The sequence below is a fragment of the Mycobacterium sp. NGS40 genome (assembly GCF_059812735.1).
Genome location: NZ_JCALDG010000001.1, coordinates 622,363 through 680,033, shown reverse-complemented (window position 1 = coordinate 680,033; position 57,671 = coordinate 622,363). Strand labels below are relative to the sequence as shown.

46 protein-coding genes and 2 pseudogenes (2 of these 48 only partly in view) are annotated in these 57,671 nt (G+C 67.9%); 20 read left to right on the top strand and 28 right to left on the bottom strand.

Annotation, left to right across the window (positions count from 1 at the left end):
• Window positions 1-299, top strand: partial view of a TIGR03667 family PPOX class F420-dependent oxidoreductase gene (locus tag AC5Y5O_RS03380; protein ID WP_096290898.1) — the 3' portion only. The gene continues 115 nt to the left of window position 1, outside the view; 299 of the gene's 414 nt are visible here — the last part of the coding sequence; its start codon lies beyond the left edge, outside the window; its stop codon occupies window positions 297-299.
• Window positions 300-310: 11 nt separating this feature from the next.
• Here AC5Y5O_RS03380 and AC5Y5O_RS03375 read toward each other — a convergent pair whose 3' ends face one another.
• Both AC5Y5O_RS03375 and AC5Y5O_RS03370 read right to left on the bottom strand, forming a co-directional pair.
• Complete coding sequence (locus tag AC5Y5O_RS03375) at window positions 311-652, bottom strand: hypothetical protein (RefSeq protein ID WP_096285023.1); 342 nt, start codon at window positions 650-652, stop codon at window positions 311-313.
• A gap of 208 nt (window positions 653-860) precedes the next feature.
• Window positions 861-4,172, bottom strand: coding sequence for an error-prone DNA polymerase (locus AC5Y5O_RS03370; protein ID WP_500023715.1), 3,312 nt, complete (start codon window positions 4,170-4,172; stop codon window positions 861-863).
• Window positions 4,173-4,335: 163 nt separating this feature from the next.
• On the opposite strand from AC5Y5O_RS03370, the gene AC5Y5O_RS03365 reads away from it, so the two are divergent.
• Window positions 4,336-5,679: a wax ester/triacylglycerol synthase domain-containing protein gene (locus AC5Y5O_RS03365; protein WP_500023713.1), complete on the top strand. Its 1,344-nt coding sequence runs from the start codon at window positions 4,336-4,338 to the stop codon at window positions 5,677-5,679.
• Window positions 5,680-5,720: 41 nt separating this feature from the next.
• A complete protein-coding gene (otsB, locus tag AC5Y5O_RS03360; RefSeq protein ID WP_500023711.1) occupies window positions 5,721-6,818 on the top strand; it encodes a trehalose-phosphatase in 1,098 nt (365 codons plus the stop codon).
• On the opposite strand, the gene AC5Y5O_RS03355 is transcribed toward otsB, so the two are convergent.
• Entirely contained in the window at window positions 6,815-7,690 is an 876-nt protein-coding gene (locus tag AC5Y5O_RS03355; protein WP_500023709.1) for a MaoC family dehydratase, read from the bottom strand. The two genes, otsB and AC5Y5O_RS03355, sit on opposite strands and share 4 nt — an antisense overlap.
• 94 nt (window positions 7,691-7,784) lie before the next feature.
• Between AC5Y5O_RS03355 and AC5Y5O_RS03350 the strand changes: the two genes are divergently transcribed.
• The 4 genes from AC5Y5O_RS03350 to kasB all read left to right on the top strand — a co-directional run bounded on the left by AC5Y5O_RS03350 (window position 7,785) and on the right by kasB (window position 12,903).
• Window positions 7,785-8,498 (top strand): histidine phosphatase family protein, encoded by a 714-nt coding sequence (locus tag AC5Y5O_RS03350; protein WP_165796306.1) that lies wholly within the window; start codon window positions 7,785-7,787, stop codon window positions 8,496-8,498.
• A 19-nt stretch (window positions 8,499-8,517) separates the two neighbouring features.
• Complete coding sequence (locus tag AC5Y5O_RS03345) at window positions 8,518-10,512, top strand: SDR family oxidoreductase (protein ID WP_500023708.1); 1,995 nt, start codon at window positions 8,518-8,520, stop codon at window positions 10,510-10,512.
• Entirely contained in the window at window positions 10,509-11,537 is a 1,029-nt protein-coding gene (locus tag AC5Y5O_RS03340) for a nucleoside hydrolase (protein WP_096285009.1), read from the top strand. The genes AC5Y5O_RS03345 and AC5Y5O_RS03340 overlap by 4 nt, the downstream gene beginning before the upstream one ends.
• A 112-nt stretch (window positions 11,538-11,649) precedes the next feature.
• Entirely contained in the window at window positions 11,650-12,903 is a 1,254-nt protein-coding gene (gene kasB, locus AC5Y5O_RS03335) for a 3-oxoacyl-ACP synthase KasB (RefSeq protein ID WP_096285007.1), read from the top strand.
• 5 nt (window positions 12,904-12,908) lie between these two features.
• Here the strand turns inward: kasB and AC5Y5O_RS03330 are convergent, their stop codons facing one another.
• Together AC5Y5O_RS03330 and imuA' are read right to left on the bottom strand one after the other, a co-directional pair.
• On the bottom strand, window positions 12,909-14,492 hold the full coding sequence (locus tag AC5Y5O_RS03330) for a DNA polymerase Y family protein (protein ID WP_500023707.1): 1,584 nt from the start codon (window positions 14,490-14,492) through the stop codon (window positions 12,909-12,911).
• A 6-nt stretch (window positions 14,493-14,498) separates the two neighbouring features.
• Window positions 14,499-15,185 (bottom strand): DnaE2-dependent mutagenesis accessory factor ImuA', encoded by a 687-nt coding sequence (gene imuA' / locus AC5Y5O_RS03325; RefSeq protein WP_096285003.1) that lies wholly within the window; start codon window positions 15,183-15,185, stop codon window positions 14,499-14,501.
• A 104-nt stretch (window positions 15,186-15,289) separates the two neighbouring features.
• Between imuA' and AC5Y5O_RS03320 the strand changes: the two genes are divergently transcribed.
• On the top strand, window positions 15,290-15,895 hold the full coding sequence (locus AC5Y5O_RS03320; RefSeq protein ID WP_096285001.1) for a hypothetical protein: 606 nt from the start codon (window positions 15,290-15,292) through the stop codon (window positions 15,893-15,895).
• A 12-nt stretch (window positions 15,896-15,907) separates the two neighbouring features.
• Here the strand turns inward: AC5Y5O_RS03320 and guaA are convergent, their stop codons facing one another.
• Together guaA and AC5Y5O_RS03310 are read right to left on the bottom strand one after the other, a co-directional pair.
• Window positions 15,908-17,503: a glutamine-hydrolyzing GMP synthase gene (gene guaA / locus AC5Y5O_RS03315; protein WP_096290897.1), complete on the bottom strand. Its 1,596-nt coding sequence runs from the start codon at window positions 17,501-17,503 to the stop codon at window positions 15,908-15,910.
• 48 nt (window positions 17,504-17,551) lie between these two features.
• Window positions 17,552-18,748 (bottom strand): acyl-CoA dehydrogenase family protein, encoded by a 1,197-nt coding sequence (locus tag AC5Y5O_RS03310; protein WP_096284999.1) that lies wholly within the window; start codon window positions 18,746-18,748, stop codon window positions 17,552-17,554.
• A gap of 59 nt (window positions 18,749-18,807) precedes the next feature.
• On the opposite strand from AC5Y5O_RS03310, the gene AC5Y5O_RS03305 reads away from it, so the two are divergent.
• Window positions 18,808-19,461, top strand: a complete 654-nt coding sequence (locus AC5Y5O_RS03305) for a TetR/AcrR family transcriptional regulator (protein ID WP_096284997.1) — start codon at window positions 18,808-18,810, stop codon at window positions 19,459-19,461.
• A gap of 3 nt (window positions 19,462-19,464) precedes the next feature.
• On the opposite strand, the gene AC5Y5O_RS03300 is transcribed toward AC5Y5O_RS03305, so the two are convergent.
• Complete coding sequence (locus tag AC5Y5O_RS03300) at window positions 19,465-20,103, bottom strand: winged helix-turn-helix transcriptional regulator (RefSeq protein WP_500023703.1); 639 nt, start codon at window positions 20,101-20,103, stop codon at window positions 19,465-19,467.
• Between the two features lie 79 nt (window positions 20,104-20,182).
• Here AC5Y5O_RS03300 and AC5Y5O_RS03295 point away from each other — a divergent pair, with 79 nt between their 5' ends.
• From AC5Y5O_RS03295 to AC5Y5O_RS03285, 3 genes are read left to right on the top strand one after another with little or no spacing between them, the layout of a single operon-like run.
• Window positions 20,183-21,706, top strand: coding sequence for an MFS transporter (locus tag AC5Y5O_RS03295; protein ID WP_096284996.1), 1,524 nt, complete (start codon window positions 20,183-20,185; stop codon window positions 21,704-21,706).
• Window positions 21,703-22,773, top strand: a complete 1,071-nt coding sequence (locus AC5Y5O_RS03290; protein ID WP_096284994.1) for an NmrA family NAD(P)-binding protein — start codon at window positions 21,703-21,705, stop codon at window positions 22,771-22,773. Before AC5Y5O_RS03295 ends, AC5Y5O_RS03290 begins: the two co-directional genes overlap by 4 nt.
• On the top strand, window positions 22,770-23,585 hold the full coding sequence (locus tag AC5Y5O_RS03285) for a class I SAM-dependent methyltransferase (RefSeq protein ID WP_096284992.1): 816 nt from the start codon (window positions 22,770-22,772) through the stop codon (window positions 23,583-23,585). Before AC5Y5O_RS03290 ends, AC5Y5O_RS03285 begins: the two co-directional genes overlap by 4 nt.
• Before the next feature lie 82 nt (window positions 23,586-23,667).
• Here the strand turns inward: AC5Y5O_RS03285 and AC5Y5O_RS03280 are convergent, their stop codons facing one another.
• Window positions 23,668-24,909 (bottom strand): HNH endonuclease signature motif containing protein, encoded by a 1,242-nt coding sequence (locus tag AC5Y5O_RS03280; RefSeq protein ID WP_500023700.1) that lies wholly within the window; start codon window positions 24,907-24,909, stop codon window positions 23,668-23,670.
• Window positions 24,910-25,025: 116 nt separating this feature from the next.
• Between AC5Y5O_RS03280 and AC5Y5O_RS03275 the strand changes: the two are divergent.
• Window positions 25,026-25,831, top strand: a pseudogene (locus AC5Y5O_RS03275) (beta-phosphoglucomutase family hydrolase).
• Window positions 25,828-28,203 (top strand): glycoside hydrolase family 65 protein, encoded by a 2,376-nt coding sequence (locus AC5Y5O_RS03270; protein ID WP_500023698.1) that lies wholly within the window; start codon window positions 25,828-25,830, stop codon window positions 28,201-28,203. The pseudogene AC5Y5O_RS03275 and the gene AC5Y5O_RS03270 overlap by 4 nt, the downstream one beginning before the upstream one ends.
• Before the next feature lie 7 nt (window positions 28,204-28,210).
• Here the strand turns inward: AC5Y5O_RS03270 and AC5Y5O_RS03265 are convergent, their stop codons facing one another.
• Together AC5Y5O_RS03265 and AC5Y5O_RS03260 are read right to left on the bottom strand one after the other, a co-directional pair.
• The gene (locus AC5Y5O_RS03265) at window positions 28,211-33,397 is read right to left on the bottom strand and encodes a type I polyketide synthase (RefSeq protein WP_500023696.1); all 5,187 of its coding nucleotides are present in this window, start codon (window positions 33,395-33,397) and stop codon (window positions 28,211-28,213) included.
• A 17-nt stretch (window positions 33,398-33,414) separates the two neighbouring features.
• Window positions 33,415-35,091: a (2,3-dihydroxybenzoyl)adenylate synthase gene (locus AC5Y5O_RS03260; protein ID WP_096284986.1), complete on the bottom strand. Its 1,677-nt coding sequence runs from the start codon at window positions 35,089-35,091 to the stop codon at window positions 33,415-33,417.
• Between the two features lie 107 nt (window positions 35,092-35,198).
• Between AC5Y5O_RS03260 and AC5Y5O_RS03255 the strand changes: the two genes are divergently transcribed.
• A complete protein-coding gene (locus AC5Y5O_RS03255) occupies window positions 35,199-38,678 on the top strand; it encodes a non-ribosomal peptide synthetase (RefSeq protein WP_500023694.1) in 3,480 nt (1,159 codons plus the stop codon).
• Window positions 38,679-38,830: 152 nt separating this feature from the next.
• Window positions 38,831-39,733: a TauD/TfdA dioxygenase family protein gene (locus AC5Y5O_RS03250; RefSeq protein ID WP_500023692.1), complete on the top strand. Its 903-nt coding sequence runs from the start codon at window positions 38,831-38,833 to the stop codon at window positions 39,731-39,733.
• Here AC5Y5O_RS03250 and AC5Y5O_RS03245 read toward each other — a convergent pair.
• The 3 genes from AC5Y5O_RS03245 to guaB all read right to left on the bottom strand — a co-directional run bounded on the left by AC5Y5O_RS03245 (window position 39,730) and on the right by guaB (window position 44,332).
• Window positions 39,730-41,475 carry a GMC oxidoreductase gene (locus tag AC5Y5O_RS03245; protein WP_500023690.1) on the bottom strand — a complete coding sequence of 582 codons (1,746 nt, stop codon included), beginning with the start codon at window positions 41,473-41,475 and terminating at the stop codon, window positions 39,730-39,732. The two genes, AC5Y5O_RS03250 and AC5Y5O_RS03245, sit on opposite strands and share 4 nt — an antisense overlap.
• 113 nt (window positions 41,476-41,588) lie before the next feature.
• The gene (locus AC5Y5O_RS03240) at window positions 41,589-42,716 is read right to left on the bottom strand and encodes a GuaB3 family IMP dehydrogenase-related protein (protein WP_096290894.1); all 1,128 of its coding nucleotides are present in this window, start codon (window positions 42,714-42,716) and stop codon (window positions 41,589-41,591) included.
• Between the two features lie 14 nt (window positions 42,717-42,730).
• Window positions 42,731-44,332: an IMP dehydrogenase gene (guaB, locus tag AC5Y5O_RS03235; protein WP_096284978.1), complete on the bottom strand. Its 1,602-nt coding sequence runs from the start codon at window positions 44,330-44,332 to the stop codon at window positions 42,731-42,733.
• Window positions 44,333-44,482: 150 nt separating this feature from the next.
• Here guaB and AC5Y5O_RS03230 point away from each other — a divergent pair, with 150 nt between their 5' ends.
• A complete protein-coding gene (locus AC5Y5O_RS03230) occupies window positions 44,483-44,896 on the top strand; it encodes a DUF5319 domain-containing protein (protein ID WP_096284976.1) in 414 nt (137 codons plus the stop codon).
• A 32-nt stretch (window positions 44,897-44,928) separates the two neighbouring features.
• Here AC5Y5O_RS03230 and AC5Y5O_RS03225 read toward each other — a convergent pair.
• From AC5Y5O_RS03225 to AC5Y5O_RS03215, 3 genes and pseudogenes are all read right to left on the bottom strand, one after another.
• A pseudogene (locus tag AC5Y5O_RS03225) lies at window positions 44,929-45,621 on the bottom strand (anti-sigma-D factor RsdA); the annotation flags it as partial.
• The gene (locus AC5Y5O_RS03220) at window positions 45,614-46,189 is read right to left on the bottom strand and encodes a sigma-70 family RNA polymerase sigma factor (protein ID WP_207768468.1); all 576 of its coding nucleotides are present in this window, start codon (window positions 46,187-46,189) and stop codon (window positions 45,614-45,616) included. The pseudogene AC5Y5O_RS03225 and the gene AC5Y5O_RS03220, both read right to left, overlap by 8 nt.
• Window positions 46,190-46,269: 80 nt before the next feature.
• On the bottom strand, window positions 46,270-47,085 hold the full coding sequence (locus AC5Y5O_RS03215) for a hypothetical protein (RefSeq protein ID WP_500023687.1): 816 nt from the start codon (window positions 47,083-47,085) through the stop codon (window positions 46,270-46,272).
• 356 nt (window positions 47,086-47,441) lie between these two features.
• Between AC5Y5O_RS03215 and AC5Y5O_RS03210 the strand changes: the two genes are divergently transcribed.
• A complete protein-coding gene (locus tag AC5Y5O_RS03210; protein ID WP_036466967.1) occupies window positions 47,442-47,750 on the top strand; it encodes a WhiB family transcriptional regulator in 309 nt (102 codons plus the stop codon).
• Window positions 47,751-47,774: 24 nt separating this feature from the next.
• Here AC5Y5O_RS03210 and AC5Y5O_RS03205 read toward each other — a convergent pair whose 3' ends face one another.
• Entirely contained in the window at window positions 47,775-48,287 is a 513-nt protein-coding gene (locus AC5Y5O_RS03205; RefSeq protein ID WP_500023685.1) for a hypothetical protein, read from the bottom strand.
• Window positions 48,288-48,336: 49 nt separating this feature from the next.
• On the opposite strand from AC5Y5O_RS03205, the gene AC5Y5O_RS03200 reads away from it, so the two are divergent.
• Window positions 48,337-49,068, top strand: a complete 732-nt coding sequence (locus AC5Y5O_RS03200) for a superoxide dismutase family protein (protein WP_096284968.1) — start codon at window positions 48,337-48,339, stop codon at window positions 49,066-49,068.
• A gap of 11 nt (window positions 49,069-49,079) precedes the next feature.
• Here the strand turns inward: AC5Y5O_RS03200 and AC5Y5O_RS03195 are convergent, their stop codons facing one another.
• Genes AC5Y5O_RS03195 through AC5Y5O_RS03170 form a run of 6 tightly spaced genes read right to left on the bottom strand, consistent with a single transcriptional unit; the run spans window position 49,080 to window position 53,633 of the window.
• Window positions 49,080-49,451, bottom strand: coding sequence for an ester cyclase (locus tag AC5Y5O_RS03195; RefSeq protein WP_500023763.1), 372 nt, complete (start codon window positions 49,449-49,451; stop codon window positions 49,080-49,082).
• A gap of 45 nt (window positions 49,452-49,496) precedes the next feature.
• Window positions 49,497-49,661: a hypothetical protein gene (locus AC5Y5O_RS03190; RefSeq protein WP_500023683.1), complete on the bottom strand. Its 165-nt coding sequence runs from the start codon at window positions 49,659-49,661 to the stop codon at window positions 49,497-49,499.
• Between the two features lie 24 nt (window positions 49,662-49,685).
• The gene (locus AC5Y5O_RS03185) at window positions 49,686-50,603 is read right to left on the bottom strand and encodes an LLM class F420-dependent oxidoreductase (protein ID WP_096284964.1); all 918 of its coding nucleotides are present in this window, start codon (window positions 50,601-50,603) and stop codon (window positions 49,686-49,688) included.
• Between the two features lie 53 nt (window positions 50,604-50,656).
• Entirely contained in the window at window positions 50,657-51,412 is a 756-nt protein-coding gene (locus AC5Y5O_RS03180; protein WP_165796303.1) for a class I SAM-dependent methyltransferase, read from the bottom strand.
• Complete coding sequence (locus AC5Y5O_RS03175; protein ID WP_500023680.1) at window positions 51,409-52,389, bottom strand: methylenetetrahydrofolate reductase; 981 nt, start codon at window positions 52,387-52,389, stop codon at window positions 51,409-51,411. The genes AC5Y5O_RS03180 and AC5Y5O_RS03175 overlap by 4 nt, the downstream gene beginning before the upstream one ends.
• Before the next feature lie 35 nt (window positions 52,390-52,424).
• Window positions 52,425-53,633, bottom strand: a complete 1,209-nt coding sequence (locus AC5Y5O_RS03170; RefSeq protein WP_500023678.1) for an FAD-dependent oxidoreductase — start codon at window positions 53,631-53,633, stop codon at window positions 52,425-52,427.
• Between the two features lie 78 nt (window positions 53,634-53,711).
• Between AC5Y5O_RS03170 and AC5Y5O_RS03165 the strand changes: the two genes are divergently transcribed.
• Window positions 53,712-54,512, top strand: coding sequence for a TetR family transcriptional regulator (locus tag AC5Y5O_RS03165; RefSeq protein ID WP_500023676.1), 801 nt, complete (start codon window positions 53,712-53,714; stop codon window positions 54,510-54,512).
• Between the two features lie 93 nt (window positions 54,513-54,605).
• Here the strand turns inward: AC5Y5O_RS03165 and AC5Y5O_RS03160 are convergent, their stop codons facing one another.
• From AC5Y5O_RS03160 to AC5Y5O_RS03145, 4 genes are all read right to left on the bottom strand, one after another.
• Window positions 54,606-55,334, bottom strand: coding sequence for a metal ABC transporter permease (locus tag AC5Y5O_RS03160; protein WP_500023674.1), 729 nt, complete (start codon window positions 55,332-55,334; stop codon window positions 54,606-54,608).
• A 39-nt stretch (window positions 55,335-55,373) separates the two neighbouring features.
• Entirely contained in the window at window positions 55,374-56,087 is a 714-nt protein-coding gene (locus tag AC5Y5O_RS03155; RefSeq protein ID WP_500023672.1) for a metal ABC transporter ATP-binding protein, read from the bottom strand.
• Between the two features lie 343 nt (window positions 56,088-56,430).
• Complete coding sequence (locus AC5Y5O_RS03150; protein ID WP_500023670.1) at window positions 56,431-57,351, bottom strand: universal stress protein; 921 nt, start codon at window positions 57,349-57,351, stop codon at window positions 56,431-56,433.
• Window positions 57,352-57,663: 312 nt separating this feature from the next.
• Window positions 57,664-57,671 carry the final stretch of a hypothetical protein gene (locus AC5Y5O_RS03145; RefSeq protein WP_500023668.1) on the bottom strand. 142 nt of this gene lie beyond the right edge of the window, so only the last 8 of its 150 coding nucleotides appear in the window; its start codon lies beyond the right edge, outside the window; the stop codon is at window positions 57,664-57,666.

The window sequence follows — 57,671 nt, the reverse complement described above, 5'->3', positions numbered from 1 at the left end:
TCGACGGCGCGGAGCTGACGGTGTACTCGATGCCGCAGGCCGGCAAGGTCCGGCACATCGAGGCGCACCCGCAGGTGAGCCTGAACCTGGATTCCGACGGCAACGGCGGCGGCATCATCGTGATCGGGGGAAGCGCGAGGGTCGATGCGGTCGACGTGAATTGTCGAGACGACGAGCCCTACTGGGCCAAGTACAGCGCGGCCGCGGAGCAGTTGGAGACCGAGGGCATATCGATGGATGCGTTCAGCACGCGACTGAGGATCACGCCGACGAAGGTGTGGACGACGCCGACGGGCTGAGCCCGGGGTCGCTAGGGCGGAGGAGGCGGTCCGTCGGGCGGAATCGCGCCGCCGCAGCCACCCGGCGGGGGCGGCCCCGGAAGGGGTTCGTCGCCGCCGACGCAGTCGTAATAAAATTGCGGGCCGACTATCCAGGTTTTCATCCACTGGTGCCAGAACGACCCGTCGGGATACTTCTCGCCGTCGCACACGGCCAAATTGCCGTAACCCCATCGACCACCCGGACAAAAGCCCTTCGTCATGTCCGGCTGGTGCGGGTCGGGCGGATCGGCGCTGGCCACGGCGGGAGAAAGAACAAGCGCCGCAGCGCAACCCAATATCGCGGCGCCGCGGCGAACGAGCTTGAATTTCATTGTCGACTCCCTTGACCATTGAATCAACACAGCCGATTCCAAGCGATCTTTTCGAATAGCTTACGACGCGGCGGATTTGCTAGGTGCCTTTCCGCGCAAAGCGGCTAGAGCTCGATTGGGCCTCGCCGAACGTGCAACCACGGCGAAAATTTCGCGGCGGTTCAAGCGGTCGATGCAATGGTCGGGGTCACTGCGGGTCGCGGGATTTCTAGCGGAAGTCGCGCGACTTGGAGCCGACGGCCAGGGTGATGCGGCCCAACCGCTCGGCCACGACCGTGACTGCGCCGCTGGCATTTTGGACCTGACCGCGGACCAGCAGCGCTGGTGCCGTGTTCGCGAGCTTGCGGTGTCGCGCCCACACCCCCGGCGTGCAGAGCACGTTGACCATCCCGGTCTCGTCCTCGAGGTTGATGAACGTCACCCCCTGCGCCGTGGCGGGGCGCTGCCGATGGGTGACCGCACCGGCGATCAGCACGCGGTCGCCGTCGGGCACCTCGAGCAGCTCTTCGGCGGGCACCACCCCCATCGCGTTCAGGTCGGCCCGCAAGAACTGGGTCGGGTAGCTGTCCGGGGAGACGCCGGTGGCCCACACGTCGGCGGCGGCCAGTTCCAGCTCGCTCATTCCGGGCAGCGCCGGGATGTGTGACGACGAGCCCACGCCGGGCAACCGGTCCGGCCGTTGGGTGGCAGCGGCTCCGGCCGCCCACAACGCCTCGCGCCGCGATGTCCCGAAGCAGCCCAGCGCCCCGGCCGTGGCCAGCGCTTCGGTCTGCGGCACCGAGAGCCGCAACCGGGTGGTCAGGTCAAGCAGAGATGCGAACGCGCCGTTGACTTTTCGCTCTTCGACCAATTGCTCGGCGAGGTCGTCGCCGATATGGCGGACCGCACCCAGCCCGAGGCGGACCTCGGTGCCGGCGTTCTCGAGAGTGGCGTGCGCCAGGCTGGCGTTGACGTCCGGGCCGTGCACCAGCACGCCGTGCCGGCGCGCATCGGCCACCAGCGACTGCGGTGAATAGAACCCCATCGGCTGGGCACGCAGCAGCGCGGCGCAGAACGCGGCCGGGTGGTGCAGCTTGAACCACGACGAGTAGAACACCAACGACGCGAAGGACAGCGCATGACTTTCCGGAAAGCCGAAATTGGCGAACGCTTCCAGCTTTTCGTAGGTCCGGTCGATCACCTCGTCGGTGGCGCCATGCAATGCGCGCATGCCCTCGTAGAACCTGCCGCGCAGCCGTTGCATCCGCTCGGTCGAACGCTTGGACCCCATGGCGCGGCGCAACTGATCGGCCTCGGCGGCCGAGAAGCCGGCGCAGTCGACCGCGAGCTGCATCAGCTGTTCCTGGAAAAGCGGCACTCCCAGCGTCTTTCGCAGCGCCGGCTCCATGGACGGATGATCGTAGACCACCGGGTCGATGCCGTTGCGCCGCCGGATGTAGGGGTGCACCGACCCGCCCTGGATGGGCCCGGGCCGGATCAGTGCGACCTCGACCACCAGGTCGTAGAAGATCCGCGGCCGCAGCCTGGGCAGGGTGGCCATCTGTGCCCGCGACTCCACCTGGAACACCCCGACGGAATCGGCGCGCTGCAGCATCTCGTACACCGCCGGCTCGGAGAGGTCGAGGCGGGCCAGGTCGACCTCGATGCCTTTGTGTTCGGCCACCAGGTCTTTCGCGTAGTGCAGCGCCGAGAGCATGCCCAGACCGAGTAGGTCGAACTTCACCAAACCGATGGCCGCACAGTCGTCCTTGTCCCATTGCAGGACGCTGCGATTTTCCATCCGCGCCCACTCCACCGGGCACACGTCGGCGATCGGACGGTCGCAGATCACCATGCCGCCGGAGTGAATGCCCATGTGCCGCGGCAGGTTCCGGATCTGGGTGGCCAGGTCGATCACCTGTTCCGGGATGCCCTCGACGTCCGCAGCGTCGGCCAGCCCGTTCCAGTGATTGATCTGCTTGCTCCAGGCGTCCTGCTGCCCCTGCGAGTAGCCCAGGGCGCGCGCCATGTCGCGCACCGCGATCTTGCTTCGGTAAGTGATGACGTTGGCGACTTGGGCGGCATAGTCGCGGCCGTATTTGTCGTAGACGTACTGGATGACCTTTTCGCGCTGATCCGACTCGATGTCCATGTCGATGTCGGGTGGCCCGTCACGGGCCGGCGACAGGAAGCGCTCGAACAACAATTCGTTGACCACCGGATCGACCGCGGTCACACCCAGGGCGTAACAGACCGCGGAGTTGGCCGCCGATCCCCTGCCCTGGCACAGGATGTTGTTGCACCGGCAGAACCGGGCTATATCGTGCACCACCAGGAAATAGCCCGGAAAACTCAGTTGGGCAATGACTTTCAGCTCATGCTCGATCTGGGCGTACGCGCGCGGCGCACTCTCGGGGAGCCCGTAGCGGTCGCGTGCACCCGCCATCACCAACTGCCGCAGCCAGCTGTCCTCGGTGTGCCCGTCCGGCACGTCGAACGGCGGCAGCTGAGGCGCGATCAACGCCAGCCCGAACGCGCACTGCTCGCCGAGTTCGGCCGCGGCGGTCACCACCTCGGGCCGCTGCGCGAACAGCCGGGCCATCTCCTCGCCGGACCGCAGGTGTGAACCACCCAGCGGGGCCAGCCATCCGGCGGCCGATTCCAGTGACTGCCGGGCCCGGATCGCGCCCATTGCCATGGCCAGCCGCCGCCGCGAGGGGTGGGCGAAATGTGCTCCGGTGGTCGCGACGACGCCGACCCCGAACCGCGGCGCCAGCTCCGCCAGTGTCGCGTTGCGCTCGTCGTCGAGCGGCTGGCCGTGATGGGTCAACTCGATGCTGACCCGGCCCGCGCCGAAGCGGTCCACCAGGTCGGCCAGCGCCGCCGCCGCGGCGTCCGGCCCGCCATCGGAAAGCGCTTGGCGGACATGGCCTTTACGGCATCCTGTCAGGATGTGCCAATGCCCGCCCGCGGCTTCGGTCAACGTGTCGATGTCGAAGCGCAGCTTGCCCTTCTCGCCACCGGCCAGATGCGCCGCGGCCAGCTGCCGCGACAGCCGCCGGTACCCCTCCGGCCCGCGGGCCAGCACCAGCAGGTGCGGGCCGGGTGGATCCGGGTTCTCGGTACGAGCCTGCGATACGGACGAAGATCCCAGCGACAGCTCGGCACCGAACACGGTTCGTATGTCGAGTTCGGCGGCGGCCTCGGCGAACCGCACCGCCCCGTACAGACCGTTGTGGTCGGTCAGCGCCAGTGCCCGCAGATCCAGCCGGGCGGCCTCCTCGACCAACTCCTCGGGCGTGCTGGCGCCGTCCAGAAAGCTGTATGCCGAATGCGCGTGCAGCTCGGCATACGAAACGGAATGAGCGACCGACGAGCGGGCCGTGCGGCCCCCGTCCGGTGGTCGATAGGCCGGACGCTTGTGCGAGAAGGGGGCCTCTTGCGCCGGCCCGGATGGGGTGGGCGCGCCGGCTTGGCGCGGCTTGCCGTCGAGCAGCCGCTCGAGTTCCGCCCAACTCCGCGGCTCATTGCTGAAACCCACACCCCACAGTGTATCGAACGCATGTTCGATTTGGCGCGGGGTTGCTCAAGCGGTTGTTAAACGGGTCTTCAACTTCTAAACACAGTCTTAACGGACTGGGACCTACCGCGACGGGGGCGTGGCGACCGATACTGGTACGGGGCAACTAGGGCGGGAACTGAAAATGGTACAGCTGACCACGGCATTGGATTCGGGCTTTCGCACTGCGGCGGACCCCGACCGGCAGGCAAGTACGGCGACGGGCGCGGTCGCCATCGTCGAAGGCGCCGTCCCGAACCTGGGACGCCTCAAAGCGCTTCTGGCAGAACGCATTCAGTCGATACCGCGATGCACCCAGGTGTTGCGGACACATCCGTTCAGCGGTGCCCAGCACTGGACCGACGATCCGGGTTTCGACCTCGCCCATCACCTGCGCCGGGTCGCGGTTCCCCGCCCCGGCGATGAGGCCGACCTGTCTCGAGCGATCGCCCACGCCCTGGAACGCCCCGTCGAACTGGACCGGCCGCTGTGGGAGTGCTGGGTCATCGAGGGGCTGCGGGGCAAGTGGGCGATCCTGATGAAGGTTCACCATCACCTCGCCGGCGCCACGCCCGCGGCCCACCTGCTCACCAGGCTGTGCGACGACGCCAGCAACGAGATGTTCGCTAATAACGTTATACCCGAGGATGATTCGACCCCAGCCCCGAAGCGGGGCTGGGCGGAGACGCTCTGGCGAGCCTCGACCGCCGCAACCACCGTGACCAGCACGCTGGCCGAGACGGTCTGGTCGGCGGCCCGTGCGTCGTCGACCGGACCGGCGGTCACGATGCGCCGCTACGGCACGGTACGCGTTCCCCTCGCCGCGGTCGACGCGGTCTGCGGCAAGTTCCGGGTGACCACCAACGACGTCGCGCTCGCCGCCATCACCGAGGGGTTCCGGGCCGTGCTGCTACACCGCGGCGAACAACCGCGCGCGGGTTCGTTGCGCACTCTGGAGAAGAGATATCTGCCCGTCGAGCATGACGATCCGGTGCAGCGGCTGCGAATTGTGCACAACAGCCTGAACCAGCCGGCGCCGGTCCGGCAGCCCACGAGCATCGTGGACCTGGCAACCAGTTCCATGCCATTCACCTTGTGCGCCAAGGCAGTTCGATTGGTCGTGAGCCGGCTCCCACAACCTGGCATCGTGACGCTGGCCACCAATGCGCCGGGGCCTCGGCACCGGCTGGGGCTGATGGGCGCAACCGTGGAACGCCTGCTGCCGATCCCGCCGACGGCTGCGCAGCTGTCCAGCGGAGTCGCGGTGCTGAGCTACGGCGACGAGCTGATCTTCGGGATCACCGCCGATTACGACGCCGCCCCCGAACTTCAGCAGCTCGCCAGCGGCATCGAACGCGAGATGGCGCGACTGACGGCACTGAGCCAAGACTCCGTCCTGCTGTTCACCAAGGATCGCCGTAAGCGCCGGGCCGGCACGCCGCGGGCCGGTGTGCCCCGCACCCACCCGACCGCGCGAGCGCGCCACTGACCCGGCCCGGGCGGCATTGATCATCGTGAGATGGTTGGTCAGTGCCTGCATCGGAGTCAGTATCGGAGCCATCGGTCACCATCGACCCGCGCCGCCACGACGCGGTGCTGTTTGAGCTGAACGTCGACTCCGCGCCGGTCGCGCGACTGCGCGAGGCCGGGGTGAACGTCGCCCTGGGCGTCGAGGACCCGGCCGCGACCGCCGACCGGCTGGGCGTGCGGGCCGGCCGCAGTGTGGTCGTCGCCGCCAGCGAGTCGGTGGCCACGGCCGCGCGCGATGCCGGATTCGCTCTGGTGATCGATGCGCAGGACCTGAGTGACGTCGCGGTCCGCACCGGGGACCTGCGGATGTCGCAGCTGCCCGACGCGTCGCAGCTGCTCGGCGAGGACCTCGCCGCCCGACGGCCGGCGGTGTTCTTCGACTTCGACGGCACACTCTCGGACATCGTCAACGACCCGGACTCGGCGCAGCTGGTCGCCGGTGCGGCCGACGCGCTGCAGCGGTTGGCCGCGCGCTGCCCGGTGGCAATCCTGTCCGGCCGCGACCTCGCCGACGTCACGGCACGCGTCGGCTTGCCCGGTCTCTGGTACGCCGGCAGCCACGGATTCGAACTGACCGCGCCCGACGGAACCCATCACCAAAACGACGCCGCCGCGGCGGCCATACCGGTGCTGGAATCCGCGGCCGCCCAGCTGCGCGAGCGGCTCGGGTCGATTCCGGGGGTCAGGGTGGAGCACAAGCGGTTTGGCGTTGCCGTGCACTATCGCAACGCGGCGCGAGACCGCGTCGGCGAGGTGACGGCAGCGGTGCGCGCCGCGGGTCAGCGCGATGCGCTTCGGGTGACCACCGGCCGCGAGGTCATCGAGCTACGCCCGGATATCGACTGGGACAAGGGCAAGACGCTGCACTGGGTCCTCGAACACCTGGACGTATCGGCGGGCCTGACACCGATCTTTTTCGGCGACGACATCACCGACGAGGACGCGTTCGACGCGGTGCACCCGGACGGAATCCCAATCCTGGTGCGGCACAACGACGACGGCGACCGGGCCACCGCCGCGCTGTTCGCGCTGGACAGCCCGGCCGCCGCGGCCGACTTCGTCGATCGCCTGGCGCGGCAGTTGGCCGCCGCCGGCTAGTTCTGCGCGTATTCGACCGCGCCGTCGTCGAGCACGACTCGTCCCGCCTCGGCGCCGTGGGCACCCGAAGCCGTGGTGCGAAAGACCGCCTTGCCCGGCTCGGTACGCCAGATCAGTGTGGTCAAGGTCTCGCCGGGAAACACCGGCGAGCTGAAGCGTGCGTCGATCGAGGTGATGTTCGCGGCCTGCCCGCCGCCGAGCTCGGCGACCAGCGCGCGGCCCGCCACCCCATAGCTGCACAGCCCGTGCAGGATCGGCTTGGGGAAACCGGCCAACTCCCGGGCGAACCACGGGTCGCTGTGCAGCGGGTTGCGGTCACCGGAGAGCCGGTAGATCAGCGCCTGGTCCTCGCGGGTGGGCAGGGCCCGGGTGATGTCGGGCTCGCGATCCGGGAATTCCGGCGCGAGGGGGCGCTGACCCGGTTGCCCACCGAACCCGCCCGCGCCGCGGACCACAAAGGTGGTCGACGTTTCGGCGATCAGCTCCTGAGTATCCGGGTCGGTGCCGCGGCCGCGCAGCATCACGACCGCGTTCTTGCCCTCGCCCTTGTCCTGAATATCGGTGACCTCGGTGACCACCGAGAGCTTGCCCGCCGGGGGCAGCGGCGCGTGCAGCCGGATCCCTTGCGACCCGTGGAGCAGCATCGCCCAGTTGAAATCTCCGATCTTGCCCGCCGCCCCGAACGCCGGGCAGCAGATCACCGCGTAGGTGGGCAGCACCTGCTGGGTGATCTCGTGGCTGTTCTCGGTGGTGAACGACAGGTCATCGAGCCCCGCGCCGACGCCGAGGGCGTAGAGCAGGGTGTCCCGGTCGGTCCAGTCGAACAACTTCGGCTCGGTCACCGCACCGACAGCACTCGGGTCAATCGCCATGCGAGTCTCCTCTCGACTACCAGATTCACGCTTCTGCGCACTCAACCATTGCAAACCCTTCCCCATGGGGCTGTCGGCAGGGCAGGCTATCGACATGGCCACGCGCAGCATGATCGGAAAGGCCTTCTGGAAAACAGGGGCCGTACTCGCCGCAACGCTCATCGTCGGTGCCTGCGGGGGGTCGACGCAGGCGCGCGCCATCACGTTGACGTTCATCCGAAACGCCCAGACCCAGGCCGATGCCGACGGCGTCATCAACACTGATCCCCCCGGCCCCGGCCTCACCGCCGAGGGCAGGGGCCAGGCCCAGCAGCTGGCCCACCAGAGCGGTCGCAACGACTTCGACGCCGTTTACGCCTCCGCGATGGCCGAGGCGCAGCAGACCGCCGGGCCGTTGGCCGGTGAACTCGGCAAACAGGTGGAGGTCCTGAGCGGCGTGCAGGCGCTCAATGCCGGCTGGTACAACGGCAAACCTCAATCGATGGCGGCCACCACGTACCTGTTGGCGCCGGCGGACTGGATCAACGGCGACATCGCGGACAGCATCCCGGGATCGGTGAGCGGCAAGCAGTTCAACAACGAGTTCACCGCCGCGGTGAACAAGGTTTATAACAGCGGCCACAGCAAACCGGTGGTGTTCTCCCAGGGCACCGCGATCATGGCGTGGACGCTGATGAATGCCCGCAACGGCAAGAGCAGCCTGTTGAGCACCCATCCGCTGCCGAACGTCGGCCGCGTGGTACTCACCGGAAACCCGACGGACGGGTGGACGCTGGTCGAGTGGGACGGCATCCGCAGCTTCAGCTGATCCCCGCTACCATGACCCCATGCGGTATGTCGTTACCGGCGGTACCGGGTTTATTGGTCGCCGCGTCGTAGCTCGCCTGTTGGATACTCGGCCCGACGCCGACGTGTGGGTCTTGGTCCGGCCCCAGTCGCTGGGGCGCTTCGAACGCCTCGCCGCACAGTGGGGTGAACGCGCCAAACCGCTGGTCGGTGCGCTGCCGGAGCTGACGTTGACCGACGAGCGGCTGGCCGAGCTGGGCCGGGTCGACCATCTCGTGCACTGCGCGGCGATCTACGACATCACGGCCGGCGAAGCCGAACAGCGCGCCGCCAACGTCGAGGGCACCCGCGCCGTCATCGAGCTGGCGCGACGCCTGGACGCGACGCTTCACCACGTGTCGTCGATCGCCGTGGCGGGAGATTTCGACGGCGAGTACACCGAAGACGACTTCGACGTCGGCCAGCTGCTGCCCACGCCCTACCACCAGACGAAGTTCGAGGCCGAACTGCTGGTCCGGTCGCAACCCGGGCTGCGCTACCGCATCTACCGGCCGGCCGTCGTGGTCGGCGACTCACGCACCGGCGAGATGGACAAGATCGACGGCCCGTACTACTTCTTCGGCGTGCTGTCCAAGCTGGCCATCTTGCCGTCGTTGACCCCGATCATGCTGCCCGACACCGGGCGCACCAACATCGTCCCGGTCGACTATGTCGTCGACGCACTCGTCGCACTGATGCACGTCGACGGCTCCGATGGGCAGACTTTCCACCTGACCTCGCCGAAAACCATTGGGCTGCGCGGTATTTACCGTGGCGTCGCCAAAACCGCCGGACTGCCCGCGCTGCGCGGCTCACTGCCCCGCTCGGTAGCTGCGCCGGTGCTGAAGGCAACCGGGCGGGTCAAACGGGTACGCAACATGGCGGCCACCCAGCTCGGGATTCCGGCCGAGGTGCTGGATCTCGTCGACCTGATTCCCACGTTTGTCAGCGATAAGACGCAAAATGCGCTGCGCGGCACTGGCATTGAAGTGCCCGAGTTCGCCAGTTACGCGCCCAAGCTGTGGCGGTACTGGGCCGAGCATCTCGATCCCGACCGCGCCCGCCGCGACGCTCCGGACGGTCCGCTGCAGGGCCGGCACGTGATCATCACCGGCGCATCCAGTGGCATCGGCCGGGCATCGGCGATCGCGGTCGTCGAACGGGGCGCCACGGTGTTCGCGCTGGCCCGCAACGGCTCCGCGCTCGACGAGCTGGTCGCCGAGATCCGCGCGAACGGCGGTCAGGCCCACGCCTTCACCTGCGATGTCACCGATTCGGTATCGGTGGAGCACACCATCAAGGACATCCTGGGCCGCTTCGGTCATGTCGATTACCTGGTGAACAACGCGGGCCGCTCGATCCGCCGTTCGGTGGTCAACTCCACCGATCGGCTGCACGACTATGAGCGGGTGATGGCGGTCAACTACTTCGGTGCCGTCCGTATGGTGCTGGCGCTGCTACCGCATTGGCGGGAGCGCCGATTCGGCCATGTCGTGAACGTCTCCAGCGCGGGCGTGCTGGCCCGAAACCCTAAGTACAGCTCGTATCTGCCGACCAAGGCCGCACTGGACGCGTTTTCCGACGTGGTCGCCTCGGAGACGCTGTCCGACCACGTCACGTTCACCAATATCCATATGCCGCTGGTCAAGACGCCGATGATCGTGCCCTCGCAGCGGCTCAACCCGGTGCCGCCGATCAGCCCCGAACGGGCGGCCGCGATGGTGGTGCGCGGACTGGTCGAGAAGCCGGCGCGCATCGACACGCCACTGGGCACCCTGGCCGAGGCCGGCAACTACCTGTTGCCCCGGACATCGCGGCGAATTCTGCACCAGGTCTATCTGGGTTACCCCGATTCCGCTGCCGCGCTCGGCGTTTCGCCGGCAGTCGGCGCTGCGCAGAAAAGGCGGCCCAAACGCCCGGTGCGTGCTGTCGGCCGCATCGGGGTCCCCCGGCCGGTCCGCAAGGCGGTCCGCCTGGTACCCGGGGTTCATTGGTGACGCAGTCCTCGCCGGTGTTCGCCGACGTCGACACCGGCGTCGATGACGCGCTGGCCTTGATCTACCTGCTGGCCAGCCCGGACGCCGATCTGGTCGGCATCGCTTCGACCGGGGGAAATGTTGGCGTACAACAGGTTTGCGCCAACAATCTCGGCCTCCTCGAGCTGTGCCAAGCCACCGGCGTCCCGGTGTCGAAGGGCGCCGACGAGGCACTGGCCGGCCCGCTGCGCACCCCATCCAAAGTCCATGGCCCGTGCGGCCTGGGGTATGCCGACGTGCCACCGAGCAACGCGGCGCTGACCGACTACGACTCGGCCACCGCCTGGGTGCGCGCGGCGCAGGCGTTCCCCGGCGAGCTGATCGGCGTGGCGACCGGCCCGCTGACCAATCTGGCACTGGCGCTGCGCGCCGAGCCAGCACTGCCAACGCTGTTGCGCCGGTTGGTCATCATGGGCGGCTCCTACGACCACATCGGTAACACCACCGCGGTGGCGGAATGGAACATCAGCGTGGACCCCGAGGCGGCCGCCGAGGTGCTCGCGGCCTGGTCCAGCGAAAACCTTGGCCCGCAGCAGCTTCCGATCCTGTGCGGCCTGGATCTGACGCGCAACGTCGCGATCACGCCGGAAGTCCTGGCGAGATTGGCCGACGCCGCGGGATCGACGTCGACGATCATGAGCGTGGACGACCGACGGGGCACCCGATCGACGGCGTCCAATCCGGTGATCCGAGTGATCGAAGACGCCCTGCGGTTCTACCTCGAGGGTTACTACGACAACGGCCACGGGTATCTGGCACATCTGCACGACCCGTTGGCCGCGGCGGTCGCGCTGGATCCCGAACTCATCGCGACCCGCTCCGGGCGGGTGGACATCGAGCTCGCCGGCACCCTGACCCGCGGCATGACGGTAACGGACTGGCGCCGAGAACCTAACGCGCGCATTGGAGTTGGCGTCGATCCGGCGGCATTCTTCGAACGGTTCATCGAACGTGTGGGGCCCTTCGCGCGGCGGCTCGGCTGCTGAGGGGCCCGGCTGCCGGCTTCCGTTGACAGAACCCGCCCAGCGACGCTGGAATAGGTGGATATCTAGGTGGGGTTGCGTTAGTCAACACTGGAAGGCTGGAAGGACCTTCGCGATGACAGAGCTGGTAACGGGGAAGGCACTACCAAACGTAGTGGTGACCGGCATTGCCATGACAACCTCGGTGGCGACCGACGCCGAGAACACTTGGAAGTTGTTGCTGGACAGCCAAAGCGGTATCCGTACGCTCGAGGACTCGTTTGTCGAGCACTACGATCTCCCGGTACGCATCGGCGGGCACCTGCTGGAGGATTTCGACCACGGTTTGACACGTGCCGAGCGCCACCGAATGGGCTGGCTGCCGAAGATGACCACAATTTTGAGCCGCCGGCTGTGGGAGAACGCCGGATCGCCCGAGGTCGACCCCAACCGATTGCTGGTGTCCGTCGGCACCGGCCTGGGCTCGGCCGAGCAAATAGTATTCAGCTACGACGACATCCGCGCCCGCGGCATGCAGGGGGTCTCGCCGCTGGCGGTGGCGAAGTACATGCCCAACGCCCCCGCCGCGGCGATCGGGCTGGAACGACACGCCAGGGCCGGGGTGCTCACCCCGATTTCGGCGTGCGCCTCCGGCTCCGAAGGCATCGCGCAGGCCTGGCGCAGTATCGTCCTCGGCGAGGCCGATATTGCCATCTGCGGCGGTGTCGAGGTCAAGATCGAAGCGGTCGCGATCGCGGCGTTCGGCCAGATGCGCATCGTGTTGTCGACGAAGAACGACGACCCGGCCGGGGCGTGCCGTCCGTTCGATCGGGACCGGACCGGCATCGTGTTCGGCGAGGCCGGCGCGCTGATGGTCATCGAAACCGAGGAGCACGCCAAGGCCCGGGGCGCCAACATCCTGGCCCGGATCATGGGCGCCAGCATCACCTCGGACGGCTTCCACATGGTGGCGCCGGACCCCAACGGCGCACGCGCCGGGCATGCGATGAGCAGGGCGATTCAGCTGGCGGGGCTGACGCCCGGCGATATCGACCACGTCAATGCGCACGCCACCGGCACCCTGGTCGGCGACCTGGCCGAGTCCAAGGCCATCAACAACGCGCTGGGCAGCAACAAAGCGGCCGTGTACGCGCCCAAGGCCGCGCTGGGCCACTCGGTGGGGGCGGTCGGCGCGGTGGAGTCGATCCTGACCGTGCTGGCGCTGCGGGATCAGGTGATCCCGCCGACCCTGAACCTGGAAAACCTGGACCCCGAGATCGACCTGGATGTGGTGGCGGGCAAGCCGCGGCCCGGCAATTACCGCTACGCGCTCAACAACTCGTTCGGCTTCGGCGGCCACAACGTCGCCGTGGCCTTCGGCCGGTACTGACCCTCCTACTCGTAGATTCCTTCGAGGTACCACCGCCGCTGGCGATAACACAGCAGCAACGCCCGCTCACTTTCCAGCAACACCTGGGCGCGGGCGGTGCGGCCCGGCGAACCAGTCGAGTTCGGGTCCGGATCCCACCACCGCTCGTCGACCGGCCACGGGCCGGCCCACCAGCGCAGCGGGTCGTCGCAGCCGCGGGAGACCAGGCGCACCGGGTCGGCGGAGAACATCCCCCGGCCGGTCACCCGTATCAAATTCCCTTGGGCGTCAAGCAATTCCACCGGATCGTCGAGCAGTACCGCCGGCGACGGGTCTGGCAGCTGACCGGGCCACGGCAACGCCGGGTCGGCATGCGGAACCGGCTCGTCACCCAGCGGGGTCAGCGTGATGCGTTCGGCGGGTCCGCGACCTCCGGACAGCACCGGCACCCGCACCGCTTCCGGCCCGAGCAGGCCCTGCACCCGCACCAGGGCGCGGCGGGCCCGCTGCCGGTCCTCCTCCCCGAGGCCGCCCCATAACGGCAGCTGCAGCGCCTCGGCGGACACCACCTCCACCGCCTGCAGCCGCAGCGATGTCACCGGCGCCGTGGGGCGGGGATTGCGGGCGGCCCGGCTGCTCAACCACCCGTCCAGTTGCCAGCGCACCCGATCGGCGGTGGCGTCCTCGGTCAACGGCTCGGCGCACCGCCATACCCGGTTCAGTTCTTCGCCGTTGGCGGTGACGGCGTGAATGGACAGCCGGGTGCATCCCACCCCGGCGGACATCAGCATCTGGTGCAGCGTGCCGGCCAGCGAGCGTCCGGCGAATGCCGCGGCGTCGACCCGGTCGATCGGCGGATCGCAGTCCAGCACGGCTTCGAGTTCGGCCGGGGGCTCCCGCCCGGACGGGCCTCGCTCGGGCTCGCCGCGAGCGAACCGGTGTGCGCTGCACCCGTCGGCGCCGAACCGGGAAGCCACGTCGGTCGCCGACAGGGCGGCGAACTGACCGATGGTGCGAATCCCTAACCGCCACAACAGATCCGTCAGCTCCTCTCGCCCCGGACCGGACAGGCTCGGCTCGGTGGCCAGCTGCCGGATCGACAGCACCGACAGGAACTTCGCATCGTCGCCGGGCGCGACGACACGACCCGCCCGGGCGGCGAAGACCGCGGTGGACAGCTGGTCGGCGATGCCGACCTGACACTCGGCGCCGGCCACTGAACTCACAGCCACCGCGTCGATCAGCCTTTCGGCGGCCTGTTGTTCGGACCCGAAATAGCGGGCCGCTCCGCGCACCGGCAACACCAGCAGGCCGGGGCGCAGCACCTCGGCGCGAGGCACCAGGTCGTCGACCGCCGCGATCACCCCCTCGAAAAAGCGGGCGTCGCGGTCGGCGTCGGCGCTGGCGACGTGCAGTTGCGGGCAACGGGCCGCGGCCTCGCGGCGTCGCAACCCTCGCCGCACTCCGGCCGCACGCGCGGCCGACGAGCAGGCGATCACCCGATTGGCCAGGGTGACCGCGATCGGGGTCGTCATGGATACCTCCGCCGCTGCCGCCGCCGCGACCGCCGGCCAGTCCATGCACCAAATGGCCAGCACCCGGGAAGACATTCGAACTCACCCGGTTCGCGTCCGGCGGCCGGTCACCCGTCTCCCCGCGCACACCCCACTGACCTGCAGCCGCACTCCGCTGATGCGTCCGAATCCGCAAACCGGGGCGTCGCGATGACCTGCCGTGATCTCGTAGCCGCTGACCCGGGCCTGCAGCCGGGTCGGCGCCCCCTGCCAGTCGCCGTCGGTGACCAGCAGGGTGCAGCCCTTGAGCCGGGCGCGAGCCACCACCGCCCGCGCCCGGGTCAGCGGCACCCGACGCCCGCCCAGCCCGAGCACCACCAGATCCATGCCGTCGATGAGCACCGCGGCCACTTCCACCGGATCGGTCCCGGGGTCCGGTATCACGGCGAGCCGGCTCAGATCCGCCCCCATCTCCACCGCGGCCAGCAGCCCGATATCCGGCTGGCCGACGATGGCCGCGTTTCCCCCGGCCGCCGTCACCGCGGCGACCATGCTCAGCAGCAGCGACCGCGCTCCCGACAGCACAGCCACCGTGCCCTTGGGCAGTTGCGTGGGTAGCGCTTCGGCCAGCCACTGCGGGACCGGCAGCCCGGACTCCGATTCGGGCAGCAGGCCATCGGGGCGGGCGGCGGGCCTCCCGGGCGATTTCCCGGACAACACCGCCATCTGCCGGCGTAGCGATTCGAGTTGTTCCGCCCGATCCAGGTCGGAGGCGACAGCCGCCGTCATATAGCCTCCTACCAGCAGATCCTCGATTATTTTCGAATATATGTTCGATTGATTCGAGTAAACACCCCCCTCCGACAACCGTCAAGAAACGGGAGAGGCTGCTTATGCGGTCGGTGCTGTTGTGGCTTCTGGTGCTCATTTGTGGCGCCATCGTGGTGCCCCCGCCGGCTCGAAGCGAGGTCGGGAGCTGTCAACCGGCCGAATTCTTCGCCGCCGACAACGGTGATCCCTTTTTCGAGCCGGAGGCCGACCTGACGTTCGCCCTCAACGGCGTGACGGTCACCGGGTCCAAGCCGCTCGACGGGGTGTACTGGTCCGAGGCGCAGCAGCGAATCACCCGGGAGCGTTCGCATGAATTCCAGCTGTGCGGCACCGAGGACGCCCTGCATACCGCCGCCGAGGCACTGCGCCGTCAGTTCGGCCAGGAATCGGTGCTGTCCTTCGACTACCTGCCGCAGACCGCACCGCAGGAGAACGCGCTCATGATCACCGTGCCGGATGTCGACATCGAACGCCTCGCCACCGCGCTGACGGCCGATCTTTCCGCCCGCGACCGGCTGCGCGGCGGATCCGTCACCGCGACCGACCACACCCTGGTCCTGATCGCCGCCAACGACGACCGCGACCTGGCCCGCCGGCTCGTCAGTGCGGCTGGCGGCAACTGGCAAGCAGCCGATATCGCTTACGGCAGAAGCGAATTCGTGAAGTAGCTGCGCGAAAACCTATTCCCACTCGATGGTGCCGGGCGGCTTGCTGGTGATGTCCAGCACCACCCGGTTGACCTCGCGGACCTCGTTGGTGATCCGGGTCGAGATGCGTTCCAGTACCTCGTAGGGCACCCGGGTCCAGTCCGCGGTCATGGCGTCCTCGCTGGACACCGGCCGCAGCACGATCGGGTGCCCGTAGGTGCGGCCGTCGCCCTGCACACCCACCGAGCGCACCTCGCCCAGCAACACCACCGGGCACTGCCAGATCAGGTTGTCCAGGCCCGCGGCGGTCAGCTCCTCGCGGGCGATCGAGTCGGCACGCCGCAGCGTGTCCAGCCGCTGCGCGGTGACCTCGCCGATGATCCGGATACCCAGTCCCGGACCCGGAAAGGGCTGGCGCCCAACGATTTCCTCCGGCAGACCCAGTTCCCGGCCGACCGCGCGCACCTCGTCCTTGAACAGCAACCGCAGCGGCTCGACGAGTTTGAACTTCAGGTCGTCGGGCAGACCGCCAACGTTGTGGTGGCTCTTGATGTTCGCGGTCCCGCTGCCCCCGCCGGACTCCACCACGTCCGGATACAGCGTGCCCTGCACCAGGAAGTCGACTTCAGATCCGGTGTCGCTCAAGATGTCTCGCACCGCGGCCTCGAAGGCCCGGATGAACTGGCGGCCGATGATCTTGCGCTTGCCCTCGGGGTTGGTCACCCCCGACAGCGCCTCGAGGAAGGTGTCGGCCGCGTCGACGGTGACGAGGTTGGCGCCGGTGGCGGCGACGAAGTCCCGCTGCACCTGCGCGCGCTCACCGGCGCGCAACAGTCCATGGTCGACGAAGACACAGGTCAGCCGGTCCCCGATGGCCCGCTGCACCAGCGCGGCGGCCACCGCGGAATCCACCCCGCCGGACAGCCCGCAGATCGCATGGCCGTCGCCGATCTGGGCCCGTACCTGTTCGGTCAGCGCCTCGGCGATGTTGGCGGCCGTCCATTCCGCGCCGAGCCCGGCGAAGTCGTGCAGAAACCGGCTGAGCACCTGTTGCCCGTGCGGGCTGTGCATCACCTCGGGGTGGTACTGCACCCCGGCCAGGCGTCGGGCCCGGTTCTCGAAGCCGGCGACCGGCGCGCCGGGGCTGCTGGCCACCACATCGAACCCCTCGGGCGCGGCCGTGACGGCGTCACCGTGGCTCATCCAGACCGGCTGCGCCGTCGGCAGTCCCGAATGTAATTCGCCACCAAGCACTTTCAGCTCGGTGCGACCGTATTCGCTGGTGCCGGTATGGACGACGGTCCCGCCCAGCGTTTGCGCCATCGCCTGAAACCCGTAGCAGATGCCGAACACCGGCACGCCGAGGTCGAACACCGCCGGGTCCAGTTGCGGGGCGCCTTCGGCATACACACTGGCCGGCCCGCCGGAGAGCACCAGCGCCAAGGGATCCTTGGCCTTGATCTCCTCGATCGAGGCGGTGTGCGGGATGACCTCGGAAAACACCCGCGCTTCCCGCACGCGACGGGCGATCAACTGCGCATACTGCGCGCCGAAGTCGACTACCAATACCGGTCGGGTCGGGGGTCCGACGTCACCAAGATCGGGGTCGAGGTCAGCAGGTTCAGCCACGGCCACGAGTCTAGTGTTCGGCGGTGAGGCCGGGGACTTGGCCACACGTCACATCAGGTAGGTCGGCTGGGCAATGCCGAAGCGGGTGCTGGCGTAGCGCTTCAGGGCCGACGGGCTGAAGTAGGCGTGCTGGCCCAGGGTGTGCAGGTCCCGAAAGCAGCGTTGCAGGGGGTGATTCGCGTGTACCGCGCCCGCACCGGTCAACCCGAACGTCGTATCGACCACCTGACGTGCCGCGCGCATCGCCGCCAACGCCGCCAGCCGGAAGCCGGCACGCTGCTCAAGCGAAGGCGGGTCACCGGCGATGGCGGTGTCCCACAGCGCACTGACCTCGTCGAGTACGAATGCCCGCGCAGACCTCAAACCGGCCTCGGCACTGGCGAACTCGACCTGGACCGCGGCATCCTGCGCCAGTGGCTCGGGCGCCATGGCGCGCAGCTTCGTCGTCGCGAGATCGGTGAATTCGTCGAGGGCGCGCCGCGCGATGCCGAGCGGGACACCGACCATGCCGATCCCGGCGAGCGTGAAGAACGGAATTCGCCACAACGGGCCGTCGTGGCGGGCCGGATGGAAGAACGGGCTGATGGTGTGCTCGTCGGGAACGCTGAGAGCTCGGGCGGCCACGTCGTTGCTGCCGGTGGCGCGCAACCCCAGGACGTCCCAGTTGTCGACGATCTCGGCCTCGGCGCACGGGAAGAACGCCAGCCGCTGGTCGGGCCCTTGCTCGGGGATCATTCGCGGCTGGTCGCCGTCGAAGACGAAGACACCGGCCAGTATCCACTCGGCGTGGCGGCAACCACTGGCGAACGGCCATCGCCCGTCGATGCCGAACCGGCCGCGACCGTCCGGCACGGCCCGCCCGGTGGGCGCGAAGATCGTCGCCGATGAGAAGTCGGCGTCCGAACCGAACAGCGTTGTGGCGACGGCTGGTTCAAGCCAGGCGGTGAACGCGGGTGCGCCGCCACCGATGGCGGCAACCCAGCCGGTGGAACCGTCGGCACGCGCCAGTTCCTCGATCATCTGAATGATGTCGACCGGGGCTATTTCGAATCCGCCGAGCGAGCGCGGCTGCATGGCACGGAAGATGCCGGCCGCGCGCAGTTGCTCGACCAGATCGAGGGGCAATGTCCCGAGCGCCTCGGCTTCATCGGCACGCCGGCTGATCTCGGGTGTCAGGGCGCCTGCCACCGCGATGGAGTCGGCACCGTTCGACAGGCTGACGGCGGGGCATGTTGCACTTGTCATGTCACGTTCCCTATTTTCATACAGTTATTAGTATTCAATACAGGAGAATGTACTTAATTATGGGATCTGTCAACAAGCAGGCTCCCCGCCGCTACGACTCGACCCGTCGCCGCGAGCAGGCCCAGCGCAATCGGGACGCGGTCCTCGCGGCCGCCCGGCAGCGGTTCCTGGCCCAGGGCTATGCGGCGACGACGATCGCCGAAATCGCACGGGACGCGGCCGTGTCGGTCGAAACGGTGTACAAGGCGTTTACGACGAAGGCCGGCGTGCTGAAAGCGCTCTTCGATGTGTCCGTCGCCGGCGACGACGAGCCGATCCCGATGGTCCAGCGAGACGTGATCCAGGCCGTTGCCGATGAAACCGATGCGGCCCGCAAACTGCAGCTGTACGCCAAGCACCTGGCCGCGACCATGCCGCGCAGCGCTCCGGTCCAACTGCTCGCGCGTGATGGCGCCGCGTCGTCGCCGGACGCCGGCGAGGTCTGGAAGCAGACGCGGCAGGAAACGCTGGCCGGCATGACGATGTTCGCGGCAGATCTCGCCGGGACGCGACAGCTGCGAGTCAGCGCCAAGGAAGCGCGCGATATTCTGTGGACCTACCACGCACCCGAGCTCTACGAACTCCTTGTCCTGGAACGCGGTTGGTCGGCCACTCGCTACGGCAAGTTCCTCGCCCAAGCGCTGATCGACGCCCTGCTCAAGCCCGAGGGTTGACGCTTACAGCGAGAACACCCGACGCAGGGTCTCCACGGCTTCGGGCTCGCCGGTGAAGGCGATTCGCCGCAAAGCCGCCTTGCGCTTGGCGTCGCCCGGCGCGAGACGGGCCGTCACGAGATCTGCCGCACTGGCGGTGATCGTCACCGTGGGCTCGCCGCGCGCGCCGGCCAGGCGTCCCTGGGTAATCACGAAATCAAAACGGCGACCGTCGATTTCGGCCCGGCACGTCGCTTCCAGCCCGGCCGCCTTGCCCGAGTCGAAGCCCAGCAGGATGCCGGCCAGAAACCCGTTGAGCGGCGTGACCGGGCCTTCGTCGATCGGATCCAGCCGGTCCAGACCGAACCACGCGATGCTCTGAATGATCGGCAGCACCCGCTGCCAGCCCAGGTCGCTGAGCGTGTAGACGGTGCGCCCGATGGGCGCCGGGAGGTCGGTTCGGTGGACGAGCCCGGCGTCCTGCAGCTCCTTGAGGCGCTCGGCCAGCAGATTGGTTGCGATGCCGGGCAATTCGGCGCGCAGGTCGCCGTAGCGCCGCGGTCCTCCGATCAGCTCACGCAGGATCAGCAACGTCCAGCGCTCACCCAAGACGTCGAGGCCGCGCGCGATCGGGCAGTTCTGGTTGTAGTTGCGTGTCCGCACCACCGCAGTTTACCAGCGGCGGACATATTTTTCCATTTGTTGGTTGATTTATTTGTCTATCAGATTTACTGTCTCGTCCATGGGTAAGAATCTCGCGCTCGCCGTCATCTGCCTCGGCGTCTTCGTCATCAGCGTCGACGCCACCATCGTCAACGTCGCCCTGCCCACGCTGGCACGCGAGCTCAATGCCGGCACCTCGCAGCTGCAATGGATCGTCGACGCCTACACCCTGGTCATGTCCGGGCTGCTGCTGTCGGCCGGCAGCTTCAGCGACCGCTACGGCAGACGAGGTTGGCTCAATGCCGGCCTCGCGCTATTCGCGATCACGTCGGGCCTTGCGGCACAGGCGAACTCCGCGGATCAGCTGATCGCGGCGCGGGCCGCCATGGGCGTGGGTGCCGCGCTGATCTTCCCGACCACACTGGGCTTGATCACGAACATCTTCACCGACCCGGTGCCCCGCGCCAAGGCCATCGGGCTGTGGGCGGCGATGGTGGGTATCGGCGTGGCAGTGGGGCCGATCAGCGGTGGTTGGCTGCTCGAACATTTCTGGTGGGGCGCCATTTTCATGGTGAACATCCCGATCGCGGTGGCCGCCATCGCCGGCGCCGTATTGTTCGTGCCGACTTCGCGCGACCCCGCGGCACCACGCGTCGACGTGCCCGGCTTGGCGCTGTCGGCGGCCGGCGTCACGGCGCTGGTCTATACCGTCATCGAAGCGCCGACCTGGGGCTGGACCAGCCCCCGCGCCGCGGTCGGATTCACAACCGCCGCTGTCCTGCTCGCCGGGTTCGCATGGTGGGAGCGACGCAGCACCCATCCCATGCTGGACGTCACGGTGTTCGCCAATCGCCGGTTCTCCGGTGGCAGCCTCGCAGTGACCGCGGGCTTTCTGACCTTGTTCGGCTTTATCTTCGTCATCACGCAGTACTTCCAATTCATCAAGGAGTACAGCGCTTTTCAGAGCGGAGTGCGGTTACTGCCGGTCGCCATATCGATCGCGGTAGCCAGCATCCTGGGGCCGCGGCTGGTCGAGTGGATCGGCACCACCGCCGTCGTGGCCGGGGGTCTGGCGGTGTTCGCGGCCGGCCTGGCGTGGGCATCGACCGCGGACGCCGCGACGAGCTACACCGAGATCGCCGCGCAGATGTTGCTGCTCGGCGGCGGCCTCGGACTGACGTTCTCACCGGCCACCGAATCGATCATGGGATCGCTGTCCGCGGACAAGGCCGGGATCGGCTCGGCCGTCAACGACACCACGCGTGAGCTCGGCGGCACCCTGGGTGTTGCCATCGTGGGCAGCGTCTTCGCGTCGGTCTACTCGGCACACCTGGGCTCCGCGCCCGCGCTGGCCACATTTCCGGCCGGCGTCACCGCCGCGATGCGTAACTCAATGGCTGTGGCGCACAAGGTGATCGAACAGCTTCCCGCGGAGCACGCCGGCCCGGTGCGCGACGCGGTCAATCGCGCGTTCCTGGACGGCCTGCACGTCGGCTCGCTGGTGTGCGCGGCAATCGCACTGGCCGCGGCGATCGCCGTCGCGGCTCTGCTACCGGCACGGCAATTGGAAATCGCTCCTCAAATGGAAAGGGAAGACGCATGAACACTCGCGTATTGGTCACCGGCGCGACGGGAAAAGTCGGCGGTGCGGTCGCCGCCCAGCTGCTCGAGAAGGGTGTCGCCACCCGGGCGGTCGTGCACTCCGAAGACGCACGCAGCGCGCGGCTACGCCGGCTGGGAGCAGAAGTCGTCATCGCCGATATGTTTGACATTCAACAGGTCACCGCCGCGATGGACGGGGTCGACCGGCTGTTCTTCAACGCTCCGTACCACCCGCACGCGCTCGACAGTGCGGTCACCTTTGCCGTGGCCGCCCGGCAGGCGGGTACCGAAGCCGTAGTGGCGCTTGGGCAGTGGTTGGCCAGCCCGCAGCATCCCTCGTTGATGACCCGCCATGCCTGGTTGACCGAGAAGCTATTCGAGCTGCTGCCGGACACCGCGCATGTGGCCGTCGACCCGGGCTATTTCGCGGACAACTATCTGCAGCTGGTCCCCGTCGCCGCTCAACTCGGCGTGTTGCCCACACCGACCGGCGCCGGCCGAAATGCGCCGCCCTCCAACGAAGACATCGCCCGGGTCGCAGTGGGTGCGCTGCTCGATCCACACCGGCACGACGGCCGTTCTTACCGGCCAACAGGACCGGACCTGCTCTCGGGAGCGCAGATCGCCGACGCGATCGGTGAGGCGTTGGGCCGACGCGTGCGGCACGTCGACGTTCCGGCGTGGATGTTCATGCGCGCGGTGCGCGTCTACAAGAAGCGGCTCGGCGCCGACCTGTTCTTCGAATCCAGCTTGCGCTACTACCTGCCCGAACACGCGTTGGGGAGCTGGGAGGTCGGCGGCCCGACCACGCATGTGCGCGATGTCGCCGGCGTCGAACCCGAAGACTTCCTGACGATCGCACGGCGTTACGTCAATGTGCCGGAAACCCGCTTTACCGCAGCCAATTTCGCACGCCAGCTATGGAGTTTCATGTTGATCCCGCTGATGCCGATGCATCGGCTTGATCGGTTCGACCGGCTTCAGCAGCACCCCCGGCCCGCACATCCTCAACTGTCCGGGCAATCGCCGCTGTGGCGAAGTGAGCACACCGAAAGGATCTCCGCATGAACACCAGCCAGGTAACCCAGTATTCGACCGGCCTCTCGCAGCACAACATCGAGCAGGCGTTGCTCGCCGCCGGAAAGGACCTCGAGCAGCTGACACCCGCCGACCTCGGCCTGCTGGAGGACTTCCACACCATGGGCCGCATCGCGACGGGTGCGCTGGTGGACCTCGCCGGGATCACCAGTGCGAGTGCGGTGCTCGATGCGGGCAGCGGGGTCGGCGGCACCGCGCGTTACGTCGCCGACCGCTTCGGCTGCACCGTCACGGCCGTCGACCTCACCGAGGAATACTGCGAAACACACCGCTGGCTCAACCAGCTCGTCGGGCTGGACGACCGGATATCGGTTCACCAGGGCGATGTGACCGCGCTGCCCTTCGCGGATGCCGGCTTCGACGCCGTGATCAGCCAGCATGTCCAGATGAACGTGGCCGACAAGGCGCGCCTGTACGCCGAAGCCCGCCGGGTGCTGGTCAACGGCGGCCGTCTTGCCTTGTGGGACATCACCATTGGCGATGGTCGCGAACTGTCCTATCCGCTACCGTGGGCCGATCAGCCCGCACACAGCCATCTGGTCGCCCCAGACGAATTGCGTTCGGTCATCCAGTCTTGCGGATTCGTCGTGGAACAGTGGAACGATCTCACCGAACAGGCTGGGGCCGTCATGCAATCCCTGCTGGCTCAGCCCGCCGGCCCGCTGGGGCTGCACGCCTTCGTGGCCGACTTCGCCGACAAGGCGCAGAACCTGACCGCAGCGTTGTCGGACGGACGGCTGCGGGTCATCCAGGGCATCGCCCGAGCGGACGGCGCGGGTTAACTGCCATGAACGCCTGCGTGTCGGGTGGCGTGAATGAATTTCGTTATGCCCCTGTGTGTTTGAGCTTCAGCATCGGGCCGGGTTAGTTGGTTGGTGGTGGTTGGGGTTGGAAGGGTTGGTACCACCACCAGTGGGCGCGTTCGCCGGTGGGTCCGGGGCAGGGTTTGACGTCGGGTGGGGGTTGGGTGGGTGGGTGTGCGAGGGATCCTGCGCTCAGTGGTCGGCCGTCCTCGTCGGTGATGGTGAGCGCGTCGGCGGGTCCGGTGAGGGTGATCAGGCCGCGGTGATGGGCGCGGTGGTGGTACGGGCAGACCAGCACCAGGTTGGCTAGTTCGGTGGGGCCGCCGTCTTCCCAGTGCCGGAGGTGGTGGGCGTGCAGGCCGCGGGTGGCCCCACACCCGGGCACCACGCAGCTGCGGTCACGATGCTCCAGGGCGCGGCGCAGCCGCCGGCTGATCACCCGCGTCGCACGCCCGGCACCGATAACCTCGCCGTCACGTTCGAACCAGACCTCGCAGGTGGCATCACAGGTCAGGTACTGGCGCTCGGCGTCGGTGAGCAGCGGACCCAGATGCAGCGCGGCGGCACGCTGCTCAATATCGAGGTGCACGACCACGGTGGTGTGCTGCCCGTGCGGGCGGCGGGCCGCCTCACTATCCCAGCCGGCCTCCACCAGCCGCATCAACGCGTCGGTGGCGTTCGGCAGCGGCGGCGCGCTTTCCGACGCACCGTCGCCGTGGTCGCGCTTCCATTCGGCGAAAAGCGCATCACGATGAGACGCCAACGCGGCGTCGAACTTCGCGGCATCTAGGTGGGGGAGTTTGATCCGCCAACACGTGAACTCCTCGTCCGAGGTCTGGGTGATCGAGGGCGCCGGTTCGGGCCGCGGGTCGGGCTGGGGTCGTGGTTCGAGTTTGACCGCGGTACGCAGCTGGCTGACCGTGGCGACCTCGGCCAACCCCGCATAGTGCTCATCAGATCCCTGACCCGCGCCGGCGGCGATGACGCCGACCTGATCCAGCGACAGCCGACCCTCAGCCATGCCCGCCGCACACCGCGGGAACTCCTCGAGCCGGCCCGCGATCGTGGTGATCGTGTGGGCATTCGCCGAGGACAGGGCCAGCTTCCAGCCCAGCAACGCCGCCACCGAGCGCGCACCGGTCGCCCCGCACAGCTCGTCGCGCTCGATCTCGGCAGCAATCTCCACAATGCGCCCATCAATGGCATTGCGCTGACCCGCTAACTCCGCCAACTCCTCGAACAACACCCCCAGACGATCCGGCGGGCGCGATTCAACGACGCTCGGCGAGGCGGTCAACGACATAACGACATCATCGCGACCACCACCGACAAATCCCGGCCACGCAGATCCCGCCGAGATGGTCCGCATCGTCCGGCCGGCGGCAAGTATGTGAGATCGCTGGCGACCTGCGGTCAAGCATGGTGGAGTGGTATCGCCCAACTACTCCCTACAGTGAGGATCCTTTGTGCTGGGTCTGCCAGAGAAGGTGCGTGCTTGCCTGTTCGACCTCGACGGGGTGCTGACCGACACCGCAAGCGTGCATACCAAGGCCTGGAAGGCCATGTTCGACGCTTACCTGTCCCAGCGAGCCGAGCGCACCGGGGAGAAGTTCGTGCCGTTCGATGCCGCCGCGGACTACCGGACATATGTCGACGGCAAGAAGCGCGAAGACGGGGTCCGGTCGTTTCTGCAGAGCCGGGGAATCGAATTGCCGGACGGCGATCACGACGACTCCGGCGACGCCGAAACCGTTTACGGCCTGGGCAATCGCAAGAACGATATGTTCCAGAAGGTGCTCGAGCGCGACGGCGTCGAGGTGTTCGACGGGTCGCGGCGCTACCTGGAGGCGGTCTCGGCCGCGGGCCTGGGCATCGCCGTCGTGTCGTCGAGCGCCAACACCCGCGAGGTGCTCGAGATCACCGGGCTGGAGCGGTTCGTTCAGCAGCGCGTGGACGGGGTGACGCTGCGCGAGGAGCACATCAAAGGCAAACCCGCGCCCGACTCCTATCTGCGGGGGGCGCAGCTACTCGACGTCGCCCCCGACGCGGCCGCCGTGTTCGAGGACGCACTGTCGGGGGTGGCAGCAGGTCATGCCGGGAACTTCGGCTACGTGGTCGGTGTCGACCGAGTCGGCCAGGCCGAAGATCTCCGTCGCAGCGGCGCCGACGTCGTGGTCACCGACCTCGCGGAATTGCTCGGGGATTCAACCGAGGCCAAGGCATGATCACCCAGGAAGCCTTCCCCGTCGAACCCTGGGTAGTCCGCGAGACGCGGCTCGACCTGAACCTGATCGCCCAGTCCGAATCGCTCTTCGCGTTGTCCAACGGGCACATCGGGCTGCGCGGCAACCTCGACGAGGGCGAACCGTACGGCCTGCCGGGCACCTATCTGAACTCGTTCTACGAGATCCGGCCGCTGCCCTACGCCGAGGCCGGTTATGGCTACCCGGAGGCCGGTCAGACCGTCGTCGACGTGACCAACGGCAAGATCATCCGGCTGTTCGTCGAGGACGAGCCGTTCGATGTCCGTTACGGCGAACTCGTCTCCCACGAACGGGTTCTCGACCTGAAGGCCGGAACGTTGACCCGCAACGCGCACTGGCGTTCGCCGGTGGGCAAGGAAGTCAAGGTGACGTCCACCCGGCTGGTCTCACTGGCCCACCGCAGCGTCGCCGCCATCGAGTACTGCGTCGAGGCGGTCAACGAGTTCGTCCGTGTCACAGTGCAATCGGAGCTCGTCACCAACGAGGACCAGCCGACGACGTCGGCTGACCCCCGGGTGGCGGCCATCCTGGAAAAGCCGCTGGAGGCCGTCGAACACGACGAGACCGACTGCGGCGCACTGCTGATGCACCGGACCCGGGCCAGCCAATTGATGATGGCCGCGGGAATGGATCACATCGTCGAGGTGCCCGGGCGGGTCGAGGTCACCAACGACGCGAGTTCGGACTTGGCGCGCACCACCGTGATCTGCGGGCTGCGCCCGGGCCAGAAGCTGCGCATCGTCAAATACCTCGCCTACGGCTGGTCCAGCCAGCGCTCCCGGCCCGCGCTGCGTGACCAGGTCGCCGCCGCGCTGCACAGCGCCCGCTACAGCGGATGGGACGGGCTGCTGAAAGCCCAGCGCGAGTTCCTCGACGACTTCTGGGAAAACGCCGACGTCGAGGTCGAGGGCGACTCGGAATCCCAGCAAGCGGTGCGGTTCGGGCTCTTTCACCTCGTGCAGGCCAGCGCCCGCGCCGAGCGGCGCGCCATCCCCAGCAAGGGGCTGACCGGAACGGGTTACGACGGCCACGCGTTCTGGGACACCGAGGGTTTCGTGCTTCCGGTGCTCACCTACACGCTGCCGCACGCGGTCGCCGATTCGTTGCGCTGGCGGGCGTCGACGATGGACATGGCCCGGGACCGCGCGAAAGAACTCGGCCTCGAGGGTGTGAGCTTCCCGTGGCGGACCATCCGCGGCCAGGAGTGTTCCGGTTACTGGCCGGCCGGCACCGCGGCCTTCCATATCAACGCCGACATCGCGATGGCCTTCGAGCGCTACCGCGTGGTCACCGGCGATCAGTCGCTGGAGGCCGATTGCGGGCTGAAGGTACTGGTCGAGACGGCGCGGCTGTGGATGTCGCTCGGACACCATGACCGCCACGGCGTCTGGCACCTCGAGGGGGTCACCGGCCCCGACGAGTACACCGCGATCGTGCGCGACAACGTCTTTACGAATCTGATGGCCGCGCACAACCTGGTGGTCGCCGCCGATGCCTGCAACCGTCACCCCGAGTCGGCCGAAGCGCTGGGCGTCACCCACGAGGAGACCGCCTCGTGGCGGGACGCGGCCGACGCGGTCCACATTCCCTACGACGAAGAGCTGGGTGTGCACCAGCAGTGCGAGGGCTTCACCAAGTTCGCGGAGTGGGATTTCGAGAACCGGCACAAATATCCACTGCTGCTTCATGAGCCGTATGTGCGGCTGTACCCGGCGCAGGTGATCAAGCAGGCCGACCTGGTGCTGGCGATGCAGTGGCAGAGCCATGCGTTCACGCCCGAGCAGAAGGCCCGCAACGTCGACTACTACGAGCGGCGCACGGTGCGCGACTCGTCGCTGTCGGCATGCTGCCAGGCCGTAATGTGTGCGGAGGTCGGGCATTTGGAGCTGGCGCATGACTACGCCTACGAGGCCGCGCTGATCGATCTGCGCGACCTGCACTCCAACACCCGCGACGGGCTGCACATGGCGTCGCTGGCCGGCGCCTGGATGGCGATCGTCGCGGGCTTTGGCGGCCTGCGCGACGACGATGGCATCCTGGAGATCGATCCCGCGCTGCCCGACGGCATCACCCGGTTGCGGTTCCGGGTGCGCTGGCGTGCCTTCCGGCTGATCGTCGACGCCAACCACAACGACGTCACCTACACCCTGAGCGACGGGGACAGCGGCGAGCTGGCCATCCGGCACGCCGGCGAGGAACTCGTGCTCAAGACGGACTCGCCGAAAACCATCGCGGTGCGTCAGCGCAAGGCACTGCTGCCGGCACCGCCGCAACCGCCCGGCTGCGAACCCACGCACCGGCGGACGCAGGCCCACCAGCTCGGGGGCGACTGACCGGTAGCTACACCACCGGTGCACCGTCTTCGGTTGCGGCAGAAGCGATCTCGTTATCAAGTAGCTCGACGATGCGCGCCGTGACCGCGGCTGCGGTGGGGTGTTCCCACAGCAGCGTCGGCGGCAACGTCAGCCCGGTCTGCTTCTCGAGCTGACGCCGCAGCGCGACCGTCATGATCGAGTCGACGCCGATTTCGACCAGCGGCATCCTGGTGTCGATGCTGTCGGCGGGCAGGCCGAGTTCGGCGGCCACCGCCGTGAGTACCTGTTGACTCACCCACTCCTCGGTATCCATGTCGCCCGGACCCACCAGCGCGGAACCCTGTTGCCGCACAGTCGAATCCGTGGCGACCGCGGCGGCGATGTCGGCAAGGATCGGCACCGACGCGGCCTCCGGGAGCACCGGCAGCACCACCGGGTTGGCCTCCTGTGAACGCATCGCGACATCCAGGGCACGCAGTGCGTCGTCCGCGCCGACGGTGTCCATGCCCAGCGCATCCAGTTGTGCGGCAATGTATGCGGAGTCCGAGCCCATACCGAGGCCGCGCCAGGCGGTCCAGGCCACGCTCGTCGTGACGTCGCCGAGCCCGCGCCGGTGCCGGGCCAGCGCATCCAGGAAGGCATTGCCGCAGGCGTAGGCGCCCTGTCCGGGGAAACCGGCCAGGTATCCGCAGGAGGAATACAGCACCAGCCAGTCCAGTTCGCCCGGCGGGAACATCTCGTGCAGGACCAGCGCCCCGTCGACCTTCGGACGCATGGTCATCGCGATCTCGTCGATCGTCGTGTTCACCAGGAACACACCGGCTTCCACGCCGGCGGCATGAATCACGCCACGCACCGGCGGCAGGCCGGCCAGCACGGAGCGCAGTTCGTCGGCCGCACCAGGGGCCGCGATATCCAGGGCGACCGAGTGCACCCAGACACCGCGCTCCTCCAGCGCGGCCACCGCGCGGATCTGCGCCTGATTGTCCGCGCTCGCCCACTGCGAGCGTTCCGGCAGGCCGGACCGCGACAACAACAGCACGCGGCGCGCACCCAGATCCGCCAATCGCTCGGCGATACGCAGGCCCAGCACACCGGTCCCACCGGTGACCAGATAGGTGCCGGCCGGGCTGCATTCCATCGCCGGTCCGGCGGCGCCGACGATGCCGGCCATCCGGGCGGTCAGTGCGACGCCGCCGCGAACCACCACCACGGCGTGGCCGCTGAGCGTCAGCGCACCCAGCGGCAGCCGGTCCTCGGCCAGATCGAGCACGCCACCCCACAGCGTGGGATGCTCGGTCGCGGCCACCCGCGACAAGCCCCACAGTGGGGAACGGCTCACGTCGGCGCCCTCGTGCACACCCTGGGTCAGGGTCCACAGACGCGACGAGATATCTTGGTGCACAAGTGCTTTGAGGGTTTCGAGCACCGTTTCCACGGCTTCGATCGGCCTCTCGGAGGCGCGAGGCAACACCAGCACGACGGACTCGGGGTCCAGATCGGCGGGGACGTCCGCGGGCGTGGCACACACCCGGTGGGCGACGCCGGCGGCTTTCAGGTCGCGTTCGCACCAAGCGCGGACGGCCGGATCGCCGCCCACCAGCACCACTTCGGCCGGCACAGCTGTGGCGTCGAAAGGGGTTGGTTTCCAGTCGATTCGGTGCACGACCCGCGCTATGTCGCCGCCGCTGTTCTCGAGCTCCTCGAACGTCATGCCGGTGACCTCGACCAGCGGCCGCCCGGTCAGCGACGCGATAGTCACGTCGGTGCTGGTGCCCTGATCGCGGCGGCGAACGTGCAGCAGCACCGAATCAGAGGGTTTGCCAACGACTCTCACCCGCTCGATGCGAGCGGGCATACGCAGCCGGGGCGCTCCGTCGAATACCGTGGACGCCACCGAGGTGGCCGCATCGATGAGGCCGGCCCACGTCGAGGGATGCGACCCGTCCGGTTCGGCCCGCACCTGCGCCAGGAATTCGCCGTCAGCGGCCCAGAGGTCGACCACCTCCCAGCCGAAACCCATCTCGGCGACACCGAGTTTCGCCAGCTTGTCCACCACGCTGTTCGGCGGCAACTGCTCGGTGCAGCGGACCCGGATCGCGGTCTCGTCGAGCCGCGGCACCTCGCGGCCGTCGGTGGCGACGGCGACCGCGGTGCAGTGCGTCAGCCAGCCACCGACGTCGGAACCGTCGTCGTCGACCAGGCGGGTGGCGATCGCCAGCGTCTGATCCTGCAGCACCACCTGCACGTCGCGGGTGCGGCCCGGCGCAACCGGTGTGCGCAGATGCACCTCGGTCAGGTCGGTTACGTCCGTTTCAGTGGCCGTCAGGAAGGTGTTGAGCAGCACCGCGGCCGGCACGATCTCGGTGCCCTGCACGGGATGGTTGCCGGGGTAGGGCCGGGTCGACATGTCCAGCCGGGTTTCCCAGACCCGCGCCGGCACCGTGCCCGTGACGTCGAGTCGGCCCCCGAGCAGGGTGTGGTTGTCGGCGTCGTGGACACCGCGGCCGGCGGGCGGCGCGCTCGGGATGCGCCAGAAGTCGCGGTGCTGCCACTGGGTGCCCGGCAGGTCGCCGGCCCACGGCGTGGCCGCGATGACGCCGTGGGCCACGGGTGCGCCGTAGCAGTGCAGCGCGGCGACCGCCGCGGCGACCGAACGCCGTGCCGGTTGGTCACGGCGCAGTACACCGACGGCCGCGTGCGCCTCGATATCCAAGTGCAGCAACGTTTCCGCTATGGAGTGTGACACCACTGGGTGGGCCGAGACCTCGAGGAAGAGCCGGTGGCCGTCCTCGGCCGCCGCCGAAACCGCCTCGGCGAAGCGGACCTGGTCGCGCAGATTGGCGACCCAGTAATCCGGTCCACGCGACGCCGAGGACCGCGGATCGGCCAGCGCGGTGGTGTACAGCGGAATCCGGGCCGGCCATGGCTTCGGCAGCGCACCGGTGAGCCGCGCCAGATCGGCGGTGAGCGCGTCCATCGCCGGGCTGTGGAACGCAACGTCAGTTCTGACGCGGCGCACCATCAGACCGTCGCCGGCCCAGCGGGCGGCCACCTCGTCGACGGCCGCGACGGTGCCCGATATCACCGTCGAGGTCAGCGACGCGCTGATGGCCGCCACCACGTCGCTGCGCGCGCCGAGCCGCTGCTGGGCATCGGCGAAGGGCAGCGGTACCAGCGCCATCGCGCCCTGACCCATCACTTTGCGGAAACCCCGGGCGCGATAGCACGCCACGGCCGCACCCTGCGCCAGGTCGAACACTCCCGCGGTCACGCAGGCCGCGACCTCGCCGACGGAGTGTCCGATCACCGCCGCGGGACGAACGCCGCGCTCACGCAGCACCGCGGCCAGGCCGACCTGCATCGCAAACGTCAGCGCCTGCACCTGATCGGTGCCGCCCAGTTCGCCGCGGGTCAGCGCCACGCGCGCCGAGAAGCCGAGTTCGGCGCCGAAGATCGGATCGATCGCGTCGATCACTGCGGCGAACGCCGGTTCGCCGGCCAGCAACTCCTGGCCCATCCGCGGCCAGTGCGAGCCGTGCCCCGAAAACACCCACACCGCACCGTCTTGCGCACCGGACAGCACGGTGCCGCGCACCACGGCGGCGTCGCGCCCGCCGTCGGCCAGCGTGCGCAACCCGCCCAGAAGTTCCTCGGAACCCGCAGCGACCACGGCCGCGCGCATCGGTTCGTGGCTGCGGCGGGCCCACAGTGTCGCCGCGACTTCGGTCAGGGCGATGTCGCGGCCGTCGAGGTGCTCGGCCAGTGCGGCGGCCTGTGCGCTCAGCCGGCTCTCCGAACGACCCGACAGCGGAATCGCCACCGGCCCAATCAATCTCGTGGCTAGCCGAGCGGTCGCGGGCGGTGCCTCCTCGAGCAGCACATGCGCGATGGTGCCACCGTAGCCGTAGCTGCAGACCGCCGCCCGGCGCGGGTGATCCGGCCGCCGCGGCCAGTCCTGCGCCACGGTCGGCACCCGCAGGCCGCTGCCGGCCCAGTCGACGGACGGGGTGAGGTTGCGCACGCCCGCCGTCGGCGGAATCCTGCCGTGGTGCAGGGCCAGCACGGCCTTGATCAGGCCGACGGCCCCGGCACCGCCCTCGAGATGGCCGGTGTTCGGTTTGACCGACCCGACCAGCGCGGGATCGTCGTCGGGACGGGCGGCTCCGTACACCTGCGCCAGCGCGCCCACTTCGACGGGATCGCCTGTGGGAGTGCCGGTTCCGTGGGCTTCGATGAAATCGACGGTGGCCGGGTCGACGGCCGAGGACCGGCATGCCAGCCGGAACAGATCCGCCTGGGCGGCGCCGTTGGGCGACATGATGCCGACCGTGCGGCCGTCCTGGGCGACCGCGCCGCCGCGGACCACGGCAAGTACCCGGTCGCCGTCGCGCATGGCGTCCGCGAGCCGCTTGAGCACCACCACGGCCGCACCCTCGCCGCGACCGTAGCCGTCGGCGGCGGCGTCGAAGGTCTTGCAGCGACCGTCGGGAGCCGTCGCGCCGGCCTGGTCGAGCACCCGGGTCAGTCCCGGTCCGATCAGCGCGCTGACGCCACCGGCCAACGCCAGCGTCGTCTCGCCGGAGCGCAGCAGTTGGCAGGCCTGGTGCACCGCCACCAGCGAGGCCGCGCACGCGGCGTCGAGCGCCACGCTGGGGCCGCGCAGGTCGAGCAGGTGTGACACCCGGTTGGCGATCCCGCACAGCGAGGTGCCGATACCGGTCCACGCCTCGATGCCGGGCAGGTCCTCCATCAGGAGCTTGCCGTAGTCGTCGGAGTTGACGCCCATCAGCACGGCGGTGTCACTGCCGGCCAGCGACCGGGGCGGCACGCCGGCGTGTTCGAGCGCCTCCCAACTGACCTCGAGGGCCAGCCGCTGTTGCGGGTCCATCAGCTCGGCCTCGCGCGGCGAGACCCCGAAGAACTCGGCATCGAAACCGGCGAGGTTGTCGATGAACGTGCCCCACGGGGTGGTGTCCTTGAGTACCGCGGCGTTGCGCGGGTCGCGCCACAGATAGGGCTCCCACCGGTCGGCGGGCACCTCGCGCACCGCACTGCCGCCGGCGAGCAGGAAATCCCAGAACGCCTCGGCGGTGCTGACATCACCGGCCAGCCGGCAACCGAGGCCGATGACGGCGATCGGTTCCGGTATCGCGTTCGGCTTCACCTGCGGTGCCGAAAGTTGGTCATCGGGGCCACCATTCAATGTCATGTCAGTCGGAGCGTCGTTCATGCCTGGGTCAGGCTTACGACGATTTGCTTTTTGTCCACCTTGCCCACCGCGGTTTTGGGCAGCGAACGCATGGCTTCCAGTACGTCGGGCTTGGCGTGGACAGAGACGCCACGGCCATCGAGAAATCCGTTGAGCTCGGCCAGGGTGACCGGTGTGCCCTTGAAAACAACTGCCGCACAGATCTTTTCGCCGAGGTACTGATCCGGCAAGGCGACCGCCGCCGCGTCGGCCACGGCGGGATGGGCATGCAGGTGTTCCTCGAGGTCGGACGCCGAGACGGTCTCGCCACCCCGGTGGATCACGTCCTTGATCCGCCCGGTGACTTCGACATATCCCGCCCGCGGGCCGTCGGCGAAGATCCGTACCCGGTCGCCGCTGCGGTAAAAACCATCGGGGCTGAAACAGCGGGCGTTGGCCTCGTCGGCGCGGTAATAGCCGTTGATCGTGTACGGCCCGCGCACCAGCAGCTCGCCCTCGGCTCCCGGGGCCACCTCGTCGCCGTTCTCATCGACAACCTTCATCTCGTCAGCGGGCGACATGGGCCGGCCCTGCACGTTGTCCACCACATCGGCGGGGTCGCCCGGGCGGGTGAAGTTGAGCATCCCTTCGGCCATCCCGAAGATTTGCTGCGTACCCGGCGTCAGGTTCTCCCGGATGAACCGGGCCTCGTCGGGCAGCAGCCGCGACCCGCCGACCTGGACCACCCGCAGCGAGGCCGGCAGCACGGGCTCCCAATCGCAGGCCTGTGCCCACAGCTTGGCGAGCGCGTTGACCAACCCCGTGACGGTGACCTGGTGGCGGTCGATCAGCGCGAAGGCCGCCTCGGGGCTGGGGTCGTCGGTGAACACGGTTTTGGCGCCCACGGTGATCGCACCCAGCAGACCCGGACAGGCCAGCGGGAAGTTGTGCCCGGCCGGCAACACCACGAGGTAGGCGTCCGCGCCGGTCATCCCGTACGCGGCGGCGCAGGCCGACGCGTTGTAGCGGTAGTCGTCATGAGTCCGGGCGATCAGTTTGGGCAGGCCCGTGGTGCCTCCCGAGACCAGCAGCAACGCGGGCAGCCCCGGATCCGGCGCCGGGTTTGCCCGGCCGTCCGGGCCGGCGAGGGTCGCGACGTCGGACCAGGCCCGGAAGTCGCCGGGGTCGCCGTCGACCAGCACCCTGGTCAACCGCGGCCGCTCGCGCATCAGCGCGGCGGCCATCTCCCGGTAGTCGAAGCCGCCGGCCTGGTCGGTGATGATCATCCCGACCGCGCCGCTGACGTCGGCGAAGTGGCTCAGTTCGGCGGTGCGGTGGCCGGGCAGGCACATCACCGGCACCACACCGGCCCGCAACAGCCCGAACAGCGCCAACGCGAATTGGCAGGAGTTGGGCAGTTGCAGCAACACCCGGTCGCCGGCGACGAAGCCGAGCTCGATCAGGCCGCCGGCGATGCGGTCGGCCAGGGCGTCGAATTCGGCGAAGGTGTAGCTGACGCGGGCATCCACGATGCCGCAGCGGTCCGGCCAACGGTGCGCGGCCTCGCGCAAAATCGAGTCCAGGGGTAGCCCGGCCCAGTAGCCCGCCTGCCGATAGGAGTCCGCCCGGTCGCTCGGGAACGGCACGAATCCCGTTGCGAGGTGCACACTTTCGTGGTGTCCGACCTCGGCGTCGGGATGAAATCCGGTGCTCATCGCGGTTGGCAGCCCTTCCGGGGGTAAGTTACCTGAGAGAAGCCTAATATAGGGTAGCCTCCACATAGTTAGGGCAGCCTTCACTAATTGCTGAGAGGTTTCACACAATGGGTCGCGCCGCGACGAGCTCACTCACCGTCCGAGAGCAGGTCGCCGAACTCCTCGGCGTCGCCCCCGACGAAGTGGACCCCGACGCCGACCTCATCGCCTCCGGACTCGACTCGATCCGGATGATGTCGCTGTCCGGCCGGTGGCGGCGGCAGGGCATTGACATCGGTTTCGCCGCCCTGGCCGAGAGCCCGACCGTCTCCGCGTGGACGCGGATGGTCTCGGCGCTGCGCGACAGCGCGCCCAACGACGAGGAGCCCCAAGCCGCCGACGACGAGGGGGGCGAAACCTTCCCGTTGGCTCCCATCCAGCACGCGTTGTGGTTGGGCCGCAACGAAGAACAGGCACTCGGCGGCGTGGCCCCACACCTGTATGTGGAGTTCGACGGCACCGGTGTGGACCCCGACCGGCTGCGCGACGCCGCGGCCGCGCTGGCCCGACGTCATCCGATGCTGCGGGTGGACATCCTGCCCGACGGCACTCAGCGGATCACCGACCGCAGGCTGCCGGTCGAGGTGATCGACCTGCGTGGCCTCGACGCCGCCGCGGCCGAGCAGCGGCTCGAGGAGATCCGCGACGCGAAATCGCACCAGATCCTGCACGGCGTGGTGCTCGAAATCGCGCTGACGCTCCGGTCCGGCGGGCGCACCCGCCTGCACGTCGACATGGACATGTCGGCCGCCGACGCCGTCAGCTACCGCAACTTCATGGCCGACCTGGCCGTGTTCTATCGCGGCGGCGAGCTGCCCGAGCTTGGCTACACCTACCGGGAGTACCGGGCCGCGCTGACGGCGGCCGCCCCGGTGTCCGAGGCGGACCGCCAGTGGTGGGCCGAGCGGGTGCCCGACCTGCCCGAACCGCCGTCGCCGCCGCTGGTGCCGGCCTCCGAACAGGCCAATCCGCGCCGCAACATCCGGCTCTGGCACTACTTCGACGCCGATATTCGCGAGGCGCTGTTGGCCGCGGCGCATAAGCGCGGCATCACCCCGGCGATGGCGATCGCCGCGTCCTACGCCGGGACGCTGGCGCGCTGGTCCACCAATTCGCGGTTCCTGCTGAACCTGCCGATGTTCGGCCGTGAGCCGTTCCACGCCGACGTCGACCAACTCGTCGGCGACTTCACCACGTCGCTGATGCTCGACGTCGACCTCACCGACGCGCCGACCGCGGCGGCCCGGGCGCGCGCCCTGCAGGAGTCGCTGCACGCCAGCGCCGCACACTCCAGCTACTCGGGGCTGTCGATCCTGCGCGATCTGACCCGGCACCGCGGCATGCCCACGCTGGCGCCCTTCGTCTTCACCAGCGGGCTCGGACTAGGCGACCTGTTCGACGGCGAGGTCACCGAACAGTTCGGCACGTGCGTCTGGCACATCTCGCAGGGGCCGCAGGTACTGCTGGACTCCCAGGCCACCCCGTTCGACGGCGGCCTGCTGGTCAACTGGGACGTGCGCGCGGACGCGTTTCGGCCGGGCGTCGCCGAGGCGATGTTCGCCTACCACGTCGCCGAGCTCATCCGGCTGGCCAACGACGACGACGCCTGGGAGGCACCCGACCCGCCCGCGCTGCCGGCAGAACAGCGCGCCGTGCGCGCCAAGCTCAACGGTGTGACCACGGTGCCGAGCGCAGAAGCGTTGCACGACGGCTTCTTTCGCTGCGCGGCGGCGCACCCCGATGCGCCCGCGGTGTACAGCAGCCTCGGCGACCTGACCTACGCGCAGTTACGCGAGCAAGCCCTTGCCGTCTGTGCGACGTTGCGGGCACGCGGGGTGCGACGCGGCGACGCGGTCGCCGTGCTGGGTCCCAAGACCGCCGAGCAGATCCCGGCGCTGCTGGGCATTCACGCCGCCGGCGGTGTGTACCTGCCGATCGGCGTCGACCAGCCGGCCGATCGCGCCGCACGCATCCTGGGCGGCGCGGGTGTGCACTCGGCGCTGGTGTGCGGGCCCGCCGGGCTCGACGACCTGCCGGTGCCCGCGCTGACGGTGTCGGAGGCCGTCGCGCAGGGCCTGCCTGTCGCTGCCGGCACCCAACCGGCCGTCACCGACCCGGCCGACGTCGCCTACGTGCTGTTCACCTCGGGCTCCACCGGTGAACCCAAGGGTGTGGAAGTCAGCCACGACGCCGCGATGAACACCGTCGAGTTCATCAACTCCCACTTCGAGATCGGCGCCGGCGATCGGTGCCTGGCGCTGTCCACCCTGGAATGCGACATCTCGGTGCTGGACATTTTCGGCATGCTGCGCGCCGGCGGTTCGATCGTGGTGGTGGACGAGGAGCAGCGGCGCGATCCCGACGCCTGGGCCCGGATGATCGGACAACACCAGGTCACCGTGCTGCACTGGCTGCCGGGCTGGCTCGAGATGCTGGTCGCGGTCAACTCGGGACGGATCTCGTCGGTGCGCGTGGTGCCCACCGGCGGCGACTGGGTGCGCACCGAGATGGTGCGCGCGCTGCGCGCCCAGGCCCCGCGGGTCCGCGTCGCCGGACTCGGCGGCGCCACCGAGACGGCCATCCACAACACCATCTGCGAGGCCGCGGAATTGCCGAAGCACTGGGCCGCGGTTCCGTTCGGCCGCCCGTTGCCGAACAACCGCTGCCGCGTGGTTGCCGCCGACGGATCCGACTGTCCCGATTGGGTTCCCGGCGAGTTCTGGGTCGGCGGGCGCGGCATCGCCCGCGGCTACCGCGGCCGGCCGGACCTGACCGAAGACAAGTTCGTCGAGCATGACGGCGAGAACTGGTATCGCACCGGCGATTTGGCGCGCTATCTACCGGACGGAACGCTGGAGTTCGTCGGCCGCGCCGACTACCGGGTCAAGATCAGCGGCTATCGGGTCGAACTCGGCGAGGTCGAGGGTGCGCTCAATCGGCTGGAGTCGGTGGACGGTGCCGTCGCCGCGGTGATCCGGGGCGCCGGGCGCGAGCAGCTGGCGGCGCTGGCCCGGGTCACCGATCCCGCGCTGACACCGGCACAGCTCACCGCCGCGGTGGCCGGATTGGTTCCGCCGCACATGGTTCCGGACCTCATCGTGCTGGTCCCCGAGATCCCCTACACCGTCGGCGGAAAGATCGACCGGAAGGTGGCGGGCGAACGGCTCGCGCGTGCCGTCCGGGAACGGGCCGCCGGCGCGGGCACGGGCCGGCGGGCGGCGGCGACGCCCCTGGAACGGGCGCTGGCCGACATCACCGCCGGCCTGCTTCGGGTCGAGGCGCTGAGCGCCGACGACGACTTCTTCGGCCTCGGCGGGGATTCGGTGCTGGCCACCCAGCTGGTCGCGCGGGTGCGCGCCTGGCTCGACACCCCCACCGTGATGGTCGCCGACATCTTTGCCGCCCGCACCGTGGCGGCGCTGGCCACCCTGCTCCAGGGTCGCGAACCGGGCAGCGATCGGTTGACCCAGGTGGCCGAGGTCTACCTCGAGGTGGCCGAGATGGAGCAGAACGAAGTGGCTGCCGCGCTGGACGCCAGCGCATCCTGACAACCGGCGATTTCCTCGAATTTCCTGGCTGACCTGCTGCTTTGCGGCGAGAATTTTCATGTCCACTCCCCCTTGCCGAATCTGTATACGTTTGACTACACTCTGGGTTAGTCAACTGACTACACCCCAAGTTTCAGGCAAGGACGACAGACATGACAAACCAGATAACCGTCACCAAGCTGGGCAGCCGGATCGGTGCCCGGGTCGACGGGGTGCACCTCGGCGGCGACCTCGACCCGGCCGCCGTCGAGGAGATCCGCCGGGCGCTGCTGACCCACAAGGTCATCTTCTTCCGCGGTCAGCACCACCTCGATGACCAGCAGCAGCTGGCATTCGGCGGATTGCTGGGCACGCCCGTCGGCCATCCGGCCGCCGGTGCGCTCGCGGCCAAAGGCGCGCCGGTCGTCACCCCGATCAACTCCGACTACGGCAAGGCCAACCGCTGGCACACCGACGTGACGTTCGCGGCGAATTACCCGGCGGCCTCGATCCTGCGGGCGATCACCCTGCCCCGCTACGGCGGATCGACACTATGGGCCTCGACGGTCGCGGCCTACGAGGACCTGCCCGAGCCGTTGAAGTGCCTCGTCGAAAATCTGTGGGCGCTGCACAGCAACCGCTACGACTACGTGACCGCCGAAGCGGTTCTGTCGATGAGCGACGCGCAGCGGGCGTTCCGGCAGGCGTTCGAGAAGCAGGAGTTCCAGACCAAACACCCGGTGGTGCGGGTGCATCCGGAGACCGGTGAGCGCGCGCTGATCGCGGGCAACTTCGTGCGCAACTTCGTCGGCCTGGACAGCCACGAGTCCAGCGCGCTGCTGGAACTGCTGCAAAAGCGAATCACCAAGCCCGAGAACACCATTCGCTGGCACTGGGAGACGGGTGACGTCGCCATCTGGGACAACCGCGCGACCCAACACCGGGCGATCGACGACTACGACGACCAGAAGCGGCTGATGCACCGGGTCACCCTGATGGGCGACGTGCCGGTCAACGTGCACGGCGAGCGCAGCATGGTGGTCAAGGGCGCGCCGCTCGAGGTGATCGCGAGCTAGCCGACCGAACTCACCGGGTCGATCGGCAGCCACCGCAGCGCGCCGGGCGCATCGGCCGGCACCACCGGGTGGCTCGGCGGAATCGGGTCCAGCCGCCGGTAGTCGTCGCCCTGCAGCGGTCGCTGGTCGACCTCACCCTTGTTGGGCCACAACGACGCGGCGCGTTCGGCTTGCGCGGTGATCGACAGCGACGGATTCACACCGAGATTCGCCGAGATCGCCGCGCCGTCCACCACCAGCAGCGACGGGTAGCCGTAGACGCGGTGATACGGATCGATGACGCCGCGTTCGGGACTGTCGCCGATCACCGCGCCGCCCAGGAAGTGCGCGGTCAACGGCATGTTGAACAGCTCGCCCCAGGTGCCACCGGCCACGCCGTCGATCTTCTCGGCGATGCGGCGGGTCACCTCGTTGCCCACCGGGATCCACGACGGGTTCGGCTCGCCGTGCCCCTGCTTGCTGGAATACCAGCGGATGCCCAGCTTGCCGCGTTTGGTGAACGTGGTGATCGAGTTGTCCAGGTGCTGCATCACCAGCGCGATCATCGTGCGCTCGCTCCACTGCCGGGGATTGAGTAGCCGCAACATCTTTCGCGGGTCCTCACCGCCGGCGTCGAGCAGCTGCCGCCACCGTGGCACATAGTTTTCATCGGGGCCGTCGGCCCCCGGGCCGTCGGTCATCAGGGTCTGCAGCAGCCCCATCGCATTGGAGCCCTTGCCGTAGCGGCAGGGTTCGATGTGGGTGTCCGACGTCGGGTGGATCGACGACGTGATCGCCACCCCGTGCGTCAGGTCCAGATCCGGGCTGACCTCCAGCCGTCCGGCGCCGACGATCGACTCCGAGTTGGTCCGGGTCAGCACTCCCAAACGCTTTGAGAGACGCGGCAATCGGCCCGTGTCACGCATCTTGAACAGCAGATGCTGGGTGCCCCAGGTGCCCGCGGCCAGGATCAGGTGGCTGGCGGTATAGGTGCGCCGGTCCCGGCGCAGCCAGCTTCCCGTGCGCACGGTGCGAACCTCCCACAGCCCATCGGAGCGCTGCTCGAAGCTCTTCACCGTCGTCATCGGAATGACTTGCGCCCCAGCTGATTCCGCGAGACCAAGGTAGTTCTTCAACAAGGTGTTCTTGGCGCCATAGCGACAACCCGTCATGCAGCAGCCGCATTCCAGGCAGCCGGTGCGCTCCGGGCCCGCCCCGCCGAAGAACGGGTCGGGCACCTTCTGCCCGGGTGTCTTGGTGCCGTCGGGACCGAAGAACACCCCGACCGGGGTGGGCACGAAGGTGTCGCCGCAGCCCATCTCGTCGGCGACCTCCTTCATGATGCGATCGGCGTCGGTGAAGGTCGGGTTGGTGACGACGCCCAGCATGCGCTTCGCCTGCTCGTAGTGCGGCATCAGCTCGCTGCGCCAGTCGGTGATGTGCTTCCACTGCTGGTCGTTGAAGAACGGATCCGGCGGCACGTAGAGCGTGTTGGCGTAGTTCAGCGACCCGCCGCCCACCCCGGCGCCGGCCAGGATCAGCACGTTTTTGAGCGGGTGAATGCGCTGAATGCCGTAGCAACCGAGCCGCGGGGCCCACAGGAACTTGCGCAGGTCCCACGACGTCTTGGCGAACTCGTCGTCGGCGTAGCGCCGCCCGGCCTCCAAAACACCGACGCGGTAACCCTTTTCGGTCAACCGCAGCGCGCTGACGCTGCCGCCGAACCCCGAACCAATGATCAGGACGTCAAAATCTGGCTTCATCCCCACCAGTATGAACTTACCGGCCAGTAACGAGCCAGTGTTTTCCCAGTCGTCACTTTGGCGTGACGCTAGGCGGTGACGGCCACGCTGGTGTGACGCTCGACGCCAAAGAGCTAAATGCCGACGTTCAGGCCGACCTTCTGGAATTCCTTCAGGTCGCAGTAGCCGGCCTTGGCCATCGACCGGCGCAGCCCACCGACCAGGTTCAGGCTGCCGAACGGGTCGTCGGACGGTCCGTTGAGCACCTGCTCGAGCGGCGGGCGCTCACCGACGGCGATCTGCAGCAGCGCGCCACGCGGCAACGACGGGTGCGCCGCCGCGGCCGGCCAGAACCAGCCATCGCCTTGCGCCTCGTCGCTTTCGGCCAGCGGAGTGCCCAGCATCACCGCGTCGGCGCCGCAGGCGATGGCCTTGGCCAGCTCGCCGGAGGTGTGGATGTCGCCGTCGGCCAGCACGTGCACATAACGACCGCCGGTCTCGTCGAGGTATTCGCGGCGCGCGGCCGCGGCATCGGCGATCGCGGTGGCCATCGGCACGCTGATGCCCAGCACCTCGTCGCTGGTGGTCACGCCCCGGGTGGAGCCGTAGCCGACGATGACGCCGGCGGCGCCGGTGCGCATCAGGTGCAGCGCGGTGCGATGGTCGAGCACACCGCCGACGACCACCGGCACGTCGAGTTCGGAAATGAAGCTCTTCAGGTTGAGCGGCTCTCCATTGGAGGCAACCCGCTCGGCCGAGACGATGGTGCCCTGGATGACCAGCAGGTCGATGCCGGCCTGCAGCAAGACCGGGGTCAGCGACTGGGCGTTCTGCGGGCTGATCCGGACCGCGGTGGTCACGCCGGCCTCACGGATGCGGGCCACCGCGGCGCCCAGCAGGTCCGGGTTCAGCGGCGCCGCGTGCAGCTCCTGCAGCAGCCGGATCGACGCCGACGGTTCGGGCTCCTTTTCGGCGGCCTCGACCAGCTGCGCGATCTTGGCCTGCACGTCGGCGTGCCGGCCGATCAGGCCCTCGCCGTTGAGCACGCCCAGCCCGCCGAGCCGGCCCAGCTCGATCGCGAACTCGGGCGACACCAGCGCATCGGTCGGGTGGGCCACGACGGGGATCTCGAACCGGTAGGCGTCCAGCTGCCAGGCCGTCGACACGTCCTGCGACGAGCGGGTGCGTCGCGACGGGACGATGCTGACTTCGCTGAGTTCGTAGGTGCGACGGGCGACTCTGCCCATGCCGATCTCGACCATGTTCAGTTCGCTGCTCACCGGGCGTAGTAGTTCGGTGCTTCGACGGTCATCGTGACGTCGTGCGGGTGGCTTTCCTTGAGTCCGGCCGAGGTGATCCGGACGAACTGCGCCTGTTGCAGCACCTCGATGGTCGGCGAGCCGGTGTAGCCCATCGCCGCGCGCAGGCCGCCGGTCAGCTGGTGGATCACCGACGACAGCGGGCCGCGGAACGGCACCCGGCCCTCGATGCCCTCGGGGACCAGCTTGTCCTCGGAGAGCGCGTCGTCGGCGAAGTAGCGGTCCTTGGAGTAGGACCGGCCACTGGTCCCAGCCCCGCTGCGGCCCGCCATGGCGCCGAGTGAGCCCATGCCGCGATAGCTCTTGAACTGCTTGCCGTTGACGAAGATCAGCTCGCCGGGCGCCTCGGCGGTGCCGGCCAGCAGCGAGCCCAGCATCGCCGTCGACGCGCCGGCGGCCAGCGCCTTGGCGATGTCGCCGGAGTACTGCAGTCCACCGTCGGCGATGACCGGCACACCGTGCGGTCCGCAGGCCGCGACGGCTTCCAGGATCGCCGTGATTTGAGGTGCCCCGACCCCGGCCACCACCCGGGTGGTGCAGATCGAGCCCGGTCCCACCCCGACCTTGACGGCGTCGGCGCCGGCCTCGACCAGCGCCAGGGCAGCCGAGCGGGTCGCGACGTTGCCGCCGATGATCTCGACCTTCTCGCCGACCTCAGCCTTGAGCTTGCCGACCATCTCCAGCACAGTGCGGTTGTGCGCGTGCGCGGTGTCCACGATCAGCACGTCGGCCCCGGCGTCGACCAGCATCATCGCGCGCACCCAGGCGTCACCGCCGACGCCGACGGCGGCGCCCACCAGCAGCCGGCCGTCGCTGTCCTTGGTGGCCAGCGGGTGCTGTTCGGTCTTGACGAAGTCCTTGACGGTGATCAGCCCGGTCAACCTGCCATGGCCGTCGACGATGGGCAGCTTCTCGATCTTGTTGCGGCGCAACAGGCCCAGCGCCGCGTCCGCGCTGACGCCCTCGCGGGCGGTGATCAGCGGCGCCTTGGTCATCACCTCGGAGACCGGGCGGGTCTGGTCGACCTCGAAGCGCATGTCGCGGTTGGTGATGATGCCGACCAGCGCGCCGGAGTCGTCGACGACGGGCAGGCCAGAGATCCGGAACCGGGCACACAGCGCGTCGACCTGGGCCAGGGTGTTGTCCGGGCGGCAGGTCACCGGATCGGTGACCATGCCGGCTTCCGACCGCTTGACCATTTCGACCTGGCCGGCCTGTTCGGCGACCGGCAGGTTGCGGTGCAGCACGCCCATGCCGCCGGCCCGGGCCATCGCGATGGCCATCCGAGACTCGGTGACGGTGTCCATCGCGGAGCTGACCAGCGGCACCCGCAACCGGATCTTTTTCGTTAGCTGGCTGGAAGTGTCGGCGGTGGACGGAACCACGTCGGAGGCAGCGGGCAGCAGCAACACGTCGTCATAGGTCAGGCCCAGCATCGCCACCTTGTTGGGGTTGTCTCCCCCGGTCGGCACCCCTTCGTCGGCCAGCCCGCCGACCCGCAGGTAGGGGCTTGCGACCAGGTCGGAGCTGTCTTCGAGGTGGGACGTGCCACGGGACATCGGTGAAACCCTCCATACGCGCGAGGAGCGAGAATCCCATCCTATCGGTCCCGAACGCCGGGGAGTCGCACCTGTTGGCGCGCCGCCCGGCCCAATCGACGCGCACCTGCCTGCTGGCGTTACCACGGCCTGGCTGCGTAGGCTAGGGGCGTGCGTGACCACCTCCCCCCGGGTTTGCCACCCGACCCTTTCGCGGACGACCCATGTGACCCGTCGGCGGCGCTGGACGCCGTCGAACCCGGACAACCGCTGGATCAGCAAGAGCGGATGGCGGTAGAGGCGGACCTGGCCGATCTGGCCGTGTACGAAGCCCTGTTGGCGCACAGGGGAATTCGTGGACTCGTGGTGTGTTGCGACGAGTGTCAGCAAGACCATTACCACGACTGGGACATGCTGCGCGCCAACCTGCTGCAGCTGCTGATCGACGGGACCGTCCGCCCGCACGAGCCTGCTTACGACCCCGAGCCGGACGCCTACGTCACGTGGGATTACTGCCGGGGGTACGCCGACGCCTCACTCAACGAGGCGACGTCAGACGCCGACGGATTTCACCGCCGCCACTAAGGGATTGGGCCACCCGATCGGGGCTATTTCCGGGGCGCCGACGGGGTTGCGCTCGGGTTGATTGCCTTCGGGGACAGCGGAGCGGGCAGCACCACGGAGTTCGGGGCCGGCGCGGCCGGCGGCAGCGTCGCGTTCGGATCGCGGGAATCGACTTTCGCGTTCAGCAGATCGATCTCGTCCAACAATTCCTTGCGGCCGGCACTGTCGTTCATCGACGCAACGGTGCTGCTGACTTCGGCCAGCTGATTCTCGGCCTGGGTCCACTGCCCCTTGTCGATCAGTTGCTGCACCTTCGCCAGATCGGCCTTGGCGGACAACATGATCTGGTTCTGGTTGCTCCGCGGCTCGTCGAAGAACATCGAGTGCAGGCCGTAGAGCGTTCCACCGGGCCGCGCCTCGACCACCATGGCGCCGAAACCGCTGAGGGCGATCAACGTCGCCGCCACCGAACCGATCGTCGCCAGGCCGCGCCGGCTACGTCGCTGCTCGATCATTCCGGCGCGCAGCGCTCCGACGGCCTCCTCCGGCGACACCAGGGCGCTGGCCGGGGGCCACCGCAGGTCGTCGCGCCAATCCCCCAGCAGTGCGGTGAGCGCGTCCTCGTTGGGATCGTCGACATCGATCGGCGCACGTTCAGCGAGAGCGTCGAGGAGCAGATCGCTCCGGGTCAACTCGTCGAGCCCCGGTCGGTCCGTAAAACCAGATTCAGGCCTAAATTCAGGCATAATCCCCCGCCGCAACCATCTCGGATTTGAGCCGCGACAAAGCTCGGTGTTGAGCTACCCGGACGGCTCCTGGTGTTGCGCCCACGGCGGCAGCGGTCTCTTCGGCAGACAGACCGACGACGACGCGAAGAATCAGAATTTCGCGCTGCTTGGCGGGCAGGATCTCGAGTAATTCGTTCATGCGGCTGACCGAATCGGCTTCCAGGGCCCGCTGCTCGGGGCCTGCCTCCGACGACCAGCGCTCGGGTACGGATTCGGAAGGGTAGGCGAGATCGCGGCCGGCGGCGCGATGGGCGTCGGCCACCTTGTGCGCCGCGATGCCGTACAGAAAGGCCAGAAAGGGACGTCCTCGATCGCGGTAGCGCGGCAGGGCTGTCAGAGTCGCCAAGCACACCTCCTGAGCCACATCGTCGGCTGTCAGGCCACCCCGCTCGACGGTGCCGACTCGCGCCCGGCAATATCGCACCACAATCGGACGGATGGTCTCCAGCACCTCCCGTAGGGCGTTTCCATCTCCCGCTACGGCTTCGGCAACCACAGCGTCGAGACGTTCCGCTTGAATTGTCATCGACGGCGGTATCTCCAACGTTACAAACGAGGCACATCGCGGGCTAACTCTCGCAATGACAATAACGGCCGGAAGCGGATTCAGGCGGAAGGCCACGTTCCACCGGCGCGCCGCACCTGGCCTGCGCAGATATCCCGAATTTCGGCCAATTTCGGCCCGGAAATCGTGACGCTTTGGATATCGAACAGCAAGCAAGCCGAGGCCCAACGGAGCGGTATCAGGCCCAGACGGCCGGTGGCGTCCAGCGCCGCGTCGGCCACGGCACGGGCGCGGTCCATCTCGCCGGCACTACACAGCGCGGCAGCGAGCACCACGTCGCTTTTGACCCGGTGCCGGTCCGAGGGTTGCTTCATGGCGTGCGCGAGGTCGACGGCACGCTCGGCATGACCGACCGCGACGGCGCCGTCGCCCCGGGCCATCGCCAGCTCGGCGGCCACCCAGCGCCGGCGCACCGGCAGCCGGTCCGGCACGCCCGCCGCCACGGCCGCGTCCGCGCGCTCCAGTAGTGTGGCCGCGGCGGCGAAACGGCCGACGCCCAACGCATCGGCGGCCAATCCGATCAACGCGTCGGCGCGGGCTTCGGCATCGGTGCCGGCCAGCGCCAGCGCACGACCGTCCCAGCCCCGGGCCCGTGCGTGCCAACCAAGTTGACGCAGAAACGATCCCTGGGTGCTGTGAGCCAACGAGGCCAGCGGGCCGGCCGGCGCCTCGCGGCGCAGTACCGCCAGATCCCGGTAGGCGCTGCCGTAACGGCCCTGCCCGCCGGCCGCCACGGCCCGCAGCCAGAGTTCGCTCGGGGTCCGCGCCGTCGGCAGCGGCCAGCGGGCCGGCTGGTCGCCGAAGGCGGCCGCGGACAGCGTCCGCGCAATCGTCGACGTGTGACCAGTTTCAATCACGGTGATAGTAGTAAACAGTTCGTGCTGCTGGTGTTACTGAAATGTTAATCACGATCATCTCTGTAATAAATGGCGTCTGACCGCCCTCGGGCTCTGAGCTGGGAAATCTCGGTTTGGTCAAGTCCCTGGTAGCACCGTTCTCCTACGCCAAATGCGTGGCGGATGAACGCGGAGTTAATTCTGCTCCAACCTCTATATACTTTGTCACACTAAGCGCCTATTGACGTAAATTCACCGCCCCACCTAAGTTCTAGCAATGACGGGTAGTCATCGGTGACGCCACCCTTAAATCAGTTGCACACTCACTTTGCGAACCAAACCTCACTTGGGCGTGCCGTGCAGAGAGGGAACTAGCCATGCCACAGCCGGAGCAGCTACCTGGTCCCAACGCAGACATTTGGAGCTGGCAGCTGCAAGGACTGTGCCGCGGCGTCGACTCCTCGATGTTCTTTCACCCCGACGGCGAGCGTGGCCGCGCCCGCATGCAGCGTGAGCAGCGCGCCAAGGAAATGTGCCGGCAGTGCCCGGTGATCCAGCAGTGCCGCTCGCACGCACTCGACGTCGGTGAGCCGTACGGGGTCTGGGGCGGCCTGTCCGAATCCGAGCGCGACATGCTGCTCAAGGGCGACATCGGCCGCAACCGCGGCATCCGCCGCTCGGCCTGAACAAAGGGTCGCGCGCGGCTGCCCTCACAAGTCGCCCACGCCACGTTCTTGCGCTGACGGCTGCATCGAACCCACCGCGATGTACGCGAGCCATACGACGAGCACGGCGAATTTGATCAGTGCCGCGGTGCGTGCGCGCCGCGCGTTGTCCGCGACGCGGTTGCCGCGCAGCACGTTGAGCAGCGATACGCCCTCGACCGCGTCTCCGGCGACCGCGACACCCACGAGAGCCGGCAGGCCGGCCGGGTGGCCACACCGTCGGCGGGTGCGTTCCACCAGCAGGGCCAACAGGTTGCCGTAGCTGGCCATGTAGCCGAAATCCAGCCAGGTGGATATCGCTGCGGCACGCCGACCGTCGCCGCCCCAAGCGGCCATGATGGCCTCGGCCCGAGAAGCACTGCCGGCCAACTCAAATCGGATGATCCCCGGGCCGCCGGTCGCGCGCATGCGCCGTTCCAGCACCAGCATCACCGCGGTATAGGCGACGAAGGCGAGCGCCGATGCCCCGATCCGGTCGTTAAATGTGCGCCTGCTCATCAACGTTCACCTTCGTTTCGGCATCGGCCGAGGCGGGTAGATCCGGCCTATGAATAAGCGCGTATCCTTCGCTGTCGCGGCGCTGACCGCAACCATTGCTCCGCTGGCCGCATGCGCGAATCAGCAGGGCAACCAGGCCGCCACGTCGTCGTCCAGCGCGCCGCCTGGCGCGGAAAGGTTGACCACGCAGCTGAAGAGCGCCGACGGAACCCAGGTCGCAACCGCAACCATCGATTTCGCGAACGGCTACGCAACGGTGACCGTCGATGCCGGCCCTAACCAGGTGCTGACGCCGGGTTTCCACGCGCTGATGGTCCACGCGGCCGGCAAATGTGATGCGCCGGACTTCGAATCTGCGGGGAACGTCTACCAGGCGTCGGATCACACGGGTTTTCCCGCCAGTGGTGACCTGACCGCACTGCAGGTGCGCTCTGACGGCTCGGCGAAGCTCGTGACGACCACCAATTTGCTGACGGCCGCGGACCTGCGCAACAGCTCGGGTACGTCGCTGATCGTCCACCAGAGCGCGGACAACCTGAGCAGTGCTCCCACCGGTGAGGCGAACAAGCGCGTGGCCTGCGGTGTGATTGCCGCGGCGTCGGCGTCGTCCACCTCGCCCAGCACGACGACCAGCAGCGTGACGACGGTGACCACCACGGCCGTGCTGCCCCCGCCGTCGGTCAGCACGAGCACCGTCACGGTCACTCCGAGTCTGACCACCACCTACCTGCCGACCACGACACCGACCACGCCACCCGGCCTGCCGCCCGGCGCGCACTGAGGTCGGCGTAATTAACCCTGGCCGATCTGCGGCATGATCGCGCCCATCTCGGCTAGGTCCCACACCTGCGCGAACTTGCCGTCTTCGACGCGATAAAGAGTGAACTGCGACAGGCTCACTCGGCGGCCGGTGGGCTGCACGCCCTCGAAGACGCCGCGATGGGTGCCGGTGACGGTGAAGTGGGTCGAGATGTAGTCGTCGTCGACGACGAGATGCCGCAGGTCCCAATGCCAATCGGGAAACGCGGAGATTATCGGCGCGAATTGCGCCGCAACGGCGGCGGGATCCATCGGGGCGTCGTTGACCTGGATGGTCGGGGTGTAGAACGACGCCATGCCATCGAAATCGTGCTCGTTACAGCACTTCAGGTATGCGAGGTACAGGGATCAGTATTCTGCGAGCCGACTCACGTTGCCGCCCTTCACTTCTCAACGAGCCAGCAACACGGCACGCTGCCGCTGTCCACCGTGGATGTCGACGTCAACCTCCGCGAATCCCGCCAATCTCAACGCATCGACAACCGGAGCCGGGTCGGCGACCCCGCTGAACGGCAACGACGCCGCGACGTCATCGCAGTAGTGATGTTCTGCCACTTGAGTATTCAGCGAGCACCATGATTACGCATCGACAAGTGGTCGCAGCGCCTCGCCCACCTTGGTGATGACGCCGGGCGTGTAACCGTGGGTCGGAAGGTTGACGATCACGCCGTCGACGCCCACGTCGAGCACCCGGCGTTTGATTTGATCGGCTACCTGGTCTGCGGTGCCGATGACCGCCCGACCGCCGAGCGCCTCGCCGATGTCGGCGGGCGCATCGTCGAGTACGACCGTCAACAGGGTGCTGGTCTCCAGCGTCGCCGGGTCGCGATCGATCTCGGCGCAGCGCTGCCGGAGTACCTCCAGCTTGCCGGGCAGCGCGTCGATGTCGGCGATCAGGTTGAGGTGGTCGGCGTAGCGGGCTGCCAACCGGAACGTCTTCTTCTCGCCGCTGCCGCCGAGCATGACCGGGATGTGGTCGCGGTAACGGGGCTCGTTGATCGCGCTCTCGGTGTGGTACCACTTTCCGTCGAATGTGGGTCGCTCACCGTGCAGCATCGGCACGATGATCTGCAGCGCTTCGTCGAGCTTTTCGAAGCGCTCGGTGAACGTGCCGAAGTCGAATCCCAGCTGCTGGTGTTCCAGTTCGAACCAGCCCGCCCCGATGCCCAGAATCGCGCGCCCGGCACTGACGACGTCCAGTGTCGTGATCGCCTTGGCCAGCAGGGTCGGGTTGCGATAGGTGTTGCCGGTCACCAGCGTCGAGAGCTGCACGCGCTCGGTCGCCGTGGCCAGCGCTCCCAGTGCGGTGTAGGCCTCGAGCATCGGGGCGTCGGGCTCCCCCAACCCCGGCAGCTGATAGAAGTGGTCCATCAGCAGCACGGTGTCGAATCCGGCGGCCTCGGCCTCGGCGGCCTGCGCCTTGACCGCGGGAAACAACTCGGCGACGGACGTGCCATAGGAAAAGTTCGGGATCTGCAATCCAAGTCTGATAGTCACGCCCTACTACAACCGTGCCCGCACGGCGTCGCATTCCGGGTTGGGCAGAATTCTTAGGCGCGGCGCAACACCAGCAGCTCGCCGGTGAGCTTCCCGTCGGCCAGCAGGTCACCGATGGCCGAACTCTGGCGTTCGGCCAGCCGCCAGACCTCGGTGTGCCCGTGCCGCTCGCCGAGCGCCTTCTCGACGGCGTCGACACGCTGATTCCACTCCTCGGGTATGGCGGGCAGACCTGACGTTGCGGTCCACTGCTCAACCCGCAAACCGGACCTTCCTATCAAGCCGAGCAGGCTGTCGGATGTCGGAAAGTGGTTGCCCTCAAGCTGATTGGCGGCCCCCTCGTCACGCGCCACGAAGACGAGCAATCCAATACTTCCGCCCGGACGCACGATCCGCCGCAGTTGCTCGAGCATCCTGAGTTGATCCGGCGTCGTGCACAACACCCCCAAAGACCAAGCGGCGTCGAATGTTTCGTTCGGCCACGGCAACGCGGCCCCATCAGCGCACACCACCGGATGGTCAAACAGCATTGCGGCGGCACGACACGCACCGAGTTCTGGCTCCACGAGCACCGGCCGTACCGACCGCGATTGCGCCGCGTACGCGGCGGGCCCCCCGACGCCCGCGCCGGAGTCCAACAGCCGCGCGCCGGGCTGCAATTCCATCTGCTCGATCAGCCAGTCCAAAGCGGCCGGGCTGCCGCTGCCCCGGCACCCCGCGGGCACGTGGTACTGCGAGCCGAGGTCCACCGCCACTTGCGCCGTCCATTCCGCCACCGTGCCGAATTCGGCCTCCATCGCCTCGGTCATGACGCCTCCGCTCGGATCAGTCGGCCCACCTCGGCTTTGATTTCCGCGCCCAACCGGCCACCGGACGCCGAAGCCAAACCGGAGACGTTGACGCCCGCCACACCGTCGATCGAGAGCAGCGCGCGCGCCTCGTCGACGGCGGCCGCGATCCCGGCGGCCACCGGGTCGGCCGCGCCCAGCACCCGCTCGGTGACGCTTTCGTCGAGTTCAAGTCCGGGCAGCCCCTGCAGCACCGCCGCGGAAACGCTGTCGGTGAACACCGCGACGGCCGCGATCACCGGGATCGACAACCCCGCCGATACGGCCGCCGCCATGAAGTCGGCGATCATCTTAGGGAACGGGACGTGATTGAGCACCGCCAGACTCGCTCCCGCGCGCTGCTTCTCCACCAACCGATCGGGCCGGGCGGAAACGGGCGGCGCGGTGGGCGTTTCGGGCACCGCTGCAATCGTGCCCACCGATGCGGCCAGCGAGACCAACCGCGGCCCGTCGAGGTCGAAGGTCTGCGTGACGTCCGGGCGCACGTCGTAGCCCCGTCCGTCTCCGGTCACGCACAGCACGGTTTCGACGCCGATGCTGTGCAGCCCCCTGAGTTCCTGCTCGAGCACCACCCGGTTGCGGTCCCGGCACGACAGCGTGATCCACGGCGTGACGCCGGCATCGACCAGTAGCGAGCCCATCAGCGTGGGAGGGAAATCGGGCTTGTTCTGGTGCTCGCCTACCAGGACGGCGTCACATCCGGGCGCCAGGACAGCGGCCGTCGCCGCAATGTCGTTGCGGTCGAACGGCGTAGCGCTGAAGTCGGTGAGCACCAACGGCGCGCGAACCGGCCGCGTTGCCGGCACGATCCCCGACCAGGGCACGACTTCAGCGAATATGCACGCGCCAGAACGCATTTCGCACTGACCGTCCGGCCGCACGCCCCCGCACGGCCCGAACTCCATGCGTTTCGGACAGGCTGATTCCGTCAATGTCACCGCAGCCGTATACCCGCTGCGGACGCAGGCAAGCGTCAAGTTGTGTGCACGTCGGGAGTGCGGACATGCTCGGGGCGGAGACCGCGGCCGACAAGAATCGGCGGAAGCGCTTGCAGCGGGCCCCATCCGATGATCTTCGGGATCTGGATCGGCGACAGGTCGCCACTCAAATTGGGGGCTACCGCCCGGTCCTGGGCGAACACCTGGGCCGCCTGGACGATCCGGGTGGGCAGCTCGCGGCGCCGCTGCACCTTGGCCAGGTCGGCGTCGGTCAGCCGGCCTTCGCGCAGCGGAGCACACAGGATGTTGGCCGCGGCCACCGCGTCGGCTACCGCAAGGTTGATGCCGACCCCACCGGCCGGCGACATCGCATGCGCGGCATCACCGATGCACAGCAGCCCGGTGCGCCACCAGGTGTCGAGCCGGTCTACCCGCACGTCGAGCTCGCTGGTGTCGTCCCACGAGGTCAGATCGTTGACATGCTCGCGTAGCCGCGGTTGCGCGGTGACGATCTTTTCCTTGAACTCCTCCAGCGATCCACCGCGCGGGCTGGCTCCCTTCGGCATCAGATAGGCGACCTGCCAGTAGTCGCCCCGGTAGATCATGGCCATCATCAGGCCCTTGCGAACTACCCCGAACAGTTCCCGCGGATCGCCGGGACGCCACTTCAGCCGGAACCACAGCACGTCCATCGGAGAGTGCGCCTGCGCGGTCTGCAGGCCCGCGGCGGCGCGCACCGCGGACTTGCGCCCGTCGGCGGCTACCACCAACTGCGCGCGCACTTCCAGCTCCGGCGTGCGCACACCGACCACGCGATTGCCGTCGAAGACCAGATCGGTGACCTCCGCATTGCGGACCAAGGTGAATTCCGGATAGGCAGAAGCCTTTTCAGCGAGAAAGTCGAGAAAGTCCCACTGCGGGATCATGGCGATATAAGGCTGTTTGAAGCCGAGCCGTTTGAGTACCTTGAAGTTGCCCAACGTGCGAATCGAGCCACCGGTGTCGAAGGCGAGACGGTCGATCTTGGTGTGGGGCAGCTTCAAGAACTCGTCGATGAACCCCAGCTCGTCCATGATCCGCAGGGTGCTCGGGTGCACGGTGTCGCCACGGAAGTCCCGCAGAAAATCGTTGTGCTTTTCCAAAACCACCACCGGGATGCCGGCACGGGCGAGCAGCAGAGCGTGCACCATGCCGGCGGGCCCGCCCCCGGCGACACATACCTGGGTCTGCAGAACTTTCGTCATCGCTCGACACTCCTTTGGAGTTTGGAATACAATTGCAGACTACATAAAGTAATGTATCACGAAGGCGGAGGAGGTGGTATGGCCCGACCGGTGTCGACACCACAAGTGGTGGAGGCCGCCCTACGCGCCGCGGAAAAGCTGGGCAAGGACGTCGCCGACGTTCCGGTCGCGATGATCGCCGCGGAGGCCGGCATCTCGCGCAGCACCCTGCTGCGGCGCTTCGAGGGATCACGCACCGCTCTGAACGACGCGGTCCGCGCCGCCGGGGTCGACCCCGGCGGCTTGCCTCCCGTTCGCACCCGGGCGGTGGCTGCCGCCGCAGCGCTGATCAGCGAATCCGGCCTTGCCGCAGCAACATTGGAAGCCGTCGCCGCCCGCGCCGATTGCTCGGTTTACAGCCTGCATGCGGTATTCGGCGGACGCGACGAGTTGATGCGAGCGGTCTTCGAACTGCACAGCCCGATCCTGGACATCGAGGAATACCTGGCGCGTCCCGGCGATGACTTACTCGAAATGGTGCGCGGCTTCTACCGAACGGTGTCGAATGCGCTGAGCCGCGAACCCCGGGTTGCCCCGGCGATTTTCGCTGAAGCCTTCGCGCGGCCCACCAGTCCGGCCGTGCAATCCCTTGCGGCCTACGGTCCACCGCGCCTGCTCGCCGTTCTCGGCGGCTGGTTCGCAGCCGAGATCCGTGCCGGGCATATCCGCGACCTGCCCGTGCCGCTGCTGGCCCAACAACTGTTGGGCCCCATCCTGATTCACATGCTCACCCGGCCGGTGTTGCCGAATGTACCCGGGTGGTCGATGCCGGACGTCGACACGGTGTGCGACGTATTCGCCGAGAACTTCGTGCGCGCGGTGGCGGTGCCAAGGCGCTGACACTTGACGCGACTTGGAGGACCGCAAGAGCTCATCGACACCGAACGAATGCCCGCATGAACAGGCAAACATGACAACGCTGAGACACGCTTGTCATCTGGCGAAGGGCAACGTGAGCACGAACACCGCGGCGCTCACGAGAACGATTAATGGCCCGGCGGGCAATCCTGTAAACCGGAACAACACAATGCCGAGCACCGCTGACAAGACGCCTGTGGCGCTCGCGCCGAGGGTGTACTGCCTGAGGTTCTTACCGACGTTTCGCGCGGCCGCTGGCGGGATCGCGACGAGCGCGGCGGTCAAGAGCCCGCCAACCATCTTTACTCCGAGCGCCACGACGACCGCGATCAAGAAAAGGTAGAGCAAGTTGTATCGCCTCACGTCGATTCCCTCGGCGGCGGCGAGTTCCTCCGAGATATTCCCCAGGACCAGCTTCGGATAGGCGCGATTGACCGCGACGATCACGGCGATCGACGCGACGACCGCTAGCGCAGTGTCTGCCCAGCCGGCCTTCGAGATGTCTCCCACCAAAGCAGCCTCGGCTTGATCGACAGGCAGAAATAAGAATGCGATTGCCACGCCGGACGCGAACACGACGGCCGTCAGTGCTTCCATCGACAGCTGCGTCCTCATCCCCAGCAGCCAGATCAGGACCACCCCGAGTATGACGAAGGGGAACGCCCCGAGAGAGACGTCGAAACCCCAGACCAGCGCGAGGGCTATCCCCGGCAAGGTCAGGTGACCGAGCGGCCCGGCAACAAGCGCCATCCTGCGACTCAGCATCAGGGAGCCGAGGTAGCCGGCGGAACCACCGATGAACATTCCCGAAATCACACTGAGCGACGTTGAAGGCATGGGCCGCTACTCGTGCTTGTGCTCATAGAACTTGACCTCGGCACCGTAGAGGCGCTGCAGGTTCTCGGGCGTGAGGGTCGAGGTGGGGGACCCCTGGCAAATCGGCTGTTTGTTCAGACACAGCACGTTGGACGAGAGGCGGTGAACTACCGCCAAGTCGTGGGTGACGATGAGCATGGTGAGGTTGCGCTCCTCATGCAGCCTTGCAAGAAGCGCGTAGACGGTCTCCTCACCACTCATGTCGACGCCCGTCGTGGGCTCGTCGAATAAGAGGACTTGCGGATCCCCGGCGAGAGCCCATGCGATAAGGACCCGTTGGAACTGCCCAGAGGACAGATCACCAATCCGTTTGTTGGCAAGCTCGCCGGAGAGTCCGACGGTGTGCAACATTTGGTCGACATCCGGTTCAGCGTCTTTCTTTAGCGCGAAGAAGTCCGCGACCGAGAGAGGGATGCTCTTGATGTAGGGCAGCCGCTGCGGCACGTAGCCGATGCGGGTACCTCTCTTCCACCTAATCGAGCCCCCGTAGGGGATTACACCGAGAAGCGCGCGCAGCAGAACGGTCTTGCCCGCACCGTTGGGGCCCAAGATCGTCAGAATTTCGCCTCGCCGCACGACGAACGACAGGTTTGCCAGCACCGTCTCACCCGCGAGCGTCACCTTCAGGTCCGAGACCTTGAGGACTGGTTCGTCATCATCCATATAAAGCTGCACCGTCACCGTTCTCGGGGGATGCGGCACTGATGAGGCGGTGCAGCACCTGGGATGGTCGTCCGATCAGTTGCCCCTGGTGTCCGGCTTGCGCAGGTCGTCGAGTTCACGGCGGATACTCGCGACTTCGGCTTCGAGCTCAGCAAGGTAATCAGCTAGCTCTTCTGCATCGGCACGCCGCCGCCGGCGCCGAGGCGGTCCGCCCGACGGATAAAACATTGTCGATGGCAGCTCATGTGCCCCCGGAGGCGGATAGGCGTAGAGGTACCCGTGATGATGCCATGGACCGTGCCCGCACCAACAACTCATTACCGTCTCCTCTCACTCTCGCTTGTGTCGAACAGCTTCGGCCTCAACGCGCCTGGCGCACGCGGGCGATGATTACCGGGATTTGAGCGAGGTTCACGACCGCGGTGCTGACCGAACCCAACAGCATGCCGGGAAAACCGCCGCGGCCGTGGCTGCCCACCACCACGAGCTGAGCTCGCTGCGCCTGTTCGAGCAGTCTCGGGGCGGGCTGGTCGCACACGACGATCTTGTGGACGCCAACATCGGGGTAGCGCGCTTGCCATCCGGATAGCCGCTCGGCGAGGACTTCTTCCTCCTCATCCTTGATGTTGCGCCACTCGATAGGCGCCCAACCGATACTCGGGAAACCGAGGGGACCCATGTCGCTCCAAGCGTGAAGCGCCACCAATTCCACACCGCGACGCGAAGCTTCATCGAAGGCGATCTCGGTCGCGAGCTCCGAAGTCGGGGAACCGTCGATGCCCACTACAACCGGCGCCTGCGGCGAGCGCGCCGTCACGGAGCCTTCCTCGTGCATGACGGCGACCGGGCAATATGCGTGGTGCGCCACCCCGCTGCTGACCGAACCGAGGAAGGCGCGAGCTACGGCCCCCTGGCCTCGGCAGCCCACCACCAAAAGTTCGGCGTCCATTGACAGGCCGACCAGGGCGGGCACGATCGGCGCTTTTAGCGTTTCGCTCGTCACGTTCGATGTCCAGCCCGGTGAGACGGCGTCCTTAGCAACTTTGAGCGCCTGCTCGATGATTTGGCGGGCTTGGTCGTCCTGCAGCTGCTCATAATCGGCAACCGCTGCGACGGCTGGCCCGTCATCGGTAGGCGGCACGATCGGGGCGATGGCGTGTACCAACTTCAGCGGCACGTTCCGCATCTCAGCGTCCTGCGCGGCCCATTCGACCGCCGTCGTCGACGCCGACGACCCGTCGACGCCGACCACGATTCCGGAGTGCCTGTGCTCGAACGTCATCCGATGCTCCCTGTTGGCTGTTGCCGCGTTCACACTGACGTTAGGCAACAGCACAAACCGGAGCATGAGGCCATTGGTCCCTAGCGTCTAGCCTTTAGTCCCTAGGCACGGTTGTGGACCGCATCTTCACCTGACGGTCTGAAGTCAGTCCACGGCGACTAGGGCCAAGGGCCGTCGCAGTGGCTCCAGTCTCAAGAAACGGCGCGAGCTGCCTGGCAAACGAAAACGCCCCGGCCGAATGGCCGCGGGCGCTCCGCACAAACTCACTCAGTGATGGTGATGACCGTGACAACTGCTGGGCCCCATCATGATTCACATGC

What these genes read in the sequence shown, in the direction of transcription:
- AC5Y5O_RS03375 (WP_096285023.1), bottom strand. Translation starts at nt 652, where the DNA reads ATGAAATTCAAGCTCGTTCGCCGCGGCGCCGCGATATTGGGTTGCGCT.
- AC5Y5O_RS03365 (WP_500023713.1), top strand. Translation starts at nt 4,336, where the DNA reads ATGGTACAGCTGACCACGGCATTGGATTCGGGCTTTCGCACTGCGGCG.
- AC5Y5O_RS03355 (WP_500023709.1), bottom strand. Translation starts at nt 7,690, where the DNA reads ATGGCGATTGACCCGAGTGCTGTCGGTGCGGTGACCGAGCCGAAGTTG.
- AC5Y5O_RS03350 (WP_165796306.1), top strand. Translation starts at nt 7,785, where the DNA reads ATGGCCACGCGCAGCATGATCGGAAAGGCCTTCTGGAAAACAGGGGCC.
- AC5Y5O_RS03345 (WP_500023708.1), top strand. Translation starts at nt 8,518, where the DNA reads ATGCGGTATGTCGTTACCGGCGGTACCGGGTTTATTGGTCGCCGCGTC.
- kasB (WP_096285007.1), top strand. Translation starts at nt 11,650, where the DNA reads ATGACAGAGCTGGTAACGGGGAAGGCACTACCAAACGTAGTGGTGACC.
- AC5Y5O_RS03330 (WP_500023707.1), bottom strand. Translation starts at nt 14,492, where the DNA reads ATGTCTTCCCGGGTGCTGGCCATTTGGTGCATGGACTGGCCGGCGGTC.
- imuA' (WP_096285003.1), bottom strand. Translation starts at nt 15,185, where the DNA reads ATGACGGCGGCTGTCGCCTCCGACCTGGATCGGGCGGAACAACTCGAA.
- AC5Y5O_RS03320 (WP_096285001.1), top strand. Translation starts at nt 15,290, where the DNA reads ATGCGGTCGGTGCTGTTGTGGCTTCTGGTGCTCATTTGTGGCGCCATC.
- AC5Y5O_RS03310 (WP_096284999.1), bottom strand. Translation starts at nt 18,748, where the DNA reads ATGACAAGTGCAACATGCCCCGCCGTCAGCCTGTCGAACGGTGCCGAC.
- AC5Y5O_RS03305 (WP_096284997.1), top strand. Translation starts at nt 18,808, where the DNA reads ATGGGATCTGTCAACAAGCAGGCTCCCCGCCGCTACGACTCGACCCGT.
- AC5Y5O_RS03295 (WP_096284996.1), top strand. Translation starts at nt 20,183, where the DNA reads ATGGGTAAGAATCTCGCGCTCGCCGTCATCTGCCTCGGCGTCTTCGTC.
- AC5Y5O_RS03290 (WP_096284994.1), top strand. Translation starts at nt 21,703, where the DNA reads ATGAACACTCGCGTATTGGTCACCGGCGCGACGGGAAAAGTCGGCGGT.
- AC5Y5O_RS03285 (WP_096284992.1), top strand. Translation starts at nt 22,770, where the DNA reads ATGAACACCAGCCAGGTAACCCAGTATTCGACCGGCCTCTCGCAGCAC.
- AC5Y5O_RS03280 (WP_500023700.1), bottom strand. Translation starts at nt 24,909, where the DNA reads ATGTCGTTGACCGCCTCGCCGAGCGTCGTTGAATCGCGCCCGCCGGAT.
- AC5Y5O_RS03270 (WP_500023698.1), top strand. Translation starts at nt 25,828, where the DNA reads ATGATCACCCAGGAAGCCTTCCCCGTCGAACCCTGGGTAGTCCGCGAG.
- AC5Y5O_RS03265 (WP_500023696.1), bottom strand. Translation starts at nt 33,397, where the DNA reads ATGACATTGAATGGTGGCCCCGATGACCAACTTTCGGCACCGCAGGTG.
- AC5Y5O_RS03260 (WP_096284986.1), bottom strand. Translation starts at nt 35,091, where the DNA reads ATGAGCACCGGATTTCATCCCGACGCCGAGGTCGGACACCACGAAAGT.
- AC5Y5O_RS03255 (WP_500023694.1), top strand. Translation starts at nt 35,199, where the DNA reads ATGGGTCGCGCCGCGACGAGCTCACTCACCGTCCGAGAGCAGGTCGCC.
- AC5Y5O_RS03250 (WP_500023692.1), top strand. Translation starts at nt 38,831, where the DNA reads ATGACAAACCAGATAACCGTCACCAAGCTGGGCAGCCGGATCGGTGCC.
- AC5Y5O_RS03245 (WP_500023690.1), bottom strand. Translation starts at nt 41,475, where the DNA reads ATGAAGCCAGATTTTGACGTCCTGATCATTGGTTCGGGGTTCGGCGGC.
- AC5Y5O_RS03240 (WP_096290894.1), bottom strand. Translation starts at nt 42,716, where the DNA reads ATGGTCGAGATCGGCATGGGCAGAGTCGCCCGTCGCACCTACGAACTC.
- guaB (WP_096284978.1), bottom strand. Translation starts at nt 44,332, where the DNA reads ATGTCCCGTGGCACGTCCCACCTCGAAGACAGCTCCGACCTGGTCGCA.
- AC5Y5O_RS03220 (WP_207768468.1), bottom strand. Translation starts at nt 46,189, where the DNA reads ATGACAATTCAAGCGGAACGTCTCGACGCTGTGGTTGCCGAAGCCGTA.
- AC5Y5O_RS03210 (WP_036466967.1), top strand. Translation starts at nt 47,442, where the DNA reads ATGCCACAGCCGGAGCAGCTACCTGGTCCCAACGCAGACATTTGGAGC.
- AC5Y5O_RS03205 (WP_500023685.1), bottom strand. Translation starts at nt 48,287, where the DNA reads ATGAGCAGGCGCACATTTAACGACCGGATCGGGGCATCGGCGCTCGCC.
- AC5Y5O_RS03200 (WP_096284968.1), top strand. Translation starts at nt 48,337, where the DNA reads ATGAATAAGCGCGTATCCTTCGCTGTCGCGGCGCTGACCGCAACCATT.
- AC5Y5O_RS03180 (WP_165796303.1), bottom strand. Translation starts at nt 51,412, where the DNA reads ATGACCGAGGCGATGGAGGCCGAATTCGGCACGGTGGCGGAATGGACG.
- AC5Y5O_RS03170 (WP_500023678.1), bottom strand. Translation starts at nt 53,633, where the DNA reads ATGACGAAAGTTCTGCAGACCCAGGTATGTGTCGCCGGGGGCGGGCCC.
- AC5Y5O_RS03165 (WP_500023676.1), top strand. Translation starts at nt 53,712, where the DNA reads ATGGCCCGACCGGTGTCGACACCACAAGTGGTGGAGGCCGCCCTACGC.
- AC5Y5O_RS03160 (WP_500023674.1), bottom strand. Translation starts at nt 55,334, where the DNA reads ATGTTCATCGGTGGTTCCGCCGGCTACCTCGGCTCCCTGATGCTGAGT.
- AC5Y5O_RS03150 (WP_500023670.1), bottom strand. Translation starts at nt 57,351, where the DNA reads ATGACGTTCGAGCACAGGCACTCCGGAATCGTGGTCGGCGTCGACGGG.